Annotated in this window: 38 protein-coding genes, 3 tRNA genes, 8 rRNA genes, 1 other RNA gene and 1 other annotated feature (1 of these 51 running past the window's edge); of the genes, 44 read left to right on the top strand and 6 right to left on the bottom strand. The window is 40.7% G+C overall.

Features of this window, described 5'->3' with window-relative positions:
* The 19 genes from dnaA (at position 1) to asnB (ending at position 27,349) form a co-directional block, all read left to right on the top strand.
* Entirely contained in the window at positions 1 to 1,350 is a 1,350-nt protein-coding gene (gene dnaA, locus MKZ14_RS00005; protein ID WP_016994935.1) for a chromosomal replication initiator protein DnaA, read from the top strand.
* A gap of 169 nt (positions 1,351 to 1,519) precedes the next feature.
* A complete protein-coding gene (gene dnaN / locus MKZ14_RS00010) occupies positions 1,520 to 2,656 on the top strand; it encodes a DNA polymerase III subunit beta (RefSeq protein ID WP_004233305.1) in 1,137 nt (378 codons plus the stop codon).
* 113 nt (positions 2,657 to 2,769) lie between these two features.
* Positions 2,770 to 2,994 carry a S4 domain-containing protein YaaA gene (gene yaaA / locus MKZ14_RS00015; RefSeq protein ID WP_312125086.1) on the top strand — a complete coding sequence of 75 codons (225 nt, stop codon included), beginning with the start codon at positions 2,770 to 2,772 and terminating at the stop codon, positions 2,992 to 2,994.
* 3 nt (positions 2,995 to 2,997) lie between these two features.
* The gene (gene recF / locus MKZ14_RS00020) at positions 2,998 to 4,113 is read left to right on the top strand and encodes a DNA replication/repair protein RecF (protein WP_312125089.1); all 1,116 of its coding nucleotides are present in this window, start codon (positions 2,998 to 3,000) and stop codon (positions 4,111 to 4,113) included.
* 93 nt (positions 4,114 to 4,206) lie between these two features.
* Positions 4,207 to 6,141 (top strand): DNA topoisomerase (ATP-hydrolyzing) subunit B, encoded by a 1,935-nt coding sequence (gene gyrB, locus MKZ14_RS00025; RefSeq protein ID WP_052125376.1) that lies wholly within the window; start codon positions 4,207 to 4,209, stop codon positions 6,139 to 6,141.
* 25 nt (positions 6,142 to 6,166) lie between these two features.
* Entirely contained in the window at positions 6,167 to 8,632 is a 2,466-nt protein-coding gene (gene gyrA / locus MKZ14_RS00030; protein WP_036077952.1) for a DNA gyrase subunit A, read from the top strand.
* A gap of 140 nt (positions 8,633 to 8,772) precedes the next feature.
* Complete coding sequence (locus MKZ14_RS00035; RefSeq protein WP_016994937.1) at positions 8,773 to 9,855, top strand: HD-GYP domain-containing protein; 1,083 nt, start codon at positions 8,773 to 8,775, stop codon at positions 9,853 to 9,855.
* Between the two features lie 419 nt (positions 9,856 to 10,274).
* A 16S ribosomal RNA gene (locus MKZ14_RS00040) occupies positions 10,275 to 11,826 on the top strand.
* Positions 11,827 to 11,920: 94 nt separating this feature from the next.
* Positions 11,921 to 11,997: transfer RNA gene (locus MKZ14_RS00045), tRNA-Ile, on the top strand.
* Between the two features lie 12 nt (positions 11,998 to 12,009).
* Positions 12,010 to 12,085, top strand: a tRNA-Ala gene (locus MKZ14_RS00050).
* A gap of 89 nt (positions 12,086 to 12,174) precedes the next feature.
* Positions 12,175 to 15,102 (top strand): 23S ribosomal RNA (locus MKZ14_RS00055).
* Positions 15,103 to 15,170: 68 nt separating this feature from the next.
* Positions 15,171 to 15,286, top strand: a 5S ribosomal RNA gene (gene rrf, locus MKZ14_RS00060).
* A 747-nt stretch (positions 15,287 to 16,033) separates the two neighbouring features.
* Complete coding sequence (locus MKZ14_RS00065; protein WP_333007002.1) at positions 16,034 to 16,927, top strand: patatin-like phospholipase family protein; 894 nt, start codon at positions 16,034 to 16,036, stop codon at positions 16,925 to 16,927.
* 305 nt (positions 16,928 to 17,232) lie between these two features.
* Positions 17,233 to 18,784: ribosomal RNA gene (locus MKZ14_RS00070) — 16S ribosomal RNA — on the top strand.
* A gap of 182 nt (positions 18,785 to 18,966) precedes the next feature.
* Positions 18,967 to 21,894 (top strand): 23S ribosomal RNA (locus tag MKZ14_RS00075).
* A 191-nt stretch (positions 21,895 to 22,085) separates the two neighbouring features.
* Positions 22,086 to 22,201: ribosomal RNA gene (gene rrf / locus MKZ14_RS00080) — 5S ribosomal RNA — on the top strand.
* The 16S, 23S and 5S rRNA genes sit together here with 2 tRNA genes alongside, the layout of an rRNA operon.
* Before the next feature lie 272 nt (positions 22,202 to 22,473).
* On the top strand, positions 22,474 to 23,937 hold the full coding sequence (gene guaB / locus MKZ14_RS00085) for an IMP dehydrogenase (protein ID WP_004233999.1): 1,464 nt from the start codon (positions 22,474 to 22,476) through the stop codon (positions 23,935 to 23,937).
* 141 nt (positions 23,938 to 24,078) lie between these two features.
* Positions 24,079 to 25,410 carry a D-alanyl-D-alanine carboxypeptidase family protein gene (locus MKZ14_RS00090; RefSeq protein WP_081977435.1) on the top strand — a complete coding sequence of 444 codons (1,332 nt, stop codon included), beginning with the start codon at positions 24,079 to 24,081 and terminating at the stop codon, positions 25,408 to 25,410.
* A 100-nt stretch (positions 25,411 to 25,510) separates the two neighbouring features.
* Entirely contained in the window at positions 25,511 to 27,349 is a 1,839-nt protein-coding gene (gene asnB, locus MKZ14_RS00095; RefSeq protein WP_333006625.1) for an asparagine synthase (glutamine-hydrolyzing), read from the top strand.
* Between the two features lie 15 nt (positions 27,350 to 27,364).
* Here asnB and MKZ14_RS00100 read toward each other — a convergent pair whose 3' ends face one another.
* Positions 27,365 to 28,783: a PLP-dependent aminotransferase family protein gene (locus MKZ14_RS00100; protein WP_333006624.1), complete on the bottom strand. Its 1,419-nt coding sequence runs from the start codon at positions 28,781 to 28,783 to the stop codon at positions 27,365 to 27,367.
* A gap of 102 nt (positions 28,784 to 28,885) precedes the next feature.
* Between MKZ14_RS00100 and pdxS the strand changes: the two genes are divergently transcribed.
* The 7 genes from pdxS (at position 28,886) to MKZ14_RS00135 (ending at position 36,467) form a co-directional block, all read left to right on the top strand.
* Entirely contained in the window at positions 28,886 to 29,770 is an 885-nt protein-coding gene (gene pdxS / locus MKZ14_RS00105; RefSeq protein ID WP_036075157.1) for a pyridoxal 5'-phosphate synthase lyase subunit PdxS, read from the top strand.
* A gap of 1 nt (position 29,771) precedes the next feature.
* On the top strand, positions 29,772 to 30,335 hold the full coding sequence (gene pdxT / locus MKZ14_RS00110; protein ID WP_333006623.1) for a pyridoxal 5'-phosphate synthase glutaminase subunit PdxT: 564 nt from the start codon (positions 29,772 to 29,774) through the stop codon (positions 30,333 to 30,335).
* Positions 30,336 to 30,384: 49 nt separating this feature from the next.
* Positions 30,385 to 30,604, top strand: a binding site (T-box leader).
* A 75-nt stretch (positions 30,605 to 30,679) separates the two neighbouring features.
* Positions 30,680 to 31,960, top strand: coding sequence for a serine--tRNA ligase (gene serS / locus MKZ14_RS00115; protein ID WP_258860937.1), 1,281 nt, complete (start codon positions 30,680 to 30,682; stop codon positions 31,958 to 31,960).
* A gap of 141 nt (positions 31,961 to 32,101) precedes the next feature.
* Positions 32,102 to 33,436, top strand: a complete 1,335-nt coding sequence (locus MKZ14_RS00120) for a sigma 54-interacting transcriptional regulator (protein WP_333006622.1) — start codon at positions 32,102 to 32,104, stop codon at positions 33,434 to 33,436.
* Positions 33,437 to 33,544: 108 nt separating this feature from the next.
* Entirely contained in the window at positions 33,545 to 34,876 is a 1,332-nt protein-coding gene (gene brnQ, locus MKZ14_RS00125; RefSeq protein ID WP_333006621.1) for a branched-chain amino acid transport system II carrier protein, read from the top strand.
* Positions 34,873 to 35,565, top strand: coding sequence for an amidohydrolase family protein (locus tag MKZ14_RS00130; RefSeq protein ID WP_333006620.1), 693 nt, complete (start codon positions 34,873 to 34,875; stop codon positions 35,563 to 35,565). Before brnQ ends, MKZ14_RS00130 begins: the two co-directional genes overlap by 4 nt.
* A gap of 134 nt (positions 35,566 to 35,699) precedes the next feature.
* The gene (locus MKZ14_RS00135) at positions 35,700 to 36,467 is read left to right on the top strand and encodes an amidohydrolase family protein (RefSeq protein WP_339280998.1); all 768 of its coding nucleotides are present in this window, start codon (positions 35,700 to 35,702) and stop codon (positions 36,465 to 36,467) included.
* A 96-nt stretch (positions 36,468 to 36,563) separates the two neighbouring features.
* Here the strand turns inward: MKZ14_RS00135 and tadA are convergent, their stop codons facing one another.
* Positions 36,564 to 37,079: a tRNA adenosine(34) deaminase TadA gene (gene tadA, locus MKZ14_RS00140; RefSeq protein ID WP_333006619.1), complete on the bottom strand. Its 516-nt coding sequence runs from the start codon at positions 37,077 to 37,079 to the stop codon at positions 36,564 to 36,566.
* A 223-nt stretch (positions 37,080 to 37,302) separates the two neighbouring features.
* On the opposite strand from tadA, the gene MKZ14_RS00145 reads away from it, so the two are divergent.
* From MKZ14_RS00145 to MKZ14_RS00190, 10 genes are all read left to right on the top strand, one after another.
* On the top strand, positions 37,303 to 37,638 hold the full coding sequence (locus MKZ14_RS00145; RefSeq protein WP_016995255.1) for a metalloregulator ArsR/SmtB family transcription factor: 336 nt from the start codon (positions 37,303 to 37,305) through the stop codon (positions 37,636 to 37,638).
* Positions 37,639 to 37,657: 19 nt separating this feature from the next.
* A complete protein-coding gene (locus tag MKZ14_RS00150) occupies positions 37,658 to 38,611 on the top strand; it encodes a cation diffusion facilitator family transporter (RefSeq protein ID WP_339280540.1) in 954 nt (317 codons plus the stop codon).
* Between the two features lie 66 nt (positions 38,612 to 38,677).
* Complete coding sequence (locus tag MKZ14_RS00155) at positions 38,678 to 39,010, top strand: metal-sensitive transcriptional regulator (RefSeq protein WP_016995253.1); 333 nt, start codon at positions 38,678 to 38,680, stop codon at positions 39,008 to 39,010.
* A 31-nt stretch (positions 39,011 to 39,041) separates the two neighbouring features.
* The gene (gene copZ, locus MKZ14_RS00160; protein ID WP_016995252.1) at positions 39,042 to 39,248 is read left to right on the top strand and encodes a copper chaperone CopZ; all 207 of its coding nucleotides are present in this window, start codon (positions 39,042 to 39,044) and stop codon (positions 39,246 to 39,248) included.
* Between the two features lie 81 nt (positions 39,249 to 39,329).
* Positions 39,330 to 41,741, top strand: coding sequence for a heavy metal translocating P-type ATPase (locus MKZ14_RS00165; protein ID WP_339280541.1), 2,412 nt, complete (start codon positions 39,330 to 39,332; stop codon positions 41,739 to 41,741).
* 208 nt (positions 41,742 to 41,949) lie between these two features.
* Positions 41,950 to 42,585 carry a deoxynucleoside kinase gene (locus tag MKZ14_RS00170; protein WP_036075169.1) on the top strand — a complete coding sequence of 212 codons (636 nt, stop codon included), beginning with the start codon at positions 41,950 to 41,952 and terminating at the stop codon, positions 42,583 to 42,585.
* Positions 42,585 to 43,253, top strand: a complete 669-nt coding sequence (locus tag MKZ14_RS00175; protein WP_312127215.1) for a deoxynucleoside kinase — start codon at positions 42,585 to 42,587, stop codon at positions 43,251 to 43,253. Before MKZ14_RS00170 ends, MKZ14_RS00175 begins: the two co-directional genes overlap by 1 nt.
* A 74-nt stretch (positions 43,254 to 43,327) precedes the next feature.
* Positions 43,328 to 43,870 (top strand): TIGR00730 family Rossman fold protein, encoded by a 543-nt coding sequence (locus tag MKZ14_RS00180; RefSeq protein WP_312127225.1) that lies wholly within the window; start codon positions 43,328 to 43,330, stop codon positions 43,868 to 43,870.
* 137 nt (positions 43,871 to 44,007) lie between these two features.
* Entirely contained in the window at positions 44,008 to 44,916 is a 909-nt protein-coding gene (locus tag MKZ14_RS00185) for a methyl-accepting chemotaxis protein (RefSeq protein WP_312127217.1), read from the top strand.
* Positions 44,917 to 45,025: 109 nt separating this feature from the next.
* Positions 45,026 to 45,646 carry an RraA family protein gene (locus MKZ14_RS00190; RefSeq protein ID WP_036075174.1) on the top strand — a complete coding sequence of 207 codons (621 nt, stop codon included), beginning with the start codon at positions 45,026 to 45,028 and terminating at the stop codon, positions 45,644 to 45,646.
* Between the two features lie 45 nt (positions 45,647 to 45,691).
* Here MKZ14_RS00190 and MKZ14_RS00195 read toward each other — a convergent pair whose 3' ends face one another.
* From MKZ14_RS00195 to MKZ14_RS00210, 4 genes are all read right to left on the bottom strand, one after another.
* A complete protein-coding gene (locus MKZ14_RS00195) occupies positions 45,692 to 46,966 on the bottom strand; it encodes a cation:dicarboxylase symporter family transporter (RefSeq protein WP_016995246.1) in 1,275 nt (424 codons plus the stop codon).
* Positions 46,967 to 47,058: 92 nt separating this feature from the next.
* The gene (locus tag MKZ14_RS00200) at positions 47,059 to 47,937 is read right to left on the bottom strand and encodes a response regulator (protein ID WP_036075176.1); all 879 of its coding nucleotides are present in this window, start codon (positions 47,935 to 47,937) and stop codon (positions 47,059 to 47,061) included.
* A complete protein-coding gene (locus tag MKZ14_RS00205; protein ID WP_052125291.1) occupies positions 47,938 to 49,197 on the bottom strand; it encodes an ATP-binding protein in 1,260 nt (419 codons plus the stop codon).
* Positions 49,198 to 49,323: 126 nt separating this feature from the next.
* Positions 49,324 to 49,416 (bottom strand) — tRNA-Ser (locus tag MKZ14_RS00210).
* A 168-nt stretch (positions 49,417 to 49,584) separates the two neighbouring features.
* Here MKZ14_RS00210 and ffs point away from each other — a divergent pair.
* The 8 genes from ffs to MKZ14_RS00250 form a co-directional block, all read left to right on the top strand.
* Positions 49,585 to 49,852, top strand: an RNA gene (gene ffs / locus MKZ14_RS00215) — signal recognition particle sRNA large type.
* A 141-nt stretch (positions 49,853 to 49,993) separates the two neighbouring features.
* A complete protein-coding gene (gene dnaX, locus MKZ14_RS00220) occupies positions 49,994 to 51,778 on the top strand; it encodes a DNA polymerase III subunit gamma/tau (RefSeq protein ID WP_339280542.1) in 1,785 nt (594 codons plus the stop codon).
* A gap of 20 nt (positions 51,779 to 51,798) precedes the next feature.
* Entirely contained in the window at positions 51,799 to 52,113 is a 315-nt protein-coding gene (locus tag MKZ14_RS00225) for a YbaB/EbfC family nucleoid-associated protein (RefSeq protein WP_004233957.1), read from the top strand.
* 11 nt (positions 52,114 to 52,124) lie between these two features.
* Positions 52,125 to 52,721 carry a recombination mediator RecR gene (gene recR / locus MKZ14_RS00230; RefSeq protein ID WP_016992632.1) on the top strand — a complete coding sequence of 199 codons (597 nt, stop codon included), beginning with the start codon at positions 52,125 to 52,127 and terminating at the stop codon, positions 52,719 to 52,721.
* A 13-nt stretch (positions 52,722 to 52,734) separates the two neighbouring features.
* Positions 52,735 to 52,950 (top strand): YaaL family protein, encoded by a 216-nt coding sequence (locus MKZ14_RS00235; RefSeq protein ID WP_004233954.1) that lies wholly within the window; start codon positions 52,735 to 52,737, stop codon positions 52,948 to 52,950.
* A gap of 75 nt (positions 52,951 to 53,025) precedes the next feature.
* Positions 53,026 to 53,298 carry a pro-sigmaK processing inhibitor BofA family protein gene (locus MKZ14_RS00240; RefSeq protein ID WP_016992634.1) on the top strand — a complete coding sequence of 91 codons (273 nt, stop codon included), beginning with the start codon at positions 53,026 to 53,028 and terminating at the stop codon, positions 53,296 to 53,298.
* Between the two features lie 279 nt (positions 53,299 to 53,577).
* Positions 53,578 to 55,130: ribosomal RNA gene (locus MKZ14_RS00245) — 16S ribosomal RNA — on the top strand.
* 181 nt (positions 55,131 to 55,311) lie between these two features.
* A 23S ribosomal RNA gene (locus tag MKZ14_RS00250) occupies positions 55,312 to 57,671 on the top strand; it runs 568 nt beyond the window's last position.

Consider the following 57,671-nt stretch of genomic DNA (forward strand, 5'->3'; position numbering starts at 1 on the left):
TTGGAACATTTAGAAGAACTATGGAACAATGTCCTGGCTCAAGTTGAACAAAAAATTTCTAAACCAAGCTTCGAAACGTGGCTAAAGTCTACAAAGCTACTATCTTACAATGGTAGTGGCTCCACTGTGACAATTGCTGCACCCAATTCGTTTGCTCGAGACTGGCTTGAAAATCATTATATTCATTTGATTACAGGTATATTAACGGAGCTAACAGGCGAAGACTTGCTTATTAAATTTGTTGTTCAAAAAAACCAGGATTCGGACGATTTTGATTTGCCAGCGCCGATTATCCAAGCAAAAAATAATGAACATCATGATATTTCACCAGGTATGTTAAACCCGAAATATACTTTTGATACGTTTGTTATTGGCTCTGGTAACCGCTTTGCACATGCAGCTTCGCTAGCTGTAGCTGAAGCACCTGCGAAGGCATATAATCCCTTCTTTATTTATGGGGGAGTAGGGCTAGGTAAAACGCACTTAATGCACGCCATTGGTCATTATGTATTAGAGCATAATCCTAATGCTAAAGTGGTGTACTTATCATCCGAGAAATTTACAAATGAATTTATTAACTCAATTCGTGATAACAAAGCACTTGATTTTCGCAATAAATACCGCAATGTGGATGTACTGCTAATTGATGATATTCAATTCCTTGCTGGAAAAGAATCAACTCAAGAAGAATTTTTCCATACTTTTAATACTCTACATGAAGAATCAAAACAAATTGTTATATCAAGTGACCGACCTCCAAAAGAGATTCCAACTTTAGAAGATCGGCTCCGCTCACGTTTCGAATGGGGGTTAATAACTGATATTGCGCCACCCGATTTGGAAACTCGTATCGCTATTTTGCGTAAAAAAGCAAAAGCAGACGGTCTAGAGGTACCAAATGAAGTAATGCTTTATATTGCGAACCAGATTGACTCCAATATTAGGGAGCTTGAAGGTGCGCTTATTCGCGTCGTTGCCTACTCATCACTTGTAAACAAGGATATTACAGCGACATTAGCTGCCGAGGCATTGAAGGATATCATCCCAAATTCAAAGCCGCGAACAGTGACAATATTAGACATTCAAAATGCAGTTGGGGAACATTTTAGTATACGTTTGGAAGATTTCGCTGCCAAAAAACGTACTAAATTAATAGCTTTTCCGCGTCAAATCGCTATGTACTTATCACGCGAATTGACAGATTTTTCGCTGCCGAAAATTGGCGAAGAATTTGGTGGTCGCGACCATACGACTGTCATCCATGCACACGAAAAAATTTCTTCTATGTTGAAAAATGACGCTCAACTTCAACAAGATGTTAAACAAATTCGTAGTATGCTAGGCAAGTAATTGCTGTGGACAAACTAACGATTTAAACACAAACTTATACACAGTCTATCTACATGTGGATAGACTGATTTTATTCATAAAAATATACTTATCCACAAATCCACAGGGCCTATTACTATATCTTTTTATTTTATATAAATAAATAATATAAATATGTGAGGGAAAACGAATGAAATTTGATATTTTACGTGACCGTTTATTAGAGGGTTTAAATGATGTCATGAAAGCAGTAAGTTCAAAAACAACTATTCCGATTTTAACAGGGATTAAAATTGACGTAACAGAAGAAGGTATCCGCTTAACAGGTAGTGATGCTGATATAACAATTCAAACATTTATTCCAGTAGAAGAAGATGGGCAACAAATTATTCACATTACAGAAACAGGTTCAATTGTTGTACAAGCACGTATGTTTAATGAAATCGTACGTAAATTACCAACAAACGATGTTGAAATCCAAGTAACACCTGGTTTCCAAACACATATTCGTTCAGGAAAATCAGAATTCCATTTAATTGGCTCAGATGCAGCAGAATATCCTTTATTACCAGAGCTTACAGAAGATCAAAAATTTACTATTCCAGCTGATCTCTTAAAAACAATTATTCGTGAAACTGTATTTGCTGTTGCTACTTCAGAAAGTAGACCCGTGTTGACAGGTGTAAACTGGCAGATCAAAAATGAAACGTTAATCTGTGTTGCAACAGATAGTCATCGTTTAGCTAGACGTAAAGTGCAACTGGAAAATTTACCAGAAGTTGAACATAGTGTAGTTATTCCTGGGAAAAGTTTAAATGAATTAAATAAAGTATTAGAGGATTCTACAAACCTTGTACAAATCGTTATTACAAGTCAGCAAGTATTATTTAAAACTGGTGATGTATTATTCTTCTCTCGCTTACTGGAAGGAAATTATCCTGACACAACTCGTTTAATTCCTGAAGAATATCAAACAAATGTAACGATTAACGGAAAATCTTTATTACAAGCTATTGACCGTGCCTCACTTGTTGCAAGAGGAGATCGAAATAATGTTGTACGTTTTGAAATTTTAGATAACCAGGCAGTTGAAGTTTCTTCTAATTCTCCTGAAATCGGTAAAGTACAAGAAGAAATTCCTGTGGAAGCATTAGAAGGGGAAGGTTTGAAAATCTCATTCAGTGCAAAATATATGATGGAAGCATTAAAAGCAATTGATGGACAAGATGTAGTTATTCAATTTACTGGGGCAATGAGACCGTTTATTTTACGTTCCGTTCATGATGATGCTATTTTACAATTAATTTTACCTGTACGAACTTACTAAAGAACATAAGATCTGTTAAGATAGTCGCTCATAGTGACTATCTTTTTTTACTTATGGCGTAATTTTAGGTATGATAGAGAGATAGACAGTCTGTATTCGGAGGGGAACACACTATGCAGGACATTAAAATTGATGAGGAGTTCATCACGTTAGGGCAGCTCTTAAAAATTACGGATGCCATTAGTTCAGGTGGAATGGCCAAGTGGTTTTTACAAGAACATGCTGTATATGTAAATGGAGAAATAGACGATCGTCGAGGTCGGAAATTACGTAACGGAGATGTTGTAAATATTCCTGGATGTGGTCGTTTTCAAATCATAGGACCAGCTGGACAATAAATTATGTATATTGAGCAAATAAAACTTACAAATTACCGTAACTATGATGCCTTAGCTATAAACTTCTCTCCAAAAATTAATGTTTTCATTGGTGAAAATGCACAAGGAAAAACAAATGTTATGGAGTCCATCTATGTTTTAGCAATGGCTAAGTCCCATCGCACAACGAACGATAAAGAATTGATACGTTGGGATTCAGACTATGGTAAAATAGAAGGGGCCGTTAAAAAAAGGCACGGTATTTTACCGATCGAACTTACGATTACAAAGAAAGGTAAGAAGGGCAAGATAAATCATATAGAGCAAAGTCGCCTTAGTCATTATATTGGTCAAATGAATGTCGTTATGTTTGCACCAGAGGATTTGAATGTTGTAAAGGGAAGTCCGCAAATACGCCGACGTTTTATTGATATGGAGATTGGGCAAATTTCGCCTGTCTATTTACATGATTTATTAACCTTTCAAAAAGTTTTAAAACAACGTAATCATTTTTTAAAAATGAACCAAGGCAAGTCCTTGTCAAATGATGTGATGTATGAGGTCTACAATGAACAATATATTCACGCTGCTACCCAAATTATTCGTAAAAGATTTCAATTTATGGATTTATTGCAGGAGTGGGCGGAACCCATACACGCAGGGATATCGCAAGGTAAGGAAACACTGGTTATAAAATATCGTACGGTAGCTGGTATAGAAAAAGAACACTCTACTAGTGAAATTGAAAATACTTTACATCAAAAATTAATAGAAGCGAGAGAACGTGAATTTGATAGGGGAGTGACACTAGTTGGTCCACACCGTGATGATTTACAGTTTTTAGTAAATGGCTATGATGTCCAAACTTATGGTTCACAAGGGCAACAGCGAACTACTGCATTGTCTTTAAAGCTTGCTGAAATTGAATTAATTAAACAAGAAACAAATGAAACACCCATACTACTTTTAGATGATGTTTTATCGGAACTCGATGATTATCGCCAATCGCATTTATTAAATACCATTCAAGGTGAAGTCCAAACCTTTGTTACAACCACAAGTGTGGAAGGAATTCACCATGAAACGATGGAACAGGCTCAACTGTTTCACGTGAAACAAGGTGCGATTGAAAGAAGTTAGCCAGGGTAGTTTTTTAGATTACAAAAAGAATGGTAATAGTCAGCTCGGTTGACTGTTCATTCATTTACACACAATGATGTTATGAAGGAGTAGATGAAAGCCGTGGCTATAGAGAACGAAGGTTTACAAAACCAAGCTTATGAGGCCGATCAGATACAGGTATTAGAGGGTTTAGAAGCAGTACGTAAAAGACCAGGGATGTATATCGGTTCAACTAGCTCTAAAGGGCTTCACCATTTAGTATGGGAAATTGTTGATAATAGTATCGATGAAGCACTTGCAGGATTTTGTACAGATATAAAAGTAACAATTGAAAAAGAAAACTGGATCCGTGTAGAAGATAACGGTCGTGGTATTCCGGTTAGTATTCAAGAAAAAATGGGTAAGCCAGCAGTTGAAGTTATTATGACTGTTTTACATGCTGGTGGTAAATTTGGCGGTGGAGGCTATAAAGTTTCGGGTGGTCTCCATGGAGTTGGGGCATCAGTGGTAAATGCACTATCTGTTGAAACAATTGTCCAAGTTCATCGTGAAGGTCATATCCATGAAATAAAATTTGAACGTGGAAGAACAGTTCAAGAGTTAACAGTTATCGGTGAAACAGATCACAATGGTACAACAACACGTTTTAAAGCTGATCCAGAAATATTTAAAGAAACAACTGTTTATGAATATGATATTTTAGCTCATCGTATTAGAGAATTGGCTTATTTAAATCGTGGTATTAAGATTACGATTGCTGATGAACGTGAAGATGAGATTCGTTCAACTACATACCACTATGAAGGTGGTATTCGTTCCTATGTGGAGCATTTAAACCAATCTAAAGAGCCAATCCATGATCCAATTGATGTTCTTGGAGAGAAGGATGGCATCACAGTAGAAATTGCCATGCAATATAATGCTGGATTCTCTTCTAATATTTTCTCATTTGCTAATAACATTAATACGTATGAGGGCGGTACACATGAGTCTGGTTTTAAAACAGCCCTTACACGCGTTATTAATGACTATGCACGAAAAAGTGGATTACTAAAAGAATCTGACGCTAATCTTACAGGTGAGGATGTTCGAGAAGGGTTAACAGCTATAGTTTCCGTTAAACATCCAGATCCGCAATTTGAAGGACAAACAAAAACAAAGTTAGGGAACTCAGAAGTAAGTCAAATTACCAATTCATTATTCTCAGATGGCTTTGAACGTTTTATGTTAGAAAATCCAACGGTTGCTCGTAAGGTTGTAGAAAAAGGTTTAATGGCGGCCCGTGCGCGTGTAGCTGCGAAAAAGGCACGTGAATTTACTCGTCGTAAAAATGCCCTCGAAGTATCTAGCTTACCGGGTAAATTAGCTGATTGTTCTTCTACTAACCCAGCTGATTGTGAAATTTATATTGTTGAGGGTGATTCTGCCGGCGGTTCCGCTAAATCTGGGCGTGATCGTCACTTCCAAGCAATTTTGCCTTTACGTGGTAAGATTCTTAACGTTGAGAAAGCTCGACTAGATAAAATTTTATCGAATGCGGAAATCCGTGCGATGATTACAGCATTCGGCACTGGTATTGGTGAGGAGTTTAATTTAGAAAAAGCTCGTTATCATAAAATCATTATTATGACAGATGCCGATGTCGATGGAGCGCATATTCGTACATTACTTTTAACATTCTTCTTCCGTTTCCTTCGACCACTTATAGAAGCAGGCTATATTTATATTGCACAGCCACCACTTTATCAAGTGAAACAAGGTAAACATATTGAATACTGCTATGATGAAGAGACATTAAAAGCAATTTTAGAAAGACTACCAAAAATGCCAAAACCAAATGTGCAGCGTTATAAAGGTCTTGGTGAAATGAACGCTGAGCAGCTTTGGGAAACAACAATGGATCCTGAGTACCGCACATTATTACAAGTAGAATTAGATGATGCAATTAAGGCAAACCAAGCATTTGAACGTTTAATGGGCGATGAAGTTGAACCTCGTCGTCAATTTATTGAGGAAAATGCCGTATACGCTAATTTAGATATCTAATTTTTCTTGAGAGGAGGTCTACACTTTGTCAGAACAAGAACGCTCCGGTGTTAAAGGAGTTAATATAACAGAAGAAATTGAAACATCCTTTCTTGATTATGCAATGAGTGTAATTGTGTCACGTGCATTACCTGATGTACGTGATGGATTAAAACCAGTTCATCGTCGTATATTATATGGGATGCAGGAATTAGGGAATACAGCAGATAAAGCCTACAAAAAATCAGCACGTATCGTTGGGGATGTAATGGGTAAGTACCATCCACATGGTGACTCTTCCATCTATGATGCAATGGTACGTATGGCACAAGATTTCAGCTATCGCTACATGCTTGTTGATGGTCATGGAAACTTCGGCTCCGTTGATGGTGATGGCGCAGCAGCCATGCGTTATACAGAATCACGTATGTCTAAAATAGCAATGGAAATGCTCCGTGATATTAATAAAGATACAATTGACTATACAGATAACTATGATGGATCAGAAAAAGAACCAATTGTATTACCAAGTCGTTATCCAAACCTATTAGTGAATGGTGCTGCAGGGATTGCAGTAGGTATGGCAACAAATATTCCCCCACATCAATTGGGCGAAACAATTGATGCTGTTATAGCACTTTCTGAAAATCCTGCAATTACAACTGAGGAGCTAATGGAAATTATCCCTGGCCCAGATTTTCCTACTGGAGGATTAATTTTAGGACGTAGTGGTATTCGTAGAGCCTATGAAACAGGTCGAGGTTCCATTATTATTCGTGCAAAAGTAGAAATTGAGCAAAAGGCAAATGGTAAGGAAACTATTCTTATCCATGAATTGCCTTACCAAGTGAATAAGGCAAAGCTCATTGAAAAAATTGCAGAACTTGTACGTGATAAAAAAATAGATGGTATCACAAACTTACGTGATGAATCAGACCGTCGTGGTATGCGTGTAGTAATTGAAGTTCGTAAAGATGCAAATGCTAATGTCGTACTAAATAATTTATATAAACAAACGGCTATGCAATCGAGCTTCGGCATTAATATGCTGTCTTTAGTAAATGGTCAGCCTAAAGTATTAGGCTTAAAGGAAATGTTATACCATTATCTAGAACACCAAAAAGTAATTATTCGTCGTCGTACAGAGTTCGATCTTCGAAAAGCTGAAGACCGCGCTCATATTTTAGAGGGCTTACGAATTGCACTCGATCATATTGATGAAATAATTGCTATTATTCGTGGTTCACGTAGTGGTGAAGAAGCGAAGCCTCAATTGATGGAACGCTTTAACTTATCTGAGCGTCAGGCTCAAGCTATTTTAGATATGCGCCTCGTTCGATTAAGTGGCTTAGAGCGTGAAAAAATTGAAGCAGAATATCAAGAGCTTCAAGTTCTAATAGCTGAATTAAAGGCAATTTTGGCAGATGAAGAGAAAATTGTTGATATTATTCGTACTGAAATCTTAGAATTGAAGGAACGTTTTAATGATACACGCCGTACTGAGATTACATCAGGTGGTATTGAAATGATTGAGGATGAGGATTTAATCCCTGTTGAAAACTCAGTTGTTACTTTAACGCATAATGGCTATATCAAACGTTTAGCTGCGAATACATATCGTAGTCAAAAGCGTGGTGGTCGTGGTGTACAAGGAATGGGTACAAATGAAGACGACTTTGTAGAGCATCTAATGAATACTTCTACCCACGATACAATTTTATTCTTCACGTCTAAAGGTAAAGTATTTAGAGCAAAAGGATATGAAATTCCTGAGTTCGGTCGTACTGCTAAAGGGTTACCAATCGTAAACTTGCTCAATATAGAAAAAGGCGAAAAAGTAACAGCTATGATTCGTGTTGCGTCGTTTGATGAAGATGCTTACTTTATCTTTACCACAAAAACAGGTATTACAAAACGTACCCCTGTTTCACAATTTGCTAACATCCGAACAAATGGTTTAATCGCAATCAGCTTGAGAGAAGACGATGATCTTATTTCTGTACGTCTTACAGATGGAGAGAAACAAGTGATTATTGGTACACGTGATGGTATGCTCGTTCGTTTCCAAGAAGACGACATTCGATCTATGGGCCGTACAGCCGGTGGTGTTCGAGGCATTAAGCTACGTGATGGGGACGAAGTTGTTGGTATGGAGATTGTTGAGCCAGGACAAGAAATTTTAGTAGTAACTGAAAAAGGTTACGGTAAACGTACTTCTGAAGAGGACTATCGTTTACAAAGTCGTGGTGGAGTAGGACTGAAAACGATCCAGATTACAGATAAGAATGGTCCAATGGTGGCTGTAAAAACTGTCGATGGTTCTGAGGATCTAATGCTTATAACTATTAATGGAATGCTTATCCGTATGGATGTGAATGATATTTCATTAATTGGGCGCAGTACGCAAGGTGTACGTTTAATTCGACTAGGAGATGACGAATTAGTTGCAACTGTAGCTAAAGTGGAAAAAGCAGAAGAGTCTTTAGAAGACGAAGAGGAAGTCGAAGAATAATTTAATCCGATGATGACATTCTTGAATGTCGTCATCGGTTTTTTTACGTAAATAATGAAAAATAAGTAATTATTTTGAATTCCATGATAAAATAGAAATACCTTATTTTGAAGCAAGAAATAGTGGAGAGGTGTTCATCCGTGGAAACTATACATGTTCCAATTTCAGAGCTAGGTGTTGGCAAGGTAATTTCTGAAGATATATTTGCTAATACACAGTATCCGATTATTTTCAAAGATACAATGATTTCTTATGTACACTTGCAAGTTTTTCATGCATTTAATATTTTCAACGTCCCTGTTTACAAAAGTGAAAATGATATTCGTGTAGAAAAGAATGAGAGCGATGTCGAAGTTACAATAGAAGAAATTCCGACTTTTAGGAAAATCTATAATCATTCTGTTGAACAGTTTAAAAAAGAATTTAAAAACTGGGAAGCGGGAGCAAAGGTAGATATTGCAAAGGCCAGAACAATTATTTTACCTTTAGTAGAGTTGGTGTTAGAAGATCGTACTATTATTTTTGATTTAAATGAGTATTCAAATCCAAAAGACTATCTATATCATCATTGTGTAGCAACTGGTTTGATTGCCTCAGTTATTGCTCAAAAACTTGGCTATGATAGAGGGACTACTATTCAAGTAGCCATCGGTGGTTTATTAGCTGATTGTGGTATGGCTAAAGTACATCCTCGTATCAGGGATAAGAAGACACCATTAACAGAGCAAGAATATGATGAGATTTATAAACATCCGATTTATAGCTACAATATGGTGAAAGATTTGACCATTTTAAAAGAAACGATGAAAGAAGCAATCTTCCAACATCATGAACGTTTAAATGGTAGTGGGTATCCGAAGAACGAAAAGATCGCCAATATTTCTATATTTGCACAAATCATTGCTGTTGCAGATGTTTTTCATGCTATGACATGTGAACGAGTATATAGAACGAAACAATCTTCATTTAAAGTGATAGAAATGATTAATGAATCTGAGTTTGGTAAATTTGATATTAAAGTAGTACGTGCATTAATTGATATTGTTGCAGATCTTCCGATAGGAACAATTGTAGAACTTTCTAATTTAGAACGTGGGGAAGTAATGTTTGTAAATAAATTTGCACCAACACGACCACTTATTAAATTAATTCATTCAGGGGAAATTTTTGATTTAGGGAAAAATCGCAGTTTCTATATTTCACGTATCATAACTAATTTATAGATAAAGGGGCAAACTATATTTATATGGTTTGCCTATTTTTAAACAGGTAAGAGATGTACTCTACGCAAAGTGCTACATTATGTTTTTATATATAGGTGACATTTTAATATTTTTTTAAGAAGCACTTCGCAATATTAAACACTTAAATAGTGAGATTTTAACCATAATTGTGTTTTGAAACATTTATAGATATTGTATTAAAATATTTTTAGAGAAAGTGTTGACTTTGTTTTAGAATCTTGATATTATAAATGAGTCGCCAAGAGGTGACAACGAAAATAAAGAACATGAACCTTGAAAACTGAACAAGCAAAACGTAATCAATAAAGTTTTTAGTAGCTAGCTTTGCTAGTGAACGAAACAAAATTTTGGACATCAAACATGATGCCAGCAAAACAATTTGAGCTAATCAAATTTCTTTTATGGAGAGTTTGATCCTGGCTCAGGACGAACGCTGGCGGCGTGCCTAATACATGCAAGTCGAGCGAACAGAGAAGGAGCTTGCTCCTTTGACGTTAGCGGCGGACGGGTGAGTAACACGTGGGCAACCTACCCTATAGTTTGGGATAACTCCGGGAAACCGGGGCTAATACCGAATAATCTCTTTTGCTTCATGGCAAGAGACTGAAAGACGGTTTCGGCTGTCGCTATAGGATGGGCCCGCGGCGCATTAGCTAGTTGGTGAGGTAACGGCTCACCAAGGCGACGATGCGTAGCCGACCTGAGAGGGTGATCGGCCACACTGGGACTGAGACACGGCCCAGACTCCTACGGGAGGCAGCAGTAGGGAATCTTCCACAATGGGCGAAAGCCTGATGGAGCAACGCCGCGTGAGTGAAGAAGGTTTTCGGATCGTAAAACTCTGTTGTAAGGGAAGAACAAGTACAGTAGTAACTGGCTGTACCTTGACGGTACCTTATTAGAAAGCCACGGCTAACTACGTGCCAGCAGCCGCGGTAATACGTAGGTGGCAAGCGTTGTCCGGAATTATTGGGCGTAAAGCGCGCGCAGGCGGTCCTTTAAGTCTGATGTGAAAGCCCACGGCTCAACCGTGGAGGGTCATTGGAAACTGGGGGACTTGAGTGCAGAAGAGGAAAGTGGAATTCCAAGTGTAGCGGTGAAATGCGTAGAGATTTGGAGGAACACCAGTGGCGAAGGCGACTTTCTGGTCTGTAACTGACGCTGAGGCGCGAAAGCGTGGGGAGCAAACAGGATTAGATACCCTGGTAGTCCACGCCGTAAACGATGAGTGCTAAGTGTTAGGGGGTTTCCGCCCCTTAGTGCTGCAGCTAACGCATTAAGCACTCCGCCTGGGGAGTACGGTCGCAAGACTGAAACTCAAAGGAATTGACGGGGGCCCGCACAAGCGGTGGAGCATGTGGTTTAATTCGAAGCAACGCGAAGAACCTTACCAGGTCTTGACATCCCGTTGACCACTGTAGAGATATAGTTTCCCCTTCGGGGGCAACGGTGACAGGTGGTGCATGGTTGTCGTCAGCTCGTGTCGTGAGATGTTGGGTTAAGTCCCGCAACGAGCGCAACCCTTGATCTTAGTTGCCATCATTTAGTTGGGCACTCTAAGGTGACTGCCGGTGACAAACCGGAGGAAGGTGGGGATGACGTCAAATCATCATGCCCCTTATGACCTGGGCTACACACGTGCTACAATGGACGATACAAACGGTTGCCAACTCGCGAGAGGGAGCTAATCCGATAAAGTCGTTCTCAGTTCGGATTGTAGGCTGCAACTCGCCTACATGAAGCCGGAATCGCTAGTAATCGCGGATCAGCATGCCGCGGTGAATACGTTCCCGGGCCTTGTACACACCGCCCGTCACACCACGAGAGTTTGTAACACCCGAAGTCGGTGAGGTAACCTTTTGGAGCCAGCCGCCGAAGGTGGGATAGATGATTGGGGTGAAGTCGTAACAAGGTAGCCGTATCGGAAGGTGCGGCTGGATCACCTCCTTTCTAAGGATTATTTCGGAATACAAACCTTGGGTTTGTAAGATTACGTTTTGCGTTCAGTTTTGAAGGTTTATGAAATCTAATAAAACTTCCAAGAGGGCCTATAGCTCAGCTGGTTAGAGCGCACGCCTGATAAGCGTGAGGTCGATGGTTCGAGTCCATTTAGGCCCACCATATATACCTCTTGGGGCCTTAGCTCAGCTGGGAGAGCGCCTGCCTTGCACGCAGGAGGTCAGCGGTTCGATCCCGCTAGGCTCCACCAATTTTTGTTCTTTGAAAACTGGATAAAACGACATTGAAATTGTAACAAACACATTTATTTTTTAAGTTTTTTTATAGGCTTAATAACTTGGTTAAGTTATTAAGGGCGCACGGCGAATGCCTTGGCACTAGGAGCCGAAGAAGGACGGCACTAACACCGATATGCTTCGGGGAGCTGTAAGTGAGCTTTGATCCGGAGATTTCCGAATGGGGGAACCCACTACGTTTAATCGCGTAGTATCTTGACGTGAATACATAGCGTCTTGAAGGCAGACCCAGGGAACTGAAACATCTAAGTACCTGGAGGAAGAGAAAGAAAAATCGATTCCCTGAGTAGCGGCGAGCGAAACGGGAAGAGCCCAAACCAAGAGGCTTGCCTCTTGGGGTTGTAGGACACTCTATACGGAGTTACAAAAGAGCGAGTTAGATGAAGCGACTTGGAAAGGTCCGCCAGAGCAGGTAAAAGCCCTGTAGTCGAAAGTTCGTTCTCTCCTGAGTGGATCCTGAGTACGGCGGAACACGTGAAATTCCGTCGGAATCCGGGAGGACCATCTCCCAAGGCTAAATACTACCTAGTGACCGATAGTGAACCAGTACCGTGAGGGAAAGGTGAAAAGCACCCCGGAAGGGGAGTGAAAGAGATCCTGAAACCGTGTGCCTACAAGTAGTTAGAGCCCGTTAATGGGTGATAGCGTGCCTTTTGTAGAATGAACCGGCGAGTTACGATTACGTGCAAGGTTAAGCTTTAGAAGGCGGAGCCGCAGCGAAAGCGAGTCTGAATAGGGCGAAATAGTACGTGGTCGTAGACCCGAAACCAGGTGATCTACCCATGTCCAGGGTGAAGGTGAGGTAACACTTACTGGAGGCCCGAACCCACGCACGTTGAAAAGTGCGGGGATGAGGTGTGGGTAGCGGAGAAATTCCAATCGAACTTGGAGATAGCTGGTTCTCTCCGAAATAGCTTTAGGGCTAGCCTCGTGATGAGAATACTGGAGGTAGAGCACTGTTTGGACTAGGGGGCCATCCCGGTTTACCGAATTCAGACAAACTCCGAATGCCAGATATTTATACACGGGAGTCAGACTGCGAGTGATAAGATCCGTAGTCAAAAGGGAAACAGCCCAGACCACCAGCTAAGGTCCCAAAGTAATCGTTAAGTGGAAAAGGATGTGGCGTTGCACAGACAACCAGGATGTTGGCTTAGAAGCAGCCATCATTTAAAGAGTGCGTAATAGCTCACTGGTCGAGTGACGCTGCGCCGAAAATGTATCGGGGCTAAACGATTCACCGAAGCTGTGGATTGACATCTACGATGTCAGTGGTAGGAGAGCGTTCTAAGTGCGTTGAAGTCAGACCGGAAGGACTGGTGGAGCGCTTAGAAGTGAGAATGCCGGTATGAGTAGCGAAAGACGGGTGAGAATCCCGTCCACCGTATGACTAAGGTTTCCTGAGGAAGGCTCGTCCGCTCAGGGTTAGTCGGGACCTAAGCCGAGGCCGATAGGCGTAGGCGATGGACAACAGGTTGATATTCCTGTACCACCTCCTCACCGTTTGAGAAATGGGGGGACGCAGTAGGATAGGGTAAGCGCGCCGTTGGTTGTGCGCGTCCAAGCAGTAAGGCGTGTGTGTAGGCAAATCCGCACACTGTAACGTTGAGCTGTGATGGCGAGTCCGTATGGACGAAGTTCCTGATTTCACACTGCCAAGAAAAGCCTCTATCGAGGTGAGAGGTGCCCGTACCGCAAACCGACACAGGTAGTCGAGGAGAGAATCCTAAGGTGTGCGAGAGAACTCTCGTTAAGGAACTCGGCAAAATGACCCCGTAACTTCGGGAGAAGGGGTGCTCTTGAGCGTGCAAGCGCATGAGAGCCGCAGTGAATAGGCCCAGGCGACTGTTTAGCAAAAACACAGGTCTCTGCAAAACCGTAAGGTGACGTATAGGGGCTGACGCCTGCCCGGTGCTGGAAGGTTAAGAGGAGTGGTTAGCGCAAGCGAAGCTGCGAATTGAAGCCCCAGTAAACGGCGGCCGTAACTATAACGGTCCTAAGGTAGCGAAATTCCTTGTCGGGTAAGTTCCGACCCGCACGAAAGGCGTAACGATCTGGGCACTGTCTCAACGAGAGACTCGGTGAAATTATAGTACCTGTGAAGATGCAGGTTACCCGCGACAGGACGGAAAGACCCCGTGGAGCTTTACTGTAGCCTGATATTGAATTTTGGTACAACTTGTACAGGATAGGTAGGAGCCAGAGATCTCGGAGCGCCAGCTTCGAAGGAGGCGTCGGTGGGATACTACCCTGGTTGTATTGAAATTCTAACCCATGCCCCTTAGCGGGGCAGGAGACAGTGTCAGGCGGACAGTTTGACTGGGGCGGTCGCCTCCTAAAAGGTAACGGAGGCGCCCAAAGGTTCCCTCAGAATGGTTGGAAATCATTCGTAGAGTGTAAAGGCACAAGGGAGCTTGACTGCGAGACCTACAAGTCGAGCAGGGTCGAAAGACGGGCTTAGTGATCCGGTGGTTCCGCATGGAAGGGCCATCGCTCAACGGATAAAAGCTACCCCGGGGATAACAGGCTTATCTCCCCCAAGAGTCCACATCGACGGGGAGGTTTGGCACCTCGATGTCGGCTCATCGCATCCTGGGGCTGTAGTCGGTCCCAAGGGTTGGGCTGTTCGCCCATTAAAGCGGTACGCGAGCTGGGTTCAGAACGTCGTGAGACAGTTCGGTCCCTATCCGTCGTGGGCGTAGGAAATTTGAGAGGAGCTGTCCTTAGTACGAGAGGACCGGGATGGACACACCGCTGGTGTACCAGTTGTCTTGCCAAAGGCATCGCTGGGTAGCTATGTGTGGACGGGATAAGTGCTGAAAGCATCTAAGCATGAAGCCCCCCTCAAGATGAGATTTCCCATTACGCAAGTAAGTAAGATCCCTCAAAGACGATGAGGTAGATAGGTTCGAGGTGGAAGTGTGGTGACACATGGAGCTGACGAATACTAATCGATCGAGGACTTAACCAATATGTTTGAAGCATTCAATGCACCGTTTATCCAGTTTTGAAAGAATAATTCTTTCAAATAAATAAATGTCTAGTGATGATGGCAAAGAGGTCACACCCGTTCCCATACCGAACACGGAAGTTAAGCTCTTTAGCGCCGATGGTAGTTGGGGGCTTCCCCCTGTGAGAGTAGGACGTCGCTAGGCAAACAAAACAGTCAGCTGTGTGCTGGCTGTTTTTTTATATTTATTGTAACCTTAGCACTATGTTGGAGGGCTTAGAAAGCTCTTAGCTAAGGCAATTAAAAAATAAGTCTTCAGTGAAAGAAAAAATTTAAAAGTTATGAAAACAACAACATTAGTGGATCATCTTCATATGTTGCATTCCGCAACTTTTATGACCAATTAAATATAGCAATCATCAATTGTAAAGTGGGGATACTGTATAAATACAGTTGATGAAAACAACAAAAAGATAAAATGAAAGAATAAATGAAACTAATCATAGAAGGCAGTAAACACAGATTAATTCTCCTCCAGCGCTTTATATCAATCACCAGTAGGCTTTATTAGACATAGTTAATAAATATAGGTAAGGGTTTTAATTTAAGCTCAATATTGTTGGGAAGCTTAAGAACTTTTATATTATAGTCAAAAATAGGTTCTACACTTTGCAACTGTTCGAATTATAAAAACTGGGATTATTGCTGCAACATACATTACCATTTAAGTAGCATTAGGGACTTCTTAAAATAGAAATTATCACCATGTTATCTTCATTTTTTTATAATCAGTACTTTCTCATATAGGGTACTGAAATCGAATTTTAGCTAGGCTCATCATTAAAATTTGCTGCTATGTACATAGGTATCGTCAATAAAGTAGAAATTTTAGTTCTATTCATCATTTTTCATCCTTATAATGTAAAGATTACATCAAAAAGGAGAGGAAATTTTGTGGATTGATGGCGTGTTTTCTGGTGGCGGTTTGAAGGGCTTTGCATTAGTAGGGGCATATCAAGTACTAGAAGCTGAACATTTTCGATTTAAACGTGTAGCTGGTACAAGTGCAGGTGCCATTTTAGCTGCCTTTATTGCTGCAGGATATAGTGGAAAAGAGATAGAAATGATGCTAGAAGAGTTAGATGTTCCTTCATTACTTGATCCAAGAAGAACATTTTTACCTTTTCCATTTATGAAATGGGTAAATGTTTATAATCATTTAGGTCTCTATAAAGGAAAGGCATTAGAAAAATGGTTTTTCCAAAAGCTAGCAGCAAAAGGCGTATATACTTTTGGTGACCTGCCTAAAGATTCACTTAAGTTAGTAGCTTCAGATTTAACGAATGGTAGAATGATTGTTTTACCAGACGATTTGCATAAATATCAAATTGAAGCAAAGAATTTTTCAGTTGCTTGTGCGTTACGTATGAGTTGTGGTATACCTTTTTTCTTTGAACCAGTTACATTAAAGACTGGGAAGGGTGAATCGGTTATAGTGGATGGTGGTGTTTTAAGTAATTTTCCACTATGGATATTTGATGATAAGGAAGGTCGGAAAGTACGTCCGATTTTAGGCCTGAAACTGAGCAGAAGAAGGGAAGAACAATGTCCTCAAGAAATTAAGAATGGTCTAAATTTGTTTGATGCATTATTTTCAACTATGAAAGATGCACATGATGAAAGGTATATATCAAGACGACACGAAAGAGATATTATTTTTATTCCTGTAGAAGATTATAGTGCTACCCAATTTGATTTAAATGAAGAAACAAAAGAAACTCTATTAGAAATAGGGAGAAACCGTACAATTCAATTTTTACGAAATTGGCCAAGATTGAGGTTATAAATATTTTTTAAAAATAATTATAAAACTATTGACCAATGATAAATAGGGTGTTATTATATAAAAGTTGCTGATGAGACATGCAGCTACTAAAATATAAAATAAAATAACTGTTTGACATTAGATATAAAACATGTTATTATATAAAAGTTAACTCTTACAGAAGAGTAAACAAAATGAACCTTGAAAACTGAACAAGCAAAACGTAATCAATAAAGTTTTAAGTAGCTAGCTTTGCTAGTGAACAAAACACAATTTTGGACATCAAACATGATGCCAGCAAAACAATTTGAGCTAATCAAATTTCTTTTATGGAGAGTTTGATCCTGGCTCAGGACGAACGCTGGCGGCGTGCCTAATACATGCAAGTCGAGCGAACAGAGAAGGAGCTTGCTCCTTTGACGTTAGCGGCGGACGGGTGAGTAACACGTGGGCAACCTACCCTATAGTTTGGGATAACTCCGGGAAACCGGGGCTAATACCGAATAATCTCTTTTGCTTCATGGCAAGAGACTGAAAGACGGTTTCGGCTGTCGCTATAGGATGGGCCCGCGGCGCATTAGCTAGTTGGTGAGGTAACGGCTCACCAAGGCGACGATGCGTAGCCGACCTGAGAGGGTGATCGGCCACACTGGGACTGAGACACGGCCCAGACTCCTACGGGAGGCAGCAGTAGGGAATCTTCCACAATGGGCGAAAGCCTGATGGAGCAACGCCGCGTGAGTGAAGAAGGTTTTCGGATCGTAAAACTCTGTTGTAAGGGAAGAACAAGTACAGTAGTAACTGGCTGTACCTTGACGGTACCTTATTAGAAAGCCACGGCTAACTACGTGCCAGCAGCCGCGGTAATACGTAGGTGGCAAGCGTTGTCCGGAATTATTGGGCGTAAAGCGCGCGCAGGCGGTCCTTTAAGTCTGATGTGAAAGCCCACGGCTCAACCGTGGAGGGTCATTGGAAACTGGGGGACTTGAGTGCAGAAGAGGAAAGTGGAATTCCAAGTGTAGCGGTGAAATGCGTAGAGATTTGGAGGAACACCAGTGGCGAAGGCGACTTTCTGGTCTGTAACTGACGCTGAGGCGCGAAAGCGTGGGGAGCAAACAGGATTAGATACCCTGGTAGTCCACGCCGTAAACGATGAGTGCTAAGTGTTAGGGGGTTTCCGCCCCTTAGTGCTGCAGCTAACGCATTAAGCACTCCGCCTGGGGAGTACGGTCGCAAGACTGAAACTCAAAGGAATTGACGGGGGCCCGCACAAGCGGTGGAGCATGTGGTTTAATTCGAAGCAACGCGAAGAACCTTACCAGGTCTTGACATCCCGTTGACCACTGTAGAGATATAGTTTCCCCTTCGGGGGCAACGGTGACAGGTGGTGCATGGTTGTCGTCAGCTCGTGTCGTGAGATGTTGGGTTAAGTCCCGCAACGAGCGCAACCCTTGATCTTAGTTGCCATCATTTAGTTGGGCACTCTAAGGTGACTGCCGGTGACAAACCGGAGGAAGGTGGGGATGACGTCAAATCATCATGCCCCTTATGACCTGGGCTACACACGTGCTACAATGGACGATACAAACGGTTGCCAACTCGCGAGAGGGAGCTAATCCGATAAAGTCGTTCTCAGTTCGGATTGTAGGCTGCAACTCGCCTACATGAAGCCGGAATCGCTAGTAATCGCGGATCAGCATGCCGCGGTGAATACGTTCCCGGGCCTTGTACACACCGCCCGTCACACCACGAGAGTTTGTAACACCCGAAGTCGGTGAGGTAACCTTTTGGAGCCAGCCGCCGAAGGTGGGATAGATGATTGGGGTGAAGTCGTAACAAGGTAGCCGTATCGGAAGGTGCGGCTGGATCACCTCCTTTCTAAGGATTATTTCGGAATACAAACCTTGGGTTTGTAAGATTACGTTTTGCGTTCAGTTTTGAAGGTTCATTCTTTCTGAATGAAATACTTCAAAACTTGTTCTTTGAAAACTGGATAAAACGACATTGAAATTGTAACAAACACATTTATTTTTTAAGTTTTTTTATAGGCTTAATAACTTGGTTAAGTTATTAAGGGCGCACGGCGAATGCCTTGGCACTAGGAGCCGAAGAAGGACGGCACTAACACCGATATGCTTCGGGGAGCTGTAAGTGAGCTTTGATCCGGAGATTTCCGAATGGGGGAACCCACTACGTTTAATCGCGTAGTATCTTGACGTGAATACATAGCGTCTTGAAGGCAGACCCAGGGAACTGAAACATCTAAGTACCTGGAGGAAGAGAAAGAAAAATCGATTCCCTGAGTAGCGGCGAGCGAAACGGGAAGAGCCCAAACCAAGAGGCTTGCCTCTTGGGGTTGTAGGACACTCTATACGGAGTTACAAAAGAGCGAGTTAGATGAAGCGACTTGGAAAGGTCCGCCAGAGCAGGTAAAAGCCCTGTAGTCGAAAGTTCGTTCTCTCCTGAGTGGATCCTGAGTACGGCGGAACACGTGAAATTCCGTCGGAATCCGGGAGGACCATCTCCCAAGGCTAAATACTACCTAGTGACCGATAGTGAACCAGTACCGTGAGGGAAAGGTGAAAAGCACCCCGGAAGGGGAGTGAAAGAGATCCTGAAACCGTGTGCCTACAAGTAGTTAGAGCCCGTTAATGGGTGATAGCGTGCCTTTTGTAGAATGAACCGGCGAGTTACGATTACGTGCAAGGTTAAGCTTTAGAAGGCGGAGCCGCAGCGAAAGCGAGTCTGAATAGGGCGAAATAGTACGTGGTCGTAGACCCGAAACCAGGTGATCTACCCATGTCCAGGGTGAAGGTGAGGTAACACTTACTGGAGGCCCGAACCCACGCACGTTGAAAAGTGCGGGGATGAGGTGTGGGTAGCGGAGAAATTCCAATCGAACTTGGAGATAGCTGGTTCTCTCCGAAATAGCTTTAGGGCTAGCCTCGTGATGAGAATACTGGAGGTAGAGCACTGTTTGGACTAGGGGGCCATCCCGGTTTACCGAATTCAGACAAACTCCGAATGCCAGATATTTATACACGGGAGTCAGACTGCGAGTGATAAGATCCGTAGTCAAAAGGGAAACAGCCCAGACCACCAGCTAAGGTCCCAAAGTAATCGTTAAGTGGAAAAGGATGTGGCGTTGCACAGACAACCAGGATGTTGGCTTAGAAGCAGCCATCATTTAAAGAGTGCGTAATAGCTCACTGGTCGAGTGACGCTGCGCCGAAAATGTATCGGGGCTAAACGATTCACCGAAGCTGTGGATTGACATCTACGATGTCAGTGGTAGGAGAGCGTTCTAAGTGCGTTGAAGTCAGACCGGAAGGACTGGTGGAGCGCTTAGAAGTGAGAATGCCGGTATGAGTAGCGAAAGACGGGTGAGAATCCCGTCCACCGTATGACTAAGGTTTCCTGAGGAAGGCTCGTCCGCTCAGGGTTAGTCGGGACCTAAGCCGAGGCCGATAGGCGTAGGCGATGGACAACAGGTTGATATTCCTGTACCACCTCCTCACCGTTTGAGAAATGGGGGGACGCAGTAGGATAGGGTAAGCGCGCCGTTGGTTGTGCGCGTCCAAGCAGTAAGGCGTGTGTGTAGGCAAATCCGCACACTGTAACGTTGAGCTGTGATGGCGAGTCCGTATGGACGAAGTTCCTGATTTCACACTGCCAAGAAAAGCCTCTATCGAGGTGAGAGGTGCCCGTACCGCAAACCGACACAGGTAGTCGAGGAGAGAATCCTAAGGTGTGCGAGAGAACTCTCGTTAAGGAACTCGGCAAAATGACCCCGTAACTTCGGGAGAAGGGGTGCTCTTGAGCGTGCAAGCGCATGAGAGCCGCAGTGAATAGGCCCAGGCGACTGTTTAGCAAAAACACAGGTCTCTGCAAAACCGTAAGGTGACGTATAGGGGCTGACGCCTGCCCGGTGCTGGAAGGTTAAGAGGAGTGGTTAGCGCAAGCGAAGCTGCGAATTGAAGCCCCAGTAAACGGCGGCCGTAACTATAACGGTCCTAAGGTAGCGAAATTCCTTGTCGGGTAAGTTCCGACCCGCACGAAAGGCGTAACGATCTGGGCACTGTCTCAACGAGAGACTCGGTGAAATTATAGTACCTGTGAAGATGCAGGTTACCCGCGACAGGACGGAAAGACCCCGTGGAGCTTTACTGTAGCCTGATATTGAATTTTGGTACAACTTGTACAGGATAGGTAGGAGCCAGAGATCTCGGAGCGCCAGCTTCGAAGGAGGCGTCGGTGGGATACTACCCTGGTTGTATTGAAATTCTAACCCATGCCCCTTAGCGGGGCAGGAGACAGTGTCAGGCGGACAGTTTGACTGGGGCGGTCGCCTCCTAAAAGGTAACGGAGGCGCCCAAAGGTTCCCTCAGAATGGTTGGAAATCATTCGTAGAGTGTAAAGGCACAAGGGAGCTTGACTGCGAGACCTACAAGTCGAGCAGGGTCGAAAGACGGGCTTAGTGATCCGGTGGTTCCGCATGGAAGGGCCATCGCTCAACGGATAAAAGCTACCCCGGGGATAACAGGCTTATCTCCCCCAAGAGTCCACATCGACGGGGAGGTTTGGCACCTCGATGTCGGCTCATCGCATCCTGGGGCTGTAGTCGGTCCCAAGGGTTGGGCTGTTCGCCCATTAAAGCGGTACGCGAGCTGGGTTCAGAACGTCGTGAGACAGTTCGGTCCCTATCCGTCGTGGGCGTAGGAAATTTGAGAGGAGCTGTCCTTAGTACGAGAGGACCGGGATGGACACACCGCTGGTGTACCAGTTGTCTTGCCAAAGGCATCGCTGGGTAGCTATGTGTGGACGGGATAAGTGCTGAAAGCATCTAAGCATGAAGCCCCCCTCAAGATGAGATTTCCCATTACGCAAGTAAGTAAGATCCCTCAAAGACGATGAGGTAGATAGGTTCGAGGTGGAAGTGTGGTGACACATGGAGCTGACGAATACTAATCGATCGAGGACTTAACCAATATGTTTGAAGCATTCAATGCACCGTTTATCCAGTTTTGAAAGAATAATTCTTTCAACAAAAAAAGAGAGCTTCAAGACACAAGTAGTACAAGGAAGCAAACGAGTGATTGAAGGAGCGTACTTATGTACGTGACTGATTGAACGAGAGCAGCTGACGCAGTAATACGCCGTGTATTGGAGGTCGAATAAGTCTAGTGATGATGGCAAAGAGGTCACACCCGTTCCCATACCGAACACGGAAGTTAAGCTCTTTAGCGCCGATGGTAGTTGGGGGCTTCCCCCTGTGAGAGTAGGACGTCGCTAGGCAAACAAAACAGTCAGCTGTATGCTGGCTGTTTTTTTACTTTCTCTTTTGATAACTTTTAACTCTACTAAAGAGATTGTTCAAAAGTGTTTTCTGAATTTGAAAAATGTAAATAAATGCCTCGAAAATGTAGTTAATTATTTGTATTGTTTATCTTAATTGTTATTTGTTAAAAATCTGAATTGTCTTTCTTTTATAAGTTCCTTGACAGTAGCAGTCCACGTTGTTAATCTTACAATTAATATTCTTTTAACTATAGGAGGAAGTTACGAAAATGTGGGAGACTAAATTTGCCAAAGAAGGTTTAACTTTTGATGATGTATTATTAGTACCAGCTCATTCCGAAGTACTACCGAAAGATGTTGATTTATCTGTTCAATTAACACCAAAGATTAAATTAAACATCCCAATGGTCAGCGCAGGTATGGATACAGTTACAGAGTCTAAAATGGCGATTGCGATGGCACGTCAAGGCGGTATCGGTATTATCCATAAAAACATGGGGATTGATGAGCAAGCTGAACAAGTAGAAAAAGTAAAACGTTCTGAAAATGGTGTTATTACAAACCCATTCTTCTTAACTCCGACACATCAAGTTTTCGATGCTGAGCATCTAATGGGTAAATACCGAATCTCTGGTGTTCCTATTGTTGATAGTATGGAAAATCAAAAGCTAGTAGGGATTATTACAAACCGTGATTTACGTTTTATCTCTGACTACTCTTTAAAAATTGAAGATGTAATGACGAAAGAAGATTTGATTACAGCACCAGTTGGAACGACTTTAGAGGATGCTGAAAAAATTCTTCAACAATATAAAATCGAAAAGCTTCCAATTGTGGATGAAGAAGGTAGATTAACTGGACTTATTACAATTAAGGATATCGAGAAAGTTATTGAATTCCCGAATGCTGCGAAAGATACACATGGTCGTTTACTTGTAGGCGCAGCAGTTGGTGTATCAAAAGATACGATGGTACGTATTGAGAAGCTTGTAGAGGCACAAGTTGACATTGTTGTAATCGATACAGCCCATGGTCATTCAGAAGGCGTATTACAAACAATTCGCTCAATCCGTGAGACTTACCCTGAGCTAGAAATCATCGCTGGTAATGTTGCTACAGGAGAAGGCGCACGTGCATTATTTGAAGCTGGAGCAGATGTTGTTAAAGTAGGTATCGGTCCTGGTTCAATTTGTACTACACGTGTTGTAGCAGGTGTAGGTGTACCACAAATTACAGCAGTATATGATTGTGCTACAGTAGCTCGTGAGCTAGGTAAAACAATAATTGCTGATGGTGGTATTAAATATTCTGGTGATATCGTAAAAGCTCTAGCAGCTGGAGGCAACGTTGTAATGCTTGGTTCCCTTCTAGCAGGCACATCTGAATCTCCTGGAGAAACAGAAATCTTCCAAGGACGTCGCTTCAAAGTTTATCGTGGTATGGGTTCTATCGGCGCTATGGAAAAAGGTTCTAAAGATCGTTACTTCCAAGAGGATGCAAAAAAATTAGTACCTGAAGGTATTGAGGGCCGTCTTCCTTATAAAGGACCATTAGCTGATACAATTTACCAACTTATTGGTGGTATTCGCGCTGGTATGGGTTATTGTGGAGCTCCACATCTTGAGCACCTACGCGAGAATGCACAATTTGTTAGAATGACAGGTGCTGGTCTACGTGAATCACATCCACATGATGTACAGATTACAAAAGAATCACCAAACTATTCCATGTAATATATTACTTGCAACTTTTATGCTTTCGCATCGTCTACAAAGATGGCGCGAGAGCATTTTTTTATGGTAGAGAGTCAACACGTTTGTTGTTATCTATGATAAAATGTCGAGGACAAGATTATTTTTTGGAGGGCTTTAAAGGTGAAAAAGAAAATGAACACCGTATTACGCTTACTCCTAATTCCTGTTTTATTATTTAGTATTTTTGCAGGTATTCCTGCAAAGGCAAATGCGGAAACAGATTTAGGATTAACAGTGGATGCTGCGATTTTAATTGATGCAGATTCAGGAAAAATTTTATTTGAACAAAATGCAGATACTTCACTAGGTATTGCAAGTATGACAAAGATGATGACTGAATACCTGTTATTGGACGCGATTGATGCAGGGAAAGTTAAATGGGATCAAGAATATCACGTAACAGATTATACGTATCGTATGTCTCAAAATCGTGCATTAAGTAATGTACCTTTACGTAGAGATGGCTCTTATACGATTCGTGAGTTATATGAGGCAATGGCAATCTATTCAGCAAATGCAGCAACCGTAGCTATTGCTGAAACAATCGCAGGTTCTGAAACTGAATTTTTAAAGTTAATGAATAAAAAAGCAGAAGAACTTGGTTTAGAGGGCTATAAATTTGTCAATGCTACTGGTCTTAATAATGCTGATTTATTTGGAATGCATCCATCAGGTACAGGCCCAGAAGATGAAAATGTGATGCCTGCAAAATCTGTAGCAAAATTAGCGTATCATTTATTAAAAGATCACCCAAAGGTATTAGAGACATCTAAAATTGCAAAAAAGACATTCCGTGAAGGAACAGAAGATGCAATTAAAATGGAAAACTGGAACTTTATGTTGCCAGGATTAGTGTATGAATATCAAGGTGTAGATGGATTAAAAACAGGTACAACAAACTTTGCAGGTCACTGCTTTACAGGTACTGCAGAGCGCAATGGGACTCGCTTGATTGCAGTTGTCATGAAGGCTGTAGATGCAAATGGTCAAGGATCATATAAAGCTCGTTTTGATGCCACAGCAAAATTATTTAACTACGGTTTTTCACAATTCTCAAAGCAAGAAATTTTACCAGGGAACTATACTTTCAAAGATCAAAAAACAGTTAAAGTCACAAAAGGTAAAGAAGACAAAGTATCGATTGCAGTAAAAGAACCAATTTCCTTTATGATTAAGTCTGCTGATAAAGACTTATATAAACCTACATTGGTTTTAGATAAAAAGAGTTTAGAGGCAGATGTTAAAAAAGACACTGTTGTAGGAAAGGTCGTTATTGAGCGCACAGAAGGCACAGATTACGGCTTTATTGATGGCAAGGATATTTCATCCGATGTTGTCACAACAGAGGCTGTAGAGCGCGCTAGCGGTATCTCATTGTTCTTCCAAGGTGTAGGTAGCTTCTTCGGTAATTTATGGGGAGGCATTACAGACTTTGTTGGGGGATTGTTCTAATATTTAAATACGAGCACATGAATGTACTTAAGCATTCATGTGCTTTTTTCACATTTTTACATGCTACTGCATACGCTAATAGGCGAAAGGATGTGGCTAAATGTGTGGCATTACAGGCTGGGCTAGTTTTCACAAGGATTTAAGAACAAGTGACACAATATTAAAATCGATGACGCAAACATTAAATAAGAGAGGGCCAGATGATGAAAATATTTGGTGTAGTGAGCATATTGCATTTGGCCATCGACGGTTAGCTGTTATTGATTTAATTGGCGGCAAACAACCGATGAAAAAAATCCATGATGGATTAAACTATGTCATTACATATAATGGCGAACTTTATAATACAGAAGAGCTACGTAAGGAACTTCAAAAAAGAGGACATAGTTTTATAACACAATCGGATACTGAAGTGTTATTAACGGCCTATATTGAATGGAAAGAGCAATGTGTAGAATTTCTAAATGGTATTTTTGCCTTTGGTGTTTGGGATGAGCAAAGACAATCTTTATTTTTATGTCGAGACCGATTAGGCGTAAAACCCTTGTATTATACAGAGCAACAAGAGGGTGTTCTTTTTGCATCTGAAGTGAAGGCTCTGCTAGCACACCCCACGGTCCAAGCAAGTGTAAATGTTGAAGGGTTGGCAAGTATGATGGCTGTAGGGCCTTCTAGAGCGCCAGGTAAAACACTCTTTCAAAATATTGAAGAATTAAGACCTGGCTATGCGATGCGATTCTCTAGAGAAGAAGGTTTAAGAAAGTGGCCGTATTGGCAGCTACAAAGCCGTAAACATGAAGAAACATTAGAAGAAACAATGGAGCATGTTCGTTTTTTGTTAACGGATGCTATAGAACGTCAGCTAGTTTCGGATGTTCCTATTTGTACATTTCTTTCGGGAGGACTAGATTCCAGTATTATCACGGGCATTGCGGCAAATAGTTTCCAACAGCAAAACCATCAATTGCATACGTATTCTATTGATTACGAGGATAACGAGCGCTTCTTTAACCCACACTCTTTCCAAACTTCCACGGATACGTACTGGATTCAAAAAATGACAGATACTTTTCAGACGGCACACCATGCAGAGGAAATCACTCAGCAACAGTTAATTGATTTATTAGTGGAATCGGTCATCGTTCGTGATTCCCCTGGTATGGCAGATGTAGATTCTTCGTTATTGTGGTTTTGTCGAGAAATAAAAAAGGAATTTACTGTAGCGCTATCAGGAGAGTGTGCAGATGAAATTTTTGGTGGGTATCCATGGTTTAAAGAAAGGACTTCGGGTTTTCCTTGGATCCGTTCATTGTCTGAAAGAAGTGCATTACTTCAAGAGAAGTGGGATAAAAAATTGACAATTGAGTCCTATGCACAACAACTATATACACAAACAATAGCTGAAGTGCCATTATTAGATGGAGAAGGTTTAGCAGAGGCAAGACATCGTGAAATGTCTTACTTAAATATGCTATGGTTCATGCAAACATTATTAGAGCGGAAAGATCGTATGAGTATGGGGGCAAGTTTAGAGGTACGTGTCCCTTTTGCAGATCATCGGCTTGTAGAATATGCCTGGAATATTCCGTGGGAAATGAAGAATTTAGATGGAATAGAAAAAGGATTACTTCGAAAATCAATGGCACATCTATTGCCGAATGAAGTGTTATATCGTAAAAAAAATCCTTATCCAAAAACCTATCATCCTATCTATACAGCAGGAGTGCAAAAATGGTTGAAGGAAATTCTACATGATAAAAATTCAATTTTGCATGAACTATTTGAACGACAAAAGCTTGAGGAGTTAGTTGAATCTGGCGGTAGCTCTTTTAAGATTCCATGGTATGGGCAATTAATGGCAGGTCCTCAACTTTTAGCGTATCTAGGGCAAATTCATACTTGGTTTGAGCATTATCAAATTCAATTAATTGAGACTTAATATAAAACGACCCATCTACGTAGATGGGTCATTTTTTTGTATACTCCAGCAATCCATCAACTGCTCAATGGATGATTCGATTGCTTGTACGGGAATTCCTCCAAAGCCTAATAGAAATTGAGCTTTTGAAGATTCATAATGATCTAGTCGATAGGCTGATAATGGATAGATACCTATCTGTGCTTGAGAGGCGAGCTGTTGTAATTGTTTTTCTGTGAATGTGTGTTGAACCTCTAATAAAATATGCATACCAGCTTGCTCACCAGTAATGTTAATGGATGATGAATATTTTTCTAAAATAGAAGTTAGCTTATCATGTTTTTTACGATAAATTTTACGCATACGATTGAGATGCTTTGCAAAATGCCCATCACCCATAAAATTTGCCACAATATGCTGATCAAAACGAGGCACAGTGGATGAATAATAATTAAAGACATCGTTATAAGTAGCAAGTAGTTTAGGTGGAAGTACAAAATAAGCTACTCGTAAGGATGGCATTAAAGATTTGGTAAAAGTACTCATGTAAATAACTTTATCGTTGCGATCTAGTGCGTGTAGGGCAGGAATTGGTTTTCCAGCATAACGAAATTCCGAATCATAGTCATCCTCTATAATATAGCGAGAGGTGCTTTGTGCCGCCCAATTTAAAGCCTGTGCTCGTCTTGTAGCAGATAATACAGCCCCAGTTGGGAATTGATGTGAGGGTGTAATATACACAACATTAGCATTTGTTTTTTCAAGATCATGAATAATTATGCCCTCTTCATCAACTGCAATTGGGTAAACTTTTCGTTTATGCTGCGAAAACATTCGATGCACGGCAGGGTATCCTGGATTTTCTAATGCAAAGCTTGTGTCCTCACTAAAAAGACGGAGAATCATAGGGAGAAGCTGCTCCGTACCTGAACCAATAACAATTTGTTCAGGGTGGCATACAACACCACGGGATTGATATAAATAATTAGCAATCTCTGTGCGTAGAGACAGTTCTCCTTGTGGTTCCCCTGTTAATAATAGCTCCTTTGAGGTGTCGTCAAAAAGCTCTTTCGCATACTTTCTCCATGTTTGAAATGGAAAGGCATCGATATCAATAGAACCAGGATTAAAATCAATTTTATATGATTTTTTCTTAGGATGTTCATTAATGGACGCCACAGTATCTTGTTGAATGTAGGGCAGTTCATCTATCTCTTCTACAAAATAGCCAATACGTGATTTGGACATAATATAGCCTTCAGCTAAGAGCTGGGCATAGGCAATTTCAATTGTTGTTTGGGAAATGTTTAAAAAATCAGCTAATTTCCTTTTTGAAGGCAATTTTTCTCCTACAGTTATTTTCTTAGAAATAATAGCTTCTTTAATACCATTATAAAGCTGATCATAAAGCGGTTTATCACTATCTCTTTCCAGCTGAAATAAAAGCATATCCATGATCTGGAACCTCCTGACCTTATAAATATTTTGAAAACTGGATATTTTGATATGGTCAATTTCTATTATACTAAACTTCATCATAAAGGTGGAGGTTAGAAAATGAAACAAACAGGTACAGAGCTAGTAAAACGTGGTATGGCAGAAATGCAAAAAGGCGGCGTCATTATGGATGTCATTAATGCAGAGCAAGCAAAAATTGCAGAAGCTGCAGGTGCTGTAGCAGTGATGGCATTAGAAAGAGTACCGTCAGATATTCGGAAAGCAGGTGGCGTTGCACGCATGGCCGATCCTCGTATTGTTGAGGAAGTGATGGGGGCTGTAACTATTCCTGTGATGGCCAAAGCACGTATTGGTCATATTGTTGAAGCACGTGTCTTAGAAGCAATGGGTGTTGATTATATTGATGAAAGTGAAGTTTTAACACCAGCTGATGAAGAATACCATTTATTAAAAAGTGAATACACCGTACCGTTTGTGTGTGGCTGTCGTGATTTAGGGGAGGCAGCCCGTCGTATCGGGGAAGGTGCCTCGATGTTACGAACTAAAGGTGAACCAGGTACAGGGAATATTGTGGAGGCCGTTCGCCATATTCGTAAAGTAAATGCACAGGTTCGTAAAGTCGTAGGAATGACAGAGGATGAATTAATGACAGAGGCGAAATTACTAGGAGCTCCTTTCGAGTTATTAAGAGAAATTAAACGTCTTGGTCGTTTACCAGTCGTAAACTTCGCAGCAGGAGGAGTGGCAACGCCTGCTGATGCAGCCTTAATGATGGAACTTGGAGCTGATGGCGTTTTCGTTGGTTCAGGTATTTTTAAATCTGAGAACCCTGAAAAATTTGCACGTGCCATTGTAGAGGCGACTACTCATTATAAAGACTATAAGCTTATTGCGGAAATATCAAAAGAGCTCGGAGTGCCTATGAAGGGGATTGATATTGCACAGCTTGGACACAACGAGCGTATGCAAGAGCGAGGTTGGTAGCATGAAGCGAATTGGTGTATTAGCATTACAAGGAGCAGTTCGTGAGCATATACAAATGTTAGAAGCTCTTGGCTGTGAAGCAATTCAAGTAAAACAGAGAAAAGATTTAGAAAACCTAGATGGACTTGTGTTACCAGGTGGAGAAAGCACAACAATGAGAAAATTGCTGGATCGATTTGATCTGCTAGAGCCAATTCGTGGACTTGCACAGCAAGGATTACCAATGCTTGGTACATGTGCGGGATTAATTTTATTAGCCAAGGATCTAATTGAAGATGAACCACATTTGGCTGTGATGGACGTGACTGTAGCAAGAAACTCATATGGACGTCAGGTCAATAGCTTTGAAGTACAACTAGATATTCCTAAAATAGGTGTAGGGATTCCAGCAGTATTTATTCGTGCACCTCATATTGAAGCGGTAGGTAAAGATGTTGAAATTCTTGCACAACATGAGGGGAAAATAATCTTGGCACAAGATGGCCATTTATTGGGTTGTTCGTTTCATCCCGAATTAACAGAGGACACACGAATTATTGAATATTTTGTATCCTCTATGGTATGACTTGCAAAATTTGTTTTCATATAGTACAGTATGGTTAAATTTTAAATAACTGAACACGATGATGGGAAGTAGTAGCAAGCACGTTTTTTTTAGAGAGTCAGCGGTTGGTGGAAGCTGATAAAAGCACTTGTGAATCCGTCCTGGAGTTGCACAGTCGAAGTGAATGAAGTAGGCTGTAGCCGGCTGAAATGCCGTTATGAAATAAGTGGATTAGGCAGAAATAAGTCTAGTCAATTAGGGTGGCAACGCGGGTAGCTCTCGTCCCTTTTTAGGGATGAGGGCTTTTTTGTGTTCATTTCGCTGCAATGATTTCCCATCATGAAGAAACTATTGGAGGTATGAAGATGTTAGATATTAAACGCGTACGCGAAAATTTCGCGGAAATTAAAGAGATGTTATTAACACGTAATGAGGACTTAGGAAATTTAGATGACTTTGAAGACTTAGATGCAAAACGTCGTGAATTGATTGCCAAAACAGAAGAATTAAAAGCAGAACGCAATAAAGTATCTGAACAAATTTCAGTTATGAAACGCAACAAGGAAAATGCGGATGAAGTCATTGCTCGTATGCGTCAGGTTGGCGATGAAATTAAAGAATTAGATGTACAATTAAATGATGTTGAAGAACGCTTTAAAGATATGATGATGCGTTTACCAAACATTCCGCATGAATCTGTACCAGTAGGCACAACAGAGGACGACAATGTTGAAGAATATACTTGGGGTGATATTCCTGCATTTGATTTTGATATTAAAGCACACTGGGACCTTGCTACGGATTTAAAAATTGTAGACTTTGAACGCGGCGCGAAAGTAACAGGTAGCCGTTTCTTATTCTATCGTGGTCTTGGCGCTCGTTTAGAACGAGCATTAATGACATTCATGATGGATTTACATGCAGAGGAGCATGGTTACGAGGAAATGCTACCACCTGTTATTGTTAATCGAGATAGCCTAACAGGTACAGGGCAACTTCCGAAATTTGAAGAAGATGTATTCAAATTAGAGGAAACAGATTATTTCATGATTCCAACTGCAGAAGTACCAGTTACGAACTTCTATCGAGATGAAATTTTACCGGCTGAAGCTTTACCACAAGGCTTTGCAGCGTATAGCGCATGCTTCCGTTCAGAAGCGGGATCAGCAGGTCGTGATACACGTGGTTTAATTCGTCAACACCAGTTTAATAAAGTTGAATTAGTTCGTTTTGTAAAACCAGAGGAGTCATACGAACAATTAGAGCTATTAACAAGTCATGCAGAAAAGGTATTACAATTACTAGGCTTACCATATCGTAAGCTAAAAATGTGTACAGCTGATTTAGGTTTTACTGCAGCGAAAAAATATGATTTAGAAGTCTGGATTCCTGCACAAAACATGTACCGTGAAATTTCTTCTTGCTCTAACTTTGAGGATTTCCAGGCACGACGAGCAAATATCCGCTTCCGTCGTGAGCCAAATGCAAAACCAGAATATGTGCATACATTAAACGGTTCTGGTCTTGCCATTGGCCGTACAGTTGCTGCTATTCTAGAAAATTATCAACAAGCTGATGGTAGCGTAGTAATTCCAGAAGTTTTAAGACCTTATATGGGCGGTAAAGAAGTAATCACAGCAAAATAAACGACAGATAAAGCTATTTTAGACAATTCTTTTATGGATGTTCTAAAATAGCTTTTTTGTGTTGCAAAAATTGAATTCTCTCATAATTTTTGAAAATTCGTTATAATGGGTAATATTCATGGGGACAAGGGGGAGAAATTCATGGAATTGCAACAATTTGCACAAGCCTTCAATGAATTTGATAATGTGTTAATTACAGATGATAAAGGCTGTGCAATCTTTTATGACTTAGCAGATTTAAATATATTATTGGAAATCGGCTTAACACCAGATGAATTTTTTCATAGCACTGTGACTGATAATTATCAAAATTTATCACCTGAGACAAGTACTGTGTTTCAAGTCATACAAACAGGGCAACCAGTTTTATACTATGAGCAACAACTTACTACATTGAACGGTTTTAGTTATTTATCGTTGAGTTCGACCTATCCCATTATGGAGGATGGAAAAGCCATTGGTGCCATTGAATTCTCAAAACATTTTTATGAAAGCAAACAAATTAAATACTTAGATAATTTCCTGGGACATAAATTATATCGAGATAATTATACGACCTACCGTTTGGAGGATTTCATTACGACAAATACTGAAATGAAAACTCAACTTGAAAAGGCACGTCGAAGTGCTCAAAAAAGTGCCCCTGTTTTACTAACTGGGGAAACTGGAACTGGGAAAGATATTATCGCACAAGGCATACACAATGAAAGTGAACGCTATACAAAGCCCTTTATTACTTTGAACTGTTCAACATTGACAGAGGATAATCTATTTACTCAGCTATACGGATCAGACAATGAAGCAAAAAGTGGAAAGTTACAGGAGGCTAATGGTGGGACACTACTCATTGATCACCTTAATTTATTGGATATATCTTTGCAGGCGAAACTTTTGCATGCAGTAGATATAAAAGTGCTGAATGATGAGCCGTTGGATATACGGTATATTACGACTGTCAATGAAGATATAGATAAACTATTAGCTGAAAAAAGGTTACGCGAGGACTTATTTTATCGCTTAAATGTTCTTCAAATTGATTTGCCACCGTTAAGATTAAGGAAGGAAGATATTCCAGCTATCCTTGATTTTTATATACAATTTTACAGTGAACATACACTACAGAAAAATGTAAGCTATCGTAATGAAGTGATTCAATTATTTTATGCCTATCATTGGCCGGGTAATGTGCGTGAACTAAAAAATGCTCTTGAATCGGCATATAATAATTTGCTTGGAGATGAAATACTTGTTGAGCATATTCCAGAAAGGATTAGAAAAAATGTTCAACATTCAACTCAGCAGATAATGCAAAACAACCAAACTGGACATTTACGAGATTTAACGGAAGCCTATGAGCGCCTAATTATAGCGGAAAAGTTGCGTGAAACTGATGGACGTTTAGCGGAAACTGCTCGTCGTTTAGGTATTTCGCGTCAATTACTAAAATATAAGTGTTTAAAATATGAATTGCTGTAAAAAATTTTTTACAAAAAGGGGATAAAAATTTATCTCCTTTTTTCGTGCTTTTAAATTTTCTATTATTTAAATAAATCTTCTGTAAACGATTATAAAGGGGTTGAGGATATGTCTAAAGTTGTGCAGCATACGATAATTGTCGGGCTAGCCTTATTTGCTATATTTTTTGGTGCCGGGAATTTAATCTTTCCGCCATCCATAGGAAATAGTGCAGGGGAATCATGGATTTCTGCTTTGATGGGCTTTAGCTTAACGGGCGTTATTTTACCTGTGCTTGCGGTGTACGCAATTTATAATACTGGGGGAACCGTGGAAGCGCTCACAAGACCAATCGGAAATTGGTTTTATAAAGCCTTTAATACGGTCATGATGGTTTGTATTGGAATGGTTGTCACAATACCGAGGATGTCAGCGACAACTCATGAATTAGGGGTATCACAAATTATTCCGAACATACCTTTAATTGCGTCAGTATTAGCGTTTTTCGCGATTTGCTTTTACTTTGCGATGGATCAATCAAATGTTATCGATAAGATTGGGAAATGGCTGACACCCGTTCTTGTTCTTATCCTCATTATCCTCATTGGTAAAGGGGTACTAGATCCAATGGGAACAGCAGTCAATACAGGGGCTGAAGGGGTGTTTGCTAACTCGATAATAGCTGCCTATCAAACAGGAGATGTAGGGACAGGTATTCTTTGTGCTCCGATCTTTTTAGCAGCAATAGTTGGTTATGGCTATAAAGGGAAACAATCTAAAAAGGTTGCGCTAGGTGGAATGGCTATTGCTGCAATAGGATTAATAGCAGTTTATGGTGGCCTACTTTATTTAGGGGCTACAAGTAGTGGTATCATCACAAATCCTGGCAGTGATACAGAACTATTAGCAGCCATTGCCTTTAGTGTCATTGGTAATTTGGGTAAGGCGTTACTAGCTATATGTGTTGTTTTTGCCTGCTTAACATCAGCGATTGGCGTCATGGTCATATCATCACAATTTTTAAACGAACTAACAAAAGAGAAGCTAGGCTATAAAACGTGGGTCTTTATTATGTGTGTAGTAGGCGCAACTATCGGCTCCTTAGGTGTAGGTGCCATCGTCGAAATTACATTGCCCATTTTCTTGGTAATTTATCCTGTCATTATTGTACTTGTGCTACTGGGGGCTTTTGATCGTTTTGTGCCAAACGCAGGAGCCTATAAAGGAACAGTACTATTTGCATTTCTAGTAAGCGTTGTTGAAACATTTGCTAGCTATGAAATTACCATACCTAGTGTGACACAGATGGTCTTACATTTACCATTGCAGTCTAGCGGATTTGCTTGGATTATACCATCTATTCTTGGCTTTATTATCGGTACTATTTTGCATAGGGTGCTGAAAGCAGAAGATCCTGAAAAATCTACTTTTGGTATGGAAGAAATAGGAGTTGAAAAATGATGAAAATTATTTGTAATGCAAAGATTTATACGGCAGATATTAATCAGCCATCTGCAACTGCCATGGTGATTGAAGACGGAAAAGTACTTTGGATTGGACAACAGGATCAATTACCTCCCTATCAGGGAGAAATAATAGATGTACAAGGAAAGGTCATTATTCCTGGGATAATTGACGCTCATATGCATCCAATTATGCTAGCGGATGTTTTGGAACAAGTGGCATGCCTCCCTCCATATATTCATTCCATTGAGGACATAATTAATGCACTGGCCAAATATGATGCAAGTCAGCGTGGATGGATATTAGGCTGGGGTTATGATGAAGGAAAACTAAAAGAAAGAAGAGCGCCTTTAAAAGAGGATTTAGATCTTGCCTCCACTGAATTACCTATCATTGTTATGCGTACATGTGGTCATATTATATCGGTCAATAGCAAGGCATTAGCAATTGCAGGTATTACAAAGGATACCCCTGATCCAAAGGGTGGGCAAATCGATCGTAATGACAATGGGGAACCTACAGGCGTACTGCGTGAAAATGCAAGAAATCTAGTGCTACAGCATTTACCTACACCCACTGAAGAAGAAATTGTCAACAGGCTTCTAAAGCTATCACAAACTTTGGCATCCTATGGTGTAACAAGTATTACGGAATTAATGGCCACTGTAGCACCGATTGATTATTAAGCCTGTACCGTAAAGCCCGAGAAAAAGGCTTTAAGCAACGTGTAGCAGTTTATTATGTTTGAGAGGATATTCAACGATATGAGCTGTTAACAGCAGATAATATCGATCGTTCTGCAGGAGCCTATATTGGAGGCATCAAGCTATTTTCGGATGGCAGTGTTTCAGGCCGTACAGCACTTGTTTCTGAGCCATTTTTGGGAAGTGAAGAAAAAGGTATAGCAATGACTTCGAAAGAGGAGCTGCTAGCGGCTGCTGCGGAAGCAAAAGAATGTGGTATTCAATTAGTGGTTCATGCAATGGGGGACAGAGCCATTGATTTAATTGTCGACACATTTTATGAGGAAAAAGCTTGGTTAACAGATGCACCTTCTGTTCGTATTGAGCATGCCGCCATGCCTTCTGAAAGTGCCTTGCAAAAAGCTGCTGAATGGGGGATAGGCTTTGTGCCACAACCCATCTTCTTATTCTGCGAAATTGAGAGTTATTTAGAGAATCTAGGGCTAGAAAAAACACAGACTTTATATGGTGTTCAAACATTTCTACAGAGGGGTATTGCGACAGCACTCTCTTCAGATGCGCCTGCCACATCTTGGGCAGAAGCGGCTAATCCCTTTGTTACGATACAAGCTGCTGTTACACGAAGAGCCTATGATGGAACAGATTTAGGCGCGGCAGAAAAAATCTCTGTAGAGGAGGCAATACAGCTATATACAGTTGATGCCAAGACGATGATTCGTATGGAGAACGTTGGTCAGTTAAAAGAGGGCTATGAAGCTAATTTTGTAGTACTAACAGACGATTTGATGACCCTTTCACATAACCAGCTTATGCATGTAAAACCATTCGCTACATATATCGAAGGAGAATGTGTTTTTACACAATCCACTCTTCAAGCTCAATAAATTAGTTATGAAGATGCTGTCGCTGCTACGACACATTTCATATATATCGCCATTCCCTTAAATATAAAGAAGGTGTCTCATTAGGAGGCACCTTCTTTAATGACCATTTACATTGTTGGAAGCTAATCGTGCTTTTTTCTCAGCCTTTTTACGGTCTCGTAAAGCCTTAAAGAAGTCTGTTAAAATTTGACCACATTCCTCGGCTAAAATCCCTTCTGTTACATCACATTCATGATTAAAGCGTTCATCATTTAATAACTGGTAAAGAGAATCTACACAGCCAGCTTTTTGATCTCTTGCCCCATAAACAACTCGGGGTACACGTGATTGGAGAATGGCTCCTGCACACATTGGACAAGGCTCCAATGTAACATAAAGAGTAGTATCCTCCAGTCGCCAACTCCCTATTTTTTTGCAGGCTTCTTGAATCACTAACAGCTCCGCATGTGTTGTTGCATTTTGCGTTGTTTCTCTTAAATTATGCGCACGTGCAATGATTTTTCCTTCATAAACAAGTACTGCACCAATTGGTACTTCCCCAAGTAAGGCAGCCTGTTGAGCTTCCTCTAATGCTTGTTTCATAAATAAACGATCTGCGTCAAAAATATCCACTCATATCTCTCCTTAACAGTAGTGTAGCGTGCTGAATTGGTAATTGCTACTTTTAACTTCTTTTCGGATGTTATATTCATCTAAAATCATTGCAGCCATGCGTAAGCGATTGATATGTAATATGTCGAAGCATAAATACTTGTTGACATTCCTTATATATCCATATATATTTTTATATGAACACATGCTCATATAAAAATATTGGAGAATGGGGTAAACTTATATGGATGAAAAATTAAACAGTTCAGAAATGCAAAAAAATATTGATCAGCATTTAGATGAAGAGACATTATTTGTAGTATCTCAGACTTTTAAAGCATTGAGTGATCCAACTCGAATTCGTATTTTAAACTTACTTTGTTCAGATGAACATTCTGTAAATGATATTGCAGAAATTTTAGATTTAGGCCAATCAACCGTTTCCCACCAATTACGCTTTCTTAAAAATTTAAGATTGGTGAAATTTAGAAGAGAGGGAACAACCTTATATTATTCTAAGGACGATGATCACATTATGAATTTATTGAAGCAGGCCATTGAGCATGCAGCTCATAACTAAATGAAATGGGGGAATAACAATGGGACATCAACACGATCATGGCCATGATCATACACATGGCGCAAATAAAAAGGTATTATTACTGTCGTTTATTATTATTACAGTGTATATGGTAGTGGAAGCCATTGGTGGCTTTTTAACAAATAGTTTGGCTCTTTTATCAGATGCAGGGCATATGTTAAGTGACTCGATCTCTTTAGGTATAGCGATGTTAGCTTTTATGTTTGGGGAAAAAGCTGCAAGCTATAGTAAAACATACGGCTATAAACGATTTGAGATTTTAGCTGCTGTATTGAATGGTATTACACTAATAGGAATAGCATTATTCATTTTCTATGAAGCGATTGAACGATTTACAAACCCACCAGAAGTAGCTACAACAGGAATGCTTATTATAAGTACAATTGGTTTGTTCGTTAATATTTTAGTTGCCTGGATTATGATGCGTGGAAGTGATACAAAGGACAATTTAAATATGCGCGGAGCCTTTTTACATGTACTAAGTGATATGCTAGGGTCTGTAGGGGCTATTGTTGCGGCATTATTAATTATGTTTTTTGGCTGGGGCTGGGCAGATCCTCTTGCTAGCGTTATTGTTGCATTATTGGTCGTACGAAGTGGCTACCATGTCACAAAAGCCTCAATTCATGTCTTAATGGAGGGGACACCTTCAAATGTAGATGTTCAGGAGATTATTCAGTTAATAGAGCAAACTGAAGGAATAGAAAGTATTCACGATTTACACATCTGGACAATTACTAGTGGAACGAATGCATTATCGTGTCATGCCGTTGTAAATGATCAATTGAAAATAGTTGAGAGTGAGCATATCTTGCGAAAAATTGAGCATAATCTTCAGCATAAGGGCATAAAGCATGTAACAATTCAATTAGAAACATCATTACATCGACATGATGAGTCTATTTTATGTAAATTAGAAAATGACCATGAACATCATCATGATGATAAATAAATTTTTTTATGGCTTGCATACCCTTCTTGGGTATAGTATGATAATTACAAATAGGAGGTGTAGTGAATGGAGGAGACAGTAAAAGAGGATGCTTGTCATACAGAGGAAGCTACGTCTTGCCGAAAAAGTCATCACCCTGAGCGTGTGAAAAAGGATTTAACAACCCGCTTAAATCGTATTGAAGGACAGATTCGTGGTATTAAGGGAATGATTGATAAAGACGTTTACTGTGATGATATTATTACACAACTATCTGCTACACAATCTGCATTAAATAGTGTGGCTAAAATATTATTAGAAGGTCATTTAAAAGGTTGTGTAGTGGATCGTCTATCAGAGGGCGATGAGGCAGTATTAGATGAGTTAGTAGTAACAATTCAAAAGTTAATGAAAAAATAGATTGAAAACATACAAAAGGAGAGATTTTATTATGCAAAACGTAACATTAAACGTACAAGGAATGTCATGTGGTCATTGTGTAAACGCTGTGGAAAAAAGTGTCGGTGCTTTAGCTGGTGTTGAACAAGTAAAAGTAAATTTAGCAGAAGGTTTAGTTGATGTTGCATTTGATGATGCACAAGTTTCACTTGACCAAATTAAAGAAACAATTGATGATCAAGGATATGACGTAAAATAATAATTGTAGAGTGCTCCTGTAGCACTCTCTTATTTTCAAAATTATATACCCCCTGTTGGTATAAGGAGAGGTGAATGGTAAATGAGTTCTGCTAGTAAAGAAGCTAATTTGCAAATTACAGGTATGACATGTGCAGCCTGTGCCACTCGTATAGAAAAAGGTTTAAATAAAATGGATGGTGTAGAAAATGCAACAGTAAATTTAGCACTTGAAAAATCATCTATTAAATATGACCCAGCTAAACTAAGTGAAGCAGATTTTGAAAGAAAAATAGAAGCACTTGGCTATGGTGTTGTTAAACAAAAAGCTGAGCTTGATATTACAGGTATGACATGTGCAGCTTGTGCGACTCGCATTGAAAAAGGGTTAAATAAGCTAAGTGGTATTTCCTCTGCTAATGTTAACTTAGCACTGGAAAAAGCGATGATTGAGTTTAATCCTTCGGAAGTATCCATTGCAGATATCATTACAAAGGTTGAGAAGCTAGGCTATGGGGCACATCAAAAGGCAGATGAACAGGAAACTGTAGATCATCGCGAAAAAGCAATTAAACAGCAACAACATAAATTTATTTTATCGGCTATTCTTTCATTACCATTGCTTTGGACGATGGTTGGTCATTTTTCCTTTACATCATTTTTATATGTTCCAGAATTTCTAATGAATCCATGGGTCCAAATGGTATTGGCTACTCCTGTGCAATTTATAATTGGTAAGCAATTTTATGTAGGGGCATATAAAGCATTACGCAATGGTAGTGCAAATATGGATGTGCTTGTTGTAATGGGAACATCAGCGGCCTATTTCTATAGTGTCTATCAAGCGATTGTAACGATAGGATCACACCATGGTCCACATCTTTATTTTGAAACGAGTGCTGTTTTAATTACACTTATTTTATTAGGTAAATTATTTGAGGCAAAGGCAAAAGGACGCTCATCTGAAGCCATAAAAAAACTAATGGGACTCCAAGCAAAAACAGCTATCGTTGTACGTGACGGTATAGAAAAAGAGGTCCCATTAGAAGAAGTCATCATTGGCGATGTTATTTTAGTGAAACCAGGTGAAAAAATTCCTGTAGATGGTGAGGTAATAGAGGGGACAACAGCTGTTGATGAATCGATGTTAACAGGAGAGAGTCTACCAGTTGATAAAAAGCAAGGTGATCTATTATTTGGCTCAACGATTAACAAAAATGGTTTTATTAAAATGACTGCAACAAAGGTTGGCCGAGATACAGCATTAGCACAAATTATTAAAGTGGTCGAAGATGCACAAGGATCGAAAGCACCTATTCAACGTTTAGCAGATCAGATTTCGGGTATTTTCGTACCTATTGTTGTTGGCATAGCCATTGTCACTTTTTTAATTTGGATTATTTGGGTCCGTCCAGGTGAATTTACACCTGCTTTAGAGGTATTAATCGCAGTTCTTGTCATTGCTTGTCCATGTGCACTTGGGTTAGCAACACCGACTTCAATAATGGCAGGCTCTGGACGTGCAGCTGAATTTGGTATTTTATTCAAAGGTGGAGAACATTTAGAGCAAACACAAGGCATAGATACAGTTGTTGTAGATAAAACAGGAACGGTGACACATGGTAAACCTGAGCTTACAGATGTTTTGTTAGCGCCAGAGCAAGATGAAGCACGCTTTTTATCCTTAATCGGCGCAGCAGAGAAGCAGTCAGAGCATCCACTAGCAGAAGCCATTGTTCAAGGAATAGAAAAACGCGGCATAGCTTTAGGTGATGTTCAATTCTTCGAAGCAATACCTGGTTATGGTGTGCAGGCAACTGTCTCAGGTCAAGGTATTGTCATTGGCACACGTAAATTAATGCAACAATATGGAATTGGTATTAATGATATTTTACCAACAATGGAGCAATTAGAACGAAACGGTAAAACAGCCATGTTAGCTGCCATCAATGGGCAATATGCGGGTTTAGTCGCTGTGGCTGATACCGTGAAAGATACATCAAAAGAAGCTATTCGTCGTTTACAGGATATGGGCATTACGGTCATTATGATGACAGGTGATAACGAACGTACTGCTCAAGCAATTGGAACAGAGGTAGGCGTGAATCATGTTATTGCCGAGGTCTTACCCGAAGGTAAAGCTGATGAAGTGAAAAAACTTCAAGCCCAAGGGAAAAAAGTGGCGATGGTAGGTGACGGTATTAATGACGCACCTGCCTTGGCAACAGCGAATATTGGGATGGCAATTGGTACAGGGACAGATGTGGCGATGGAAGCAGCAGATATTACACTTATTCGTGGAGACTTAAATAGTATCGCGGATGCCATTCTAATGAGTAGAAAAACAATGCGTAATATTAAACAAAATCTATTTTGGGCATTTGCTTATAATACATTAGGTATTCCAATTGCTGCACTCGGTCTGCTTGCGCCATGGGTAGCAGGTGCAGCGATGGCCTTTAGTTCAGTATCGGTTGTATTAAATGCACTTCGTTTACAACGAGTGAAATTATAAGAAGGTATAAAGGCATCGGGAAGTAGATTCTCGATGTCTTTTTTCTATGTCTTTTTTCTATATCATCAGGAGAATACCACAGGTAAATTTACTAGAACAATAGGTTGATTCTGTTTTTCATTTTCCTACTATGATAAAATGAAAGGTACTGATTCATTTTATGTAGGACACAATGATCGAATCCATAGAACAAAAGGAGGAGCTTCTGGTGACGGTTCCATTTGTTACGGTAGAAGGTCCGATTGGTGTTGGTAAAACCTCTTTATCGAAAGAGATAGCAGCGACATTAAATTACCATCTATTAAAAGAAATTGTAGACGAAAACCCTTTTTTAAATAAGTTTTATGAAAACATTGAGGAATGGAGTTTCCAAACGGAAATGTTCTTCCTTTGTAATCGCTATAAGCAACTAACCGATATTAAAAAATTTCGTTTAGCACATGCCAAACCTGTTGTAGCAGACTATCATATTTTTAAAAATTTAATATTTGCGAAGCGTACATTGGCACCAACTGAATACGAGAAGTATGAGGAGATCTATAGAATTTTAACGAAAGACATGCCTGTCCCAAATGTAGTGGTTTATTTACATGCCAGCGTTGAGACATTAATGAAGCGTATCGCCATGCGAGGGCGAGAGTTTGAAAAGATGATTTCACGTGATTACATGGAGCAGCTTGTGGCCGACTATCATTCTTTTATCGAGCATTTTGAGAGCATGCATCCCGAAATTCCAGTTATTCAATTTAATGGAGATCAGCTTGATTTTGTAAAAAATCCAAATGATTTAAATCATGTTTTAAAAATAATTAAAGATACGTTACAACAAAGGAGTTTGCAATAATGAATTTAAGAGAGAAGTACGATATTCCACCACAAACGGTTATTACGATTGCTGGTACTGTTGGGGTAGGAAAATCGACGATGACAAAGGCTTTAGCAGAGGCACTGAACTTTCGTACCTCGTTCGAGAAAGTAGACACAAATCCATACCTTGATAAATTTTATGAGGATTTTGAAAAATGGAGCTTTCATTTACAGGTCTACTTTTTAGCAGAGCGCTTTAAAGAACAGAAGCGTATTTTTGAATATGGTGGAGGATTTGTACAAGATCGTTCTATTTATGAGGATACTGGCATTTTTGCTAAGATGCATTATGATAAAGGAACAATGAGCCCAACAGATTATGAGACGTATACAAATTTGTTTGATGCAATGGTGATGACACCTTATTTCCCACATCCAGATTTGCTTGTCTATCTTGAAGGACCTATTGATGCAGTTATTGGACGTATTCAAGAGCGTGGACGTACAATGGAGCAACAAACACCCGATGATTATTGGATAGAAATGCATGAACGCTATGAAAATTGGATAAATAATTTTAATTCTTGTCCAGTTCTACGTTTAGATATTAATGATTATGATTTATTAAAAAATCCTGATGCCATTGAATCAATTGTGAGCCGTATCAGTCATATGCTAAAACAAACAAGCCATTTACGAAAATAAAAGTAAAATAAATGACCAAAAAACGTGAGACAATATATAGCCAATTGTTTCACGTTTTTTGAATAGGAGGGATTATTATAAGAATCGCAGTGTATTGCGGATCCGGTTTGGGTAAAAGCCCTATTTATGCAGAGAAAGCGGCTGAGCTTGGTACAGCACTGGCAAAAAACGGTCATGGGGTTGTCTATGGTGGTTCTAAAACAGGCCTAATGGGGAAGGTAGCCGATGCTGTTTTAGCAGCAGGGGGAGAAGTGATTGGTGTGATGCCAACACATTTACAAAAGCGTGAATTGGCACATGCCTCGTTAACAGAGATTCATATTGTAGACTCTATGCATATTCGTAAAGCTAAAATGGCCGAGTTAGCCGATGCCTTTATTGCTCTGCCAGGTGGCGCAGGGACTTTAGATGAATATTTTGAGGTATTTACTTGGGCTCAAATTGGGCTTCATACAAAACCTGTCATTTTATATAATGTCCAAGGATTCTATGATGCGCTTCTACAGCATTTTAAAATAATGCTAGAGGAAGGCTTTATACGTGCTGAGCAAAAGGAGTTTCTACGTGTAGCGGCTACCTCTGAAGGGATTTTACGTATATTAAAAAAACATGGATGAACATTCTCCATGTTTTTTACCTTGATGCAGCAGGTGCACTAACATCGTTGCAATTACACTCAGGCATAATTGATGTAATATAAAAGTAAAATAATTAAATTTTAAGTAAAAAAATAGTAATGGGTGGGGTGTTGTTTATGTATAGTGTAGAGGCTCAAGTAACCGATGATTTAGTAGTACAGGCTATTGAACGAAATATAGCTATTATACGCTTCGATATGGAGAGAAGAGTGGCATATGTCAATGAACTATTTGCTCAAACATTAGGCTATACAGTGCAGGAAATGCTAGGGAAACATCATAAAGACTTTTGTTTGCCTGACTTCGTAAATAGTATGGAGTACGATAAATTTTGGCGCAATCTAACGGCAGGAAACAGCTATCAGGACAAAATAGAAAGAATGGATGCTAGAGGTAATATAATTTGGCTGGAAGCGACATATATGCCTGTTTTCGCAAATAATTCAAGAAAAGTAATAGGTGTATCCAAGATAGCTACCAATATTACTGAACGACAGCATGAAATAGTTAGTGTTGCTGACAAGTTGAAGGGCATGTCTAATAAGCTTTACCAGCGTTCGGAGGCAGGCATTCAAAATAGCCAAGATCTACTAGAAACCATTAAAGTGGTTTCTAAGGAATCAAATGAAAATGTAAGTAATCTTGTGCAGCTTCAGAAACAAGCAGATTCTATTAAAGGAATTGTCAAGACGATACAAGAAATTGCTTCACAAACTAATTTATTGGCACTAAATGCAGCGATTGAAGCTGCTAGGGCTGGAGAATATGGTAGAGGTTTTGATGTAGTGGCGAAAGAGGTACGTAAGCTTTCTGTAAGAGTTGAACAATCTATTTCAGAAGTGAAGGATAATGTGGAGGGCATTGAACGAGAGATTGGTCAGGTGACTGACAGTATTACAAAAATAGCTGAAAAAATAGATAAAACAAATGAGCAAATTACTGTCACAGCTAATGACTTTAGTGAAATAGCATCTGCTGCTGAAGCCTTAGACGAGCAATCAAAGCAATTTGTCGAAATTATTTAATTCTAATAAGTAGATGTTCTTACTACTATTTCCCAGATATATTGAAATAGTAGATGTTTTTTATTTACAATAATAGAGTAAGTCATTAATCATAATAGGGGTGTTATGTATGACAAAAGTAGAAGTAAGCTTTCAGCATTTACCAACAACAGCTATTTCAGATGCAACAGGCGGGCATACCAATTTGCGAAGTGATATTAAGCCGTTAGCAGACCATTTTAAAGTTGCGGGGCGAGCTGTAACTGTACGTTTACCAGATGGTGAAAATGGGGCAGTTTTGGAAGCGATAAGGGCTGCAAATGAAGGGGATATTTTAGTCATTGATGCAAAGGGAAATACTAACCGAGCTGTTGCTGGAGATTTTGTGATCTCCTTAGCAAAAGGGATAGGTGTACAAGGTTTTGTTGTGGATGGCGTAATCCGCGATATTGCAGCAATTCGTGAATTAAATTTCCCTGTATTTTCGTTAGGCACTACTGTAGCTGCGGGCAATAAAAACGGCGGTGGTCAAGTAAATGTACCGATCGCCATAGGAGGAGTTACGGTTCATCCTGGTGATTATATTATTGGGGATGTGGATGGTGTAATTGTTGTGCCACAGCAAGATGCTGAAAAAATTGTTGTAGCAGCAGAGGCTAAGCTTGAAAAAGATGAAAAACGTGCTCAAGAAGCACATGCCAATGGAAAAGAATCAATTATCGCTTATTTAGATAAAGTAGTAGCAAAATAAAAAAACCCTCACGATGCCATCCAACATCGTGAGGATTTTTTTAAATTACGCTAAATTTTCATTATCATTAAAGTAATTTTTCATTTTTTCTCGATCGAAACGGCCTTCCCATTTAGCCATTACTAATGACGCTAATGAGTTACCAATTACGTTAACAACTGTACGTCCCATATCAAGAATACGGTCAATACCAGCAATAAAGGCTAGTCCCTCAAGTGGAATACCTACAGTACCTAAAGTTGCTAGAAGTACTACGAATGATACCCCTGGTACACCTGCAATACCTTTAGATGTAACCATTAATACAAGCATTAACGTAATTTGTTCACCAATGCTTAGGTGAATACCGTACATTTGTGCAATAAATAATGCTGCAATGGCTTGATATAATGTTGAACCATCTAAGTTAAAGGAGTAACCGGTTGGTATAACAAAAGATACAATATCCTTTGGCGCCCCTAATTTCTCCATTTTCATCATAATACGTGGTAGTACAGCTTCAGAACTTGCTGTTGAGAAGGCTAAAATTAGCTCATCTTTTAACACTTTAATTAAATAGAAGATGCTGATTCCTGCGAATTTTGCCACAAGTCCAAGAACGACAAAGATGAAGAACAGCATTGTTGCATAAACAAGAATAGCTAATTTGGCAAGTGGAACCAGTGAAGCAAACCCATATTTGGAAACGGTTACACCAATTAGACCAAATACCCCTAGTGGAGCGAATTTCATTACGAGGTTTGTTACCCAGAACATAGCATCTGCTACCCCTTGGAAGAAGTCTAAGACTGGTTTCCCTCGATCACCTACTGCAGCAACCCCTAAACCGAAAATAACTGAGAAGAAGATAATTGCTAGCATATTACCTTCAGCCATTGACTGAATAATATTTGTTGGGACAATGCCTACAATGATATCAAATGGCCCCTCATGCTGTACTTCCTCAGTTGTTGATACATACTTCGAAATATCCCCTTGAGATAATTCATTCATGTTAAGACCTGCACCAGGTTGGAAAATGTTTGCGGAAAGTAATCCAACTACGATTGCAACTGTTGTAATAATCTCAAAGTAAATTATAGATTTCCCGCCTAATCGTCCAAGTTGCTTCATATCTCCAGTACCAGCAACACCAACGATTAATGTCGAAATAATAATCGGTACAACAATCATCTTAATAAGATGTAAAAATATATCCCCTAATGGTTGTAGATATGTCTCAATTTTGGGGTTTCCGTAAAAGATACCACCAACAATGATCCCTAAAATCAAACCGATTAAAATCTGAGCGGCTAAGCTGACTTTAAATTTCTTTTTCAAAACCTTTGTACCTCCCCTAATATTAAATTTTTAGGACACGCCTTACTTTAATAATACGGAGGACTTATGGAATCCGACAAAATCCGAGAAAATTAATTTACTTTTGTTAAAATGTCTGAATATAACACTTGAATAAACTTCTTAATATTTACCTTTGCTTTACGATTATCGTGATCTTCAATCTGTGTCATGAGCTGACGAATTTCTTTAAAATCAAAGTAGCGAGGGGCATAATACTCGAATTCTGAGTTTGTATAATCAACAACCCCTAAATTAGCGAGATTAATCATGGCAGCTAATATTGTTCGACGCACACGTTGCTCGATGGCTTTACTTTCTTTTAAAATTTCATCTGGTGTAGCCTTGGTCACAGCTGCAATTTCTTCATAAAGCTCTTTTAATGGAGGAAGGGGTGCAATCTTGTGCTGGTGAGCAAGTAATGTTTCTATAATGGCAATGATATCCTCACTACCGATTTCCCCGACAATCCCCATATCATTTAAAATAGATTGAATATGGTCTCGTGATGTAGCTTTATGAGCCTTTTGTTCACTTAACTCAATGTTTGTAAGAGATTGACGTATCACTAATAGTGAGTTTTTAAGTCGAAATTGTTCAGTTGTTTTTTTCAAAACATTCTCGACTTCAATACGATTGATTGGTTTATGAATGAAGAAATCAATTCCTTGCTCATAAGCTTCACCAACCATTTCCTTATTCACTACCTGTGAAATCATAATAAATTGTCCCTCGAACCGATTTTGCATTAGTTGTTCTACAGTTGCTATACCATCAAGCTTAGGCATTAGTAAATCAATAAGCACAAACTCTGGCTGCGTCATTAAAATTTGTGGAATAGCATCCTCACCATTGCGAGCCTCACCAATAACTGTGCCTAACCCGCTATCCTCAATAATTTGCTTTAACATAACACGACTTGCACGATCATCGTCTACAATAAAATACCTCATTTAAGTCTCTCCCGTTTGAATAGTTTGCGTAGGAATTATGATTTTAAACGTTGTGTATTGATTGTTTGATTCAACGGTTATTGAGCCTTTTAATTTTTCTACTAGTTCAGCAACATGTGAAAGCCCAATGCCAGTTGCTGCAACACCATCAACATTGAATTTAGTGGTGTATCCAGGTTCAAAAATAACAGAAATATCTGCTTGTGAAATCCCTTGTCCATTATCACATACTGTTATTACAGTATTATCTTCTTGGCGCTCAATAGCAATAGAAATGATCCCCTGCTCTTTAATAGCCTCAACAGCATTGGCTGATAAATTATTTAATAGAGCAAGGAGGGCAATATGATCTTTTGTTTGAAAATCGAAGTCTATACATGTATTAAATTGTATTTCCTTCCCAAGTAATTCCGCATATTTCCTATTACCTTCTTCAATATAATGCAATAATTCAGATAATACAAAAGGGCCAAAGCTCTTTTCACCAACAATCTTTGAAATACCAGCATATATCCGTTGAGAATCCTTTTTCACTTCATGGATTTCCTGGGCAATATGAAGCGCTTGTAAACTTTCTGCTCGAAAACCTAGAGCCTTTAGTTGTCGATATAATTCATAACCACTACCTGTAATCGTTTCAATATGATTCATTGATTTTTTTAAATATAGTGTCTCAACATAGAGGTCAGATCCAATATTAAGCATTTCTTGTACCCGCTTTTTTTGTTCAGCAATCAAAATCGAGCTGTAAATCCCTACTACAAAAAAGCTACGTAATAATGCTACCGCTAATAGGATCAAGAGATCATGAAGAAATAAAAAATTATACGTTTGGACAAAAAAGCGGAAAATCTGTTCCGCTAAATTACTAATGACCTCACTAAAGGCAACGAGTAAACCAAGTTTTAATGGTTTTTCTCTGTATTGTTGAATATTTAAAATTTGCAGGCATAGTGCAAACAATACATAAAATAAACCGGCTGGTAAATGGTTAAATATACTCTCAGAAATTGGAACATCATGTAATGCCGAATTAAAAACCCGAAAAATAGTTGTTACAATACTGGTAGCTATACCAGCTAAAATAATTGGTGTAGGTTTAATTAATGTACATAAAAAGAAGACAATTGTTCCTAAACCAAAACGAAAAGTTGTATTCGCAAAAGGCATAATTTTTATTTCACTACCAATTGCAGTCATAACAGCAATTATGAATATCCAAGTAAGGGAAGCACGCGTCATAAGTAATTTCGATTGCAATTCAACAACCTCCCATCATTGATATAATAAAAAATACCACAACCGAGGCGGAAGTGGTATCTAACAAGTAATACATACAATTTAGGCAAAAAAAAACGGCTACATTCGTAGTCGGAAATTTAAAACTGGAGGAGGTAGAGGGATTCGAACCCCCGCGCGGTGTTACCCGCCTGTCGGTTTTCAAGACCGATCCCTTCAGCCAGACTTGGGTATACCTCCATGTTATGTTGCTCTGTTGTCTTATCGACAAAAATAAATTTATCATAACTAGAAACAAGCGTCAATATATATTTTGAAAAATTTTTTATTGTTTTAATCATGAGTAGCGAATAAATAATTTGTGCATTAAGTTGCAATTTATACAAACAGTCAGTATACTAGTTATTGCCGTGCTAGGTGGGAAGGTAGCGGTGTCCTGTAACTCGCAATCCGCTCTAGCGAGACTGAATTCCTTTTTCGAGGCTGTCCGTATTGTTTGGTCTGCCTTTTGCACGTAGTGTTGACGATTGGGTCCTGCGCAATGGATACCCATGAACCATGTCAGGTCCGGAAGGAAGCAGCATTAAGTGGTCTTATTCATGTGCCGCGGGGTTGCCTAATCTGAGCTAACGACAAGAGTAACGCTTATGTGCGGCTGTCAAGGAAAGGTGCACGGCATTAAATTGCCAATTCAAAGCATCCGTCTATTATAGGCGGATGCTTTTTTATTTTAAATTTAGCAACTTCATTTTCTATATAATGCAGCAAATGCTATAATAAAACTATTCAATTAAATGGAGAAGGAGAGAGGAAATCAGTGACGTATCAAGCATTTTACCGTGTGTATCGACCGCAATCTTTTCGAGAAATGTCTGGTCAGGCACATGTCAAAAGAACGCTACAAAATGCTCTCCTAGCAAATAAAACAACACATGCTTACCTGTTTTCTGGGCCCCGTGGTACAGGGAAAACAAGTACGGCTAAAATCTTTGCGAAGGCCTTAAATTGCGAACATGCACCATCGAAAGAGCCGTGTAATGAATGTGCTACATGCATAAGTATTACAGATGGTTCTCATCCAGATGTAATTGAGTTTGATGCAGCCTCGAATTCACGTGTTGAAGAGATTAGGGATATCATAGAAAAGGTTCGCTTTGCTCCGGCAAGCAGTAGATATAAGGTGTATATCATAGATGAAGTGCATATGCTTTCTACAAGTGCTTTTAACGCTCTTTTAAAAACATTGGAAGAACCACCTCCCCACGCTGTGTTTATTTTAGCAACAACAGAGCCTCATAAATTGCCTGCAACGATTATTTCCCGTTGCCAGCGCTTTGATTTTAAACGACTTTCTACTAATGATATTATTGAACGGATGAAGGTTGTTTTAGAAGACATTGACTTACCATATGAAGAACAAGGTTTAAAGGTGATTGCACAATCTGCCGCAGGAGGAATGCGTGATGCTTTAAGCTTATTGGACCAAGTTGTGTCTTTTAGTGGGGAAAAATTAAAACTTGAGGATACGTTGCTAGTTACAGGTTCTATTAGTCAGGATATTTTTTATGAATTGGCTGAGGCACTCAAAGTGAAAGATGTTGCGCAAATGCTTGCGCTTTTAGAGCAACTTATAGCTGACGGTAAGGACCTTTTGCGACTCTCAGAGGATTTAATTACATTTTTCCGTGATTTATTATTACTTCAAACAAGCGATGATTTAGCTGAACTTTTAGAGCTTGTGTCACCTGAGGAACGTGTATTTACATTAGCACATGAGTTTGCACCAGATTTGCTTTATGGTTATATTGATATACTCGCAAAAACACAGCAGGAAATGCGTTTCTCTCACCATACGAAAATCTATTTAGAGACGGCTTTGCTTAAAATGGTTCAGTTTTCGGGGGGAGTAACCCATCAATCAGTGGCCACAAACGAAACGATGCAAAGCCCTGAGCTCACTCAAAAAATTATAGATCTTGAGCAAATAGTTCAGCAATTATCCTTACAACTGCAAACAGGGACACCTGTGCAAGCGTCGGCAGCACAAAAAGAGCAACGACCCCGAGCTAAAAACCCGAATGGTTATAAAGCACCGACAGGTCGTATTCAGGAAGTGCTGAAAGATGCAACAAAGCAAGATGTGCAACGCATTAAGTCCATTTGGGCACAAGCCTTAAGTCAAATGCAAAAATCTCAATCGGCTCTTTTAGCAGAAGCCGAACCTGTTGCGGCATCTTCAAGTGCTTTTGTGTTAAAATTCAAGTATGATATTCATTGTCAGATGGTTGCCGACAACCAGTCTTTAAAGGCTCACTTTACACAATTAATTGCAGGGCAAACTGGTACAATGTACGAGATGCTATGCATACCAGAAGAATCATGGTTAAAAATGCGTGAAGAGTTTATTCGTGATCATGGTCTGCAGCAAAAGAAATCACAGACTGTATCAGAGCATGGAGAAGAATTATTAGAGCCACCACCGGCAGAAATGCCAGAAGAACCATTTATCGATGATGCTCAACCTCTTGCTTCACAGGATCCGCTTGTGACAGAGGCTGAAAAGCTCTTTGGTAAAGATTTTGTAGAAATTATTGAAGATTAAATTTTTAGGAGGAAACATTTATGCGTGGAATGGGAAATATGCAAGGTATGATGAAGAAAATGCAAAAAATGCAAAAGGAAATGATGGAGGCTCAAGAAGCTTTAAATGCTGAGCAATTTGAAGGTGTTGCGGGCGGCGGTATGGTGAAAGTAACAGTTTCTGGTCAGCGTGAAGTAGTTTCAGTAAATCTAGATGAATCTGTAGTAGACCCAGAAGACATCGAAATGTTACAAGACCTAATTGTTATTGCAACAAATGAAGCGTTGAAAAAGGTAGAAGAAAAAACAAACTCAACTATGGGTAAATTCACTCAAGGCTTAAACCTTCCATTCTAGGAGGTATTCATATGTACTACCCAGAACCAATATCTAAATTGATCGATAGTTTTATGAAATTGCCAGGTATCGGGCCGAAAACTGCGGCTCGTCTGGCGTTTTTTGTGTTATCCATGAAGGAAGACGATGTATTATCCTTCTCTAAAGCACTGATTGATGCTAAACGAAACCTAAGCTACTGTTCTGTTTGTGGCAATATAACGGATGTAGATCCATGTCACATTTGTACGGACAAGCAGCGAGATCATTCTATTATTTGTGTTGTGCAAGATACAAAAGACGTAATCGCAATGGAAAAAATGCGTGACTACAACGGTATGTACCATGTGCTTCAAGGGGCTATTTCACCAATGGATGGTATTGGTCCAGAAGATATTAATGTTGCTTCCTTGCTAGTGCGCTTGCAAGATGAAAGTGTCCAAGAACTTATTTTAGCTACGAATTCAACAATCGAGGGTGAGGCAACCGCTATGTACATTTCTCGCCTTGTCAAACCGTCAGGCATTCGTACAACCCGTATTGCTCATGGATTACCAGTAGGTGGAGATCTAGAATACGCAGATGAGGTTACGCTATCTAAGGCAATGGAAGGTCGACGTGAGTTATGAGTGAGGGATTAATATGTTCTTCCGTAGTAAAGGGAAATTAAAAAAAGAATTCGATGATAAGCTTGTGAATCTGATTAAAGAAACAAAAGAGGATTTACAGCAGGCGAAGATAATAGAAGAATTAATGGATGATTATGACCTAGGTGTGATTGCTCAACGCAAAACAGCAGAAAGTATTCATTTCTATTTGTTTAAGGAAGCTAGAATTCGTAAGGTATTAATAAAATAGTTCTTTTTAAAATATTCATAGAAGCAAAACAGGAAACATAAACTTTCATAATTATTTAATTGAGGAGGCAACTATATGTCTTGGTTAGTTATTGTGAGTATTTGTATTCCTGTCGGGCTTCTTTTTCTTTATATAATAATAAGACATGCTAAACTGGGGAAAATTTTAGAAGGATTATCGGTGTTTTGGTTTAGATTTGCATTTGCTTTTCTATTATTATTCGTAATCCATTTAGGTATTGGTTATATAGGATATAATGTACCAATCAATCTGTTTTCTGTCTTAACAATCGCCGTCCTAGGTATTCCTGGTGTATTAGGAATAACAGCCTTAATATTTATTTTATAAAAAGCTTGCAATATAAAAAGATTATGGTATAGTTATAGAAGTCGCTAATACAACTGATTGAAACAAAAAAGATTTTGAAATTATTGTTGACACAGTGTGAAACGCATGATATTATATAAGAGTTGCTGCTGAAACAGCGGCGAACAAATGAACCTTGAAAACTGAACAAGCAAAACGTAATCAATAAAGTTTTAAGTAGCTAGCTTTGCTAGTGAACGAAACACAATTTTGGACATCAAACATGATGCCAGCAAAACAATTTGAGCTAATCAAATTTCTTTTATGGAGAGTTTGATCCTGGCTCAGGACGAACGCTGGCGGCGTGCCTAATACATGCAAGTCGAGCGAACAGAAAAGGAGCTTGCTCCTTTGACGTTAGCGGCGGACGGGTGAGTAACACGTGGGCAACCTACCCTATAGTTTGGGATAACTCCGGGAAACCGGGGCTAATACCGAATAATCTCTTTTGCTTCATGGCAAGAGACTGAAAGACGGCATCTCGCTGTCGCTATAGGATGGGCCCGCGGCGCATTAGCTAGTTGGTGAGGTAACGGCTCACCAAGGCGACGATGCGTAGCCGACCTGAGAGGGTGATCGGCCACACTGGGACTGAGACACGGCCCAGACTCCTACGGGAGGCAGCAGTAGGGAATCTTCCACAATGGGCGAAAGCCTGATGGAGCAACGCCGCGTGAGTGAAGAAGGTTTTCGGATCGTAAAACTCTGTTGTAAGGGAAGAACAAGTACAGTAGTAACTGGCTGTACCTTGACGGTACCTTATTAGAAAGCCACGGCTAACTACGTGCCAGCAGCCGCGGTAATACGTAGGTGGCAAGCGTTGTCCGGAATTATTGGGCGTAAAGCGCGCGCAGGCGGTCCTTTAAGTCTGATGTGAAAGCCCACGGCTCAACCGTGGAGGGTCATTGGAAACTGGGGGACTTGAGTGCAGAAGAGGAAAGTGGAATTCCAAGTGTAGCGGTGAAATGCGTAGAGATTTGGAGGAACACCAGTGGCGAAGGCGACTTTCTGGTCTGTAACTGACGCTGAGGCGCGAAAGCGTGGGGAGCAAACAGGATTAGATACCCTGGTAGTCCACGCCGTAAACGATGAGTGCTAAGTGTTAGGGGGTTTCCGCCCCTTAGTGCTGCAGCTAACGCATTAAGCACTCCGCCTGGGGAGTACGGTCGCAAGACTGAAACTCAAAGGAATTGACGGGGGCCCGCACAAGCGGTGGAGCATGTGGTTTAATTCGAAGCAACGCGAAGAACCTTACCAGGTCTTGACATCCCGTTGACCACTGTAGAGATATAGTTTCCCCTTCGGGGGCAACGGTGACAGGTGGTGCATGGTTGTCGTCAGCTCGTGTCGTGAGATGTTGGGTTAAGTCCCGCAACGAGCGCAACCCTTGATCTTAGTTGCCATCATTTAGTTGGGCACTCTAAGGTGACTGCCGGTGACAAACCGGAGGAAGGTGGGGATGACGTCAAATCATCATGCCCCTTATGACCTGGGCTACACACGTGCTACAATGGACGATACAAACGGTTGCCAACTCGCGAGAGGGAGCTAATCCGATAAAGTCGTTCTCAGTTCGGATTGTAGGCTGCAACTCGCCTACATGAAGCCGGAATCGCTAGTAATCGCGGATCAGCATGCCGCGGTGAATACGTTCCCGGGCCTTGTACACACCGCCCGTCACACCACGAGAGTTTGTAACACCCGAAGTCGGTGAGGTAACCTTTTGGAGCCAGCCGCCGAAGGTGGGATAGATGATTGGGGTGAAGTCGTAACAAGGTAGCCGTATCGGAAGGTGCGGCTGGATCACCTCCTTTCTAAGGATATTTTCGGAATACAAACCTTGGGTTTGTAAGATTACGTTTTGCGTTCAGTTTTGAAGGTTCATTCTTTCTGAATGAAACACTTCAAAACTTGTTCTTTGAAAACTGGATAAAACGACATTGAAATTGTAACAAACACATTTATTTTTTAAGTTTTTTATAGGCTTAATAACTTGGTTAAGTTATTAAGGGCGCACGGCGAATGCCTTGGCACTAGGAGCCGAAGAAGGACGGCACTAACACCGATATGCTTCGGGGAGCTGTAAGTGAGCTTTGATCCGGAGATTTCCGAATGGGGGAACCCACTACGTTTAATCGCGTAGTATCTTGACGTGAATACATAGCGTCTTGAAGGCAGACCCAGGGAACTGAAACATCTAAGTACCTGGAGGAAGAGAAAGAAAAATCGATTCCCTGAGTAGCGGCGAGCGAAACGGGAAGAGCCCAAACCAAGAGGCTTGCCTCTTGGGGTTGTAGGACACTCTATACGGAGTTACAAAAGAGCGAGTTAGATGAAGCGACTTGGAAAGGTCCGCCAGAGCAGGTAAAAGCCCTGTAGTCGAAAGTTCGTTCTCTCCTGAGTGGATCCTGAGTACGGCGGAACACGTGAAATTCCGTCGGAATCCGGGAGGACCATCTCCCAAGGCTAAATACTACCTAGTGACCGATAGTGAACCAGTACCGTGAGGGAAAGGTGAAAAGCACCCCGGAAGGGGAGTGAAAGAGATCCTGAAACCGTGTGCCTACAAGTAGTTAGAGCCCGTTAATGGGTGATAGCGTGCCTTTTGTAGAATGAACCGGCGAGTTACGATTACGTGCAAGGTTAAGCTTTAGAAGGCGGAGCCGCAGCGAAAGCGAGTCTGAATAGGGCGAAGTAGTACGTGGTCGTAGACCCGAAACCAGGTGATCTACCCATGTCCAGGGTGAAGGTGAGGTAACACTTACTGGAGGCCCGAACCCACGCACGTTGAAAAGTGCGGGGATGAGGTGTGGGTAGCGGAGAAATTCCAATCGAACTTGGAGATAGCTGGTTCTCTCCGAAATAGCTTTAGGGCTAGCCTCGTGATGAGAATACTGGAGGTAGAGCACTGTTTGGACTAGGGGGCCATCCCGGTTTACCGAATTCAGACAAACTCCGAATGCCAGATATTTATACACGGGAGTCAGACTGCGAGTGATAAGATCCGTAGTCAAAAGGGAAACAGCCCAGACCACCAGCTAAGGTCCCAAAGTAATCGTTAAGTGGAAAAGGATGTGGCGTTGCACAGACAACCAGGATGTTGGCTTAGAAGCAGCCATCATTTAAAGAGTGCGTAATAGCTCACTGGTCGAGTGACGCTGCGCCGAAAATGTATCGGGGCTAAACGATTCACCGAAGCTGTGGATTGACATCTACGATGTCAGTGGTAGGAGAGCGTTCTAAGTGCGTTGAAGTCAGACCGGAAGGACTGGTGGAGCGCTTAGAAGTGAGAATGCCGGTATGAGTAGCGAAAGACGGGTGAGAATCCCGTCCACCGTATGACTAAGGTTTCCTGAGGAAGGCTCGTCCGCTCAGGGTTAGTCGGGACCTAAGCCGAGGCCGATAGGCGTAGGCGATGGACAACAGGTTGATATTCCTGTACCACCTCCTCACCGTTTGAGAAATGGGGGGACGCAGTAGGATAGGGTAAGCGCGCCGTTGGTTGTGCGCGTCCAAGCAGTAAGGCGTGTGTGTAGGCAAATCCGCACACTGTAACGTTGAGCTGTGATGGCGAGTCCGTATGGACGAAGTTCCTGATTTCACACTGCCAAGAAAAGCCTCTATCGAGGTGAGAGGTGCCCGTACCGCAAACCGACACAGGTAGTCGAGGAGAGAATCCTAAGGTGTGCGAGAGAACTCTCGTTAAGGAACTCGGCAAAATGACCCCGTAACTTCGGGAGAAGGGGTGCTCTTGAGCGTGCAAGCGCATGAGAGCCGCAGTGAATAGGCCCAGGCGACTGTTTAGCAAAAACACAGGTCTCTGCAAAACCGTAAGGTGACGTATAGGGGCTGACGCCTGCCCGGTGCTGGAAGGTTAAGAGGAGTGGTTAGCGCAAGCGAAGCTGCGAATTGAAGCCCCAGTAAACGGCGGCCGTAACTATAACGGTCCTAAGGTAGCGAAATTCCTTGTCGGGTAAGTTCCGACCCGCACGAAAGGCGTAACGATCTGGGCACTGTCTCAACGAGAGACTCGGTGAAATTATAGTACCTGTGAAGATGCAGGTTACCCGCGACAGGACGGAAAGACCCCGTGGAGCTTTACTGTAGCCTGATATTGAATTTTGGTACAACTTGTACAGGATAGGTAGGAGCCAGAGATCTCGGAGCGCCAGCTTCGAAGGAGGCGTCGGTGGGATACTACCCTGGTTGTATTGAAATTCTAACCCATGCCCCTTAGCGGGGCAGGAGACAGTGTCAGGCGGACAGTTTGACTGGGGCGGTCGCCTCCTAAAAGGTAACGGAGGCGCCCAAAGGTTCCCTCAGAATGGTTGGAAATCATTCGTAGAGTGTAAAGG

It is taken from the genome of Lysinibacillus sp. FSL P2-0066, assembly GCF_037969495.1.
GTDB lineage: Bacteria > Bacillota > Bacilli > Bacillales_A > Planococcaceae > Lysinibacillus > Lysinibacillus boronitolerans.

Coding starts and splice junctions, on each gene's coding strand:
- dnaN (WP_004233305.1), top strand. CDS start 1,520: ATGAAATTTGATATTTTACGTGACCGTTTATTAGAGGGTTTAAATGAT.
- yaaA (WP_312125086.1), top strand. CDS start 2,770: ATGCAGGACATTAAAATTGATGAGGAGTTCATCACGTTAGGGCAGCTC.
- recF (WP_312125089.1), top strand. CDS start 2,998: ATGTATATTGAGCAAATAAAACTTACAAATTACCGTAACTATGATGCC.
- gyrB (WP_052125376.1), top strand. CDS start 4,207: ATGAAAGCCGTGGCTATAGAGAACGAAGGTTTACAAAACCAAGCTTAT.
- guaB (WP_004233999.1), top strand. CDS start 22,474: ATGTGGGAGACTAAATTTGCCAAAGAAGGTTTAACTTTTGATGATGTA.
- asnB (WP_333006625.1), top strand. CDS start 25,511: ATGTGTGGCATTACAGGCTGGGCTAGTTTTCACAAGGATTTAAGAACA.
- MKZ14_RS00100 (WP_333006624.1), bottom strand. CDS start 28,783: ATGGATATGCTTTTATTTCAGCTGGAAAGAGATAGTGATAAACCGCTT.
- pdxS (WP_036075157.1), top strand. CDS start 28,886: ATGAAACAAACAGGTACAGAGCTAGTAAAACGTGGTATGGCAGAAATG.
- pdxT (WP_333006623.1), top strand. CDS start 29,772: ATGAAGCGAATTGGTGTATTAGCATTACAAGGAGCAGTTCGTGAGCAT.
- serS (WP_258860937.1), top strand. CDS start 30,680: ATGTTAGATATTAAACGCGTACGCGAAAATTTCGCGGAAATTAAAGAG.
- MKZ14_RS00120 (WP_333006622.1), top strand. CDS start 32,102: ATGGAATTGCAACAATTTGCACAAGCCTTCAATGAATTTGATAATGTG.
- brnQ (WP_333006621.1), top strand. CDS start 33,545: ATGTCTAAAGTTGTGCAGCATACGATAATTGTCGGGCTAGCCTTATTT.
- MKZ14_RS00130 (WP_333006620.1), top strand. CDS start 34,873: ATGATGAAAATTATTTGTAATGCAAAGATTTATACGGCAGATATTAAT.
- MKZ14_RS00145 (WP_016995255.1), top strand. CDS start 37,303: ATGGATGAAAAATTAAACAGTTCAGAAATGCAAAAAAATATTGATCAG.
- MKZ14_RS00150 (WP_339280540.1), top strand. CDS start 37,658: ATGGGACATCAACACGATCATGGCCATGATCATACACATGGCGCAAAT.
- MKZ14_RS00155 (WP_016995253.1), top strand. CDS start 38,678: ATGGAGGAGACAGTAAAAGAGGATGCTTGTCATACAGAGGAAGCTACG.
- copZ (WP_016995252.1), top strand. CDS start 39,042: ATGCAAAACGTAACATTAAACGTACAAGGAATGTCATGTGGTCATTGT.
- MKZ14_RS00165 (WP_339280541.1), top strand. CDS start 39,330: ATGAGTTCTGCTAGTAAAGAAGCTAATTTGCAAATTACAGGTATGACA.
- MKZ14_RS00175 (WP_312127215.1), top strand. CDS start 42,585: ATGAATTTAAGAGAGAAGTACGATATTCCACCACAAACGGTTATTACG.
- MKZ14_RS00185 (WP_312127217.1), top strand. CDS start 44,008: ATGTATAGTGTAGAGGCTCAAGTAACCGATGATTTAGTAGTACAGGCT.
- MKZ14_RS00190 (WP_036075174.1), top strand. CDS start 45,026: ATGACAAAAGTAGAAGTAAGCTTTCAGCATTTACCAACAACAGCTATT.
- MKZ14_RS00200 (WP_036075176.1), bottom strand. CDS start 47,937: ATGAGGTATTTTATTGTAGACGATGATCGTGCAAGTCGTGTTATGTTA.
- MKZ14_RS00225 (WP_004233957.1), top strand. CDS start 51,799: ATGCGTGGAATGGGAAATATGCAAGGTATGATGAAGAAAATGCAAAAA.
- recR (WP_016992632.1), top strand. CDS start 52,125: ATGTACTACCCAGAACCAATATCTAAATTGATCGATAGTTTTATGAAA.
- MKZ14_RS00235 (WP_004233954.1), top strand. CDS start 52,735: ATGTTCTTCCGTAGTAAAGGGAAATTAAAAAAAGAATTCGATGATAAG.
- MKZ14_RS00240 (WP_016992634.1), top strand. CDS start 53,026: ATGTCTTGGTTAGTTATTGTGAGTATTTGTATTCCTGTCGGGCTTCTT.